The 57,671-nt window shown below is 71.5% G+C and carries 47 protein-coding genes and 1 pseudogene (1 of these 48 running past the window's edge); 22 read left to right on the top strand and 26 right to left on the bottom strand.

The genetic code is table 11. The features are described from left to right. Positions 1–176: 176 nt before the first annotated feature. The gene (locus ACF1FZ_RS18520) at positions 177–839 is read left to right on the top strand and encodes a lysophospholipid acyltransferase family protein (protein ID WP_391774440.1); all 663 of its coding nucleotides are present in this window, start codon (positions 177–179) and stop codon (positions 837–839) included. Between the two features lie 108 nt (positions 840–947). Here the strand turns inward: ACF1FZ_RS18520 and ACF1FZ_RS18515 are convergent, their stop codons facing one another. The 3 genes from ACF1FZ_RS18515 to ACF1FZ_RS18505 form a co-directional block, all read right to left on the bottom strand. Continuing rightward, positions 948–2,294 carry a hypothetical protein gene (locus ACF1FZ_RS18515; protein WP_391774439.1) on the bottom strand — a complete coding sequence of 449 codons (1,347 nt, stop codon included), beginning with the start codon at positions 2,292–2,294 and terminating at the stop codon, positions 948–950. A 112-nt stretch (positions 2,295–2,406) separates the two neighbouring features. Next, entirely contained in the window at positions 2,407–2,979 is a 573-nt protein-coding gene (locus ACF1FZ_RS18510; protein ID WP_391774438.1) for a QsdR family transcriptional regulator, read from the bottom strand. Between the two features lie 531 nt (positions 2,980–3,510). Then, entirely contained in the window at positions 3,511–3,957 is a 447-nt protein-coding gene (locus tag ACF1FZ_RS18505) for a DUF2267 domain-containing protein (RefSeq protein ID WP_391774437.1), read from the bottom strand. Between the two features lie 420 nt (positions 3,958–4,377). On the opposite strand from ACF1FZ_RS18505, the gene ACF1FZ_RS18500 reads away from it, so the two are divergent. Then, positions 4,378–4,983, top strand: coding sequence for a GPP34 family phosphoprotein (locus ACF1FZ_RS18500; RefSeq protein ID WP_391774436.1), 606 nt, complete (start codon positions 4,378–4,380; stop codon positions 4,981–4,983). A gap of 297 nt (positions 4,984–5,280) precedes the next feature. Here the strand turns inward: ACF1FZ_RS18500 and ACF1FZ_RS18495 are convergent, their stop codons facing one another. Continuing rightward, on the bottom strand, positions 5,281–6,258 hold the full coding sequence (locus ACF1FZ_RS18495; protein ID WP_391774435.1) for a fibronectin type III domain-containing protein: 978 nt from the start codon (positions 6,256–6,258) through the stop codon (positions 5,281–5,283). Positions 6,259–6,390: 132 nt separating this feature from the next. On the opposite strand from ACF1FZ_RS18495, the gene ACF1FZ_RS18490 reads away from it, so the two are divergent. Continuing rightward, the gene (locus tag ACF1FZ_RS18490) at positions 6,391–6,999 is read left to right on the top strand and encodes a TIGR03086 family metal-binding protein (RefSeq protein WP_391774434.1); all 609 of its coding nucleotides are present in this window, start codon (positions 6,391–6,393) and stop codon (positions 6,997–6,999) included. A 156-nt stretch (positions 7,000–7,155) separates the two neighbouring features. On the opposite strand, the gene ACF1FZ_RS18485 is transcribed toward ACF1FZ_RS18490, so the two are convergent. Both ACF1FZ_RS18485 and ACF1FZ_RS18480 read right to left on the bottom strand, forming a co-directional pair. After that, complete coding sequence (locus ACF1FZ_RS18485; protein WP_391774433.1) at positions 7,156–9,300, bottom strand: hypothetical protein; 2,145 nt, start codon at positions 9,298–9,300, stop codon at positions 7,156–7,158. Positions 9,301–9,353: 53 nt separating this feature from the next. Continuing rightward, positions 9,354–10,037, bottom strand: coding sequence for an alpha/beta fold hydrolase (locus tag ACF1FZ_RS18480; protein ID WP_391774432.1), 684 nt, complete (start codon positions 10,035–10,037; stop codon positions 9,354–9,356). A 65-nt stretch (positions 10,038–10,102) separates the two neighbouring features. Between ACF1FZ_RS18480 and ACF1FZ_RS18475 the strand changes: the two genes are divergently transcribed. Next, positions 10,103–10,900, top strand: coding sequence for a chitosanase (locus tag ACF1FZ_RS18475; RefSeq protein ID WP_391774431.1), 798 nt, complete (start codon positions 10,103–10,105; stop codon positions 10,898–10,900). A gap of 64 nt (positions 10,901–10,964) precedes the next feature. On the opposite strand, the gene ACF1FZ_RS18470 is transcribed toward ACF1FZ_RS18475, so the two are convergent. From ACF1FZ_RS18470 to ACF1FZ_RS18430, 9 genes are all read right to left on the bottom strand, one after another. Continuing rightward, positions 10,965–12,416, bottom strand: a complete 1,452-nt coding sequence (locus tag ACF1FZ_RS18470) for a nucleobase:cation symporter-2 family protein (RefSeq protein WP_391774430.1) — start codon at positions 12,414–12,416, stop codon at positions 10,965–10,967. Positions 12,417–12,640: 224 nt separating this feature from the next. Then, positions 12,641–14,038 carry an 8-oxoguanine deaminase gene (locus ACF1FZ_RS18465; RefSeq protein WP_391774429.1) on the bottom strand — a complete coding sequence of 466 codons (1,398 nt, stop codon included), beginning with the start codon at positions 14,036–14,038 and terminating at the stop codon, positions 12,641–12,643. Positions 14,039–14,083: 45 nt separating this feature from the next. Beyond that, positions 14,084–15,484: a nucleobase:cation symporter-2 family protein gene (locus ACF1FZ_RS18460; RefSeq protein WP_391774428.1), complete on the bottom strand. Its 1,401-nt coding sequence runs from the start codon at positions 15,482–15,484 to the stop codon at positions 14,084–14,086. 64 nt (positions 15,485–15,548) lie between these two features. Continuing rightward, positions 15,549–16,472: a factor-independent urate hydroxylase gene (gene pucL, locus ACF1FZ_RS18455; protein ID WP_391774427.1), complete on the bottom strand. Its 924-nt coding sequence runs from the start codon at positions 16,470–16,472 to the stop codon at positions 15,549–15,551. A gap of 6 nt (positions 16,473–16,478) precedes the next feature. Continuing rightward, a complete protein-coding gene (gene uraH, locus ACF1FZ_RS18450) occupies positions 16,479–16,871 on the bottom strand; it encodes a hydroxyisourate hydrolase (protein WP_033300442.1) in 393 nt (130 codons plus the stop codon). A gap of 48 nt (positions 16,872–16,919) precedes the next feature. Then, entirely contained in the window at positions 16,920–17,426 is a 507-nt protein-coding gene (uraD, locus tag ACF1FZ_RS18445; RefSeq protein ID WP_391774426.1) for a 2-oxo-4-hydroxy-4-carboxy-5-ureidoimidazoline decarboxylase, read from the bottom strand. Positions 17,427–17,581: 155 nt separating this feature from the next. Continuing rightward, on the bottom strand, positions 17,582–17,959 hold the full coding sequence (locus ACF1FZ_RS18440) for a helix-turn-helix domain-containing protein (RefSeq protein WP_391774425.1): 378 nt from the start codon (positions 17,957–17,959) through the stop codon (positions 17,582–17,584). Further along, positions 17,956–18,207 carry a hypothetical protein gene (locus tag ACF1FZ_RS18435; RefSeq protein ID WP_391774424.1) on the bottom strand — a complete coding sequence of 84 codons (252 nt, stop codon included), beginning with the start codon at positions 18,205–18,207 and terminating at the stop codon, positions 17,956–17,958. The genes ACF1FZ_RS18440 and ACF1FZ_RS18435 overlap by 4 nt, the downstream gene beginning before the upstream one ends. A 128-nt stretch (positions 18,208–18,335) precedes the next feature. Beyond that, a complete protein-coding gene (locus ACF1FZ_RS18430; RefSeq protein WP_391774423.1) occupies positions 18,336–19,178 on the bottom strand; it encodes a GntR family transcriptional regulator in 843 nt (280 codons plus the stop codon). 247 nt (positions 19,179–19,425) lie between these two features. Here ACF1FZ_RS18430 and ACF1FZ_RS18425 point away from each other — a divergent pair, with 247 nt between their 5' ends. The 8 genes from ACF1FZ_RS18425 to ACF1FZ_RS18390 all read left to right on the top strand — a co-directional run bounded on the left by ACF1FZ_RS18425 (position 19,426) and on the right by ACF1FZ_RS18390 (position 29,192). Continuing rightward, positions 19,426–20,691, top strand: a complete 1,266-nt coding sequence (locus ACF1FZ_RS18425) for an extracellular solute-binding protein (RefSeq protein ID WP_391774422.1) — start codon at positions 19,426–19,428, stop codon at positions 20,689–20,691. Between the two features lie 41 nt (positions 20,692–20,732). Next, entirely contained in the window at positions 20,733–21,701 is a 969-nt protein-coding gene (locus ACF1FZ_RS18420; RefSeq protein ID WP_391774421.1) for a carbohydrate ABC transporter permease, read from the top strand. Beyond that, complete coding sequence (locus ACF1FZ_RS18415) at positions 21,698–22,537, top strand: carbohydrate ABC transporter permease (protein WP_391774420.1); 840 nt, start codon at positions 21,698–21,700, stop codon at positions 22,535–22,537. The genes ACF1FZ_RS18420 and ACF1FZ_RS18415 overlap by 4 nt, the downstream gene beginning before the upstream one ends. A gap of 59 nt (positions 22,538–22,596) precedes the next feature. After that, positions 22,597–24,159, top strand: a complete 1,563-nt coding sequence (locus ACF1FZ_RS18410; protein WP_391774419.1) for a beta-N-acetylhexosaminidase — start codon at positions 22,597–22,599, stop codon at positions 24,157–24,159. A gap of 34 nt (positions 24,160–24,193) precedes the next feature. Beyond that, positions 24,194–25,615 carry a cellulose binding domain-containing protein gene (locus ACF1FZ_RS18405; RefSeq protein ID WP_391774418.1) on the top strand — a complete coding sequence of 474 codons (1,422 nt, stop codon included), beginning with the start codon at positions 24,194–24,196 and terminating at the stop codon, positions 25,613–25,615. Positions 25,616–25,771: 156 nt separating this feature from the next. Further along, complete coding sequence (locus ACF1FZ_RS18400; protein ID WP_391774491.1) at positions 25,772–26,611, top strand: TIM barrel protein; 840 nt, start codon at positions 25,772–25,774, stop codon at positions 26,609–26,611. A gap of 46 nt (positions 26,612–26,657) precedes the next feature. Further along, entirely contained in the window at positions 26,658–27,551 is an 894-nt protein-coding gene (locus tag ACF1FZ_RS18395; RefSeq protein WP_391774417.1) for a 2-hydroxy-3-oxopropionate reductase, read from the top strand. A gap of 183 nt (positions 27,552–27,734) precedes the next feature. Then, entirely contained in the window at positions 27,735–29,192 is a 1,458-nt protein-coding gene (locus tag ACF1FZ_RS18390) for a catalase (RefSeq protein ID WP_391774416.1), read from the top strand. A 247-nt stretch (positions 29,193–29,439) separates the two neighbouring features. Here ACF1FZ_RS18390 and ACF1FZ_RS18385 read toward each other — a convergent pair whose 3' ends face one another. After that, entirely contained in the window at positions 29,440–30,264 is an 825-nt protein-coding gene (locus ACF1FZ_RS18385) for a DUF6083 domain-containing protein (protein WP_391774415.1), read from the bottom strand. Positions 30,265–30,459: 195 nt separating this feature from the next. Between ACF1FZ_RS18385 and ACF1FZ_RS18380 the strand changes: the two genes are divergently transcribed. After that, positions 30,460–31,236 (top strand): hypothetical protein, encoded by a 777-nt coding sequence (locus ACF1FZ_RS18380; protein WP_391774414.1) that lies wholly within the window; start codon positions 30,460–30,462, stop codon positions 31,234–31,236. Between the two features lie 69 nt (positions 31,237–31,305). Here the strand turns inward: ACF1FZ_RS18380 and gcl are convergent, their stop codons facing one another. Further along, complete coding sequence (gene gcl / locus ACF1FZ_RS18375) at positions 31,306–33,090, bottom strand: glyoxylate carboligase (RefSeq protein ID WP_391774413.1); 1,785 nt, start codon at positions 33,088–33,090, stop codon at positions 31,306–31,308. Between the two features lie 307 nt (positions 33,091–33,397). On the opposite strand from gcl, the pseudogene ACF1FZ_RS18370 reads away from it, so the two are divergent. Together ACF1FZ_RS18370 and ACF1FZ_RS18365 are read left to right on the top strand one after the other, a co-directional pair. Next, positions 33,398–34,089: pseudogene (locus ACF1FZ_RS18370) on the top strand (hypothetical protein). Between the two features lie 4 nt (positions 34,090–34,093). Further along, positions 34,094–34,315, top strand: coding sequence for a hypothetical protein (locus ACF1FZ_RS18365; protein WP_391774412.1), 222 nt, complete (start codon positions 34,094–34,096; stop codon positions 34,313–34,315). Between the two features lie 20 nt (positions 34,316–34,335). Here the strand turns inward: ACF1FZ_RS18365 and ACF1FZ_RS18360 are convergent, their stop codons facing one another. Together ACF1FZ_RS18360 and ACF1FZ_RS18355 are read right to left on the bottom strand one after the other, a co-directional pair. After that, entirely contained in the window at positions 34,336–35,943 is a 1,608-nt protein-coding gene (locus ACF1FZ_RS18360; protein ID WP_391774411.1) for an AMP-binding protein, read from the bottom strand. After that, complete coding sequence (locus ACF1FZ_RS18355; protein WP_391774410.1) at positions 35,940–37,616, bottom strand: AMP-binding protein; 1,677 nt, start codon at positions 37,614–37,616, stop codon at positions 35,940–35,942. The genes ACF1FZ_RS18360 and ACF1FZ_RS18355 overlap by 4 nt, the downstream gene beginning before the upstream one ends. Before the next feature lie 104 nt (positions 37,617–37,720). Between ACF1FZ_RS18355 and ACF1FZ_RS18350 the strand changes: the two genes are divergently transcribed. Continuing rightward, positions 37,721–38,566 (top strand): response regulator transcription factor, encoded by an 846-nt coding sequence (locus ACF1FZ_RS18350; protein WP_391774490.1) that lies wholly within the window; start codon positions 37,721–37,723, stop codon positions 38,564–38,566. Positions 38,567–38,647: 81 nt separating this feature from the next. On the opposite strand, the gene ACF1FZ_RS18345 is transcribed toward ACF1FZ_RS18350, so the two are convergent. Beyond that, positions 38,648–39,766, bottom strand: a complete 1,119-nt coding sequence (locus tag ACF1FZ_RS18345) for a winged helix DNA-binding domain-containing protein (RefSeq protein ID WP_391774409.1) — start codon at positions 39,764–39,766, stop codon at positions 38,648–38,650. 105 nt (positions 39,767–39,871) lie between these two features. Between ACF1FZ_RS18345 and ACF1FZ_RS18340 the strand changes: the two genes are divergently transcribed. Next, the gene (locus ACF1FZ_RS18340) at positions 39,872–40,738 is read left to right on the top strand and encodes a DMT family transporter (RefSeq protein WP_391774408.1); all 867 of its coding nucleotides are present in this window, start codon (positions 39,872–39,874) and stop codon (positions 40,736–40,738) included. Positions 40,739–40,770: 32 nt separating this feature from the next. On the opposite strand, the gene ACF1FZ_RS18335 is transcribed toward ACF1FZ_RS18340, so the two are convergent. Both ACF1FZ_RS18335 and ACF1FZ_RS18330 read right to left on the bottom strand, forming a co-directional pair. Further along, on the bottom strand, positions 40,771–41,802 hold the full coding sequence (locus tag ACF1FZ_RS18335) for a glutathione S-transferase family protein (RefSeq protein ID WP_391774407.1): 1,032 nt from the start codon (positions 41,800–41,802) through the stop codon (positions 40,771–40,773). Beyond that, complete coding sequence (locus ACF1FZ_RS18330) at positions 41,799–43,295, bottom strand: MFS transporter (RefSeq protein WP_391774406.1); 1,497 nt, start codon at positions 43,293–43,295, stop codon at positions 41,799–41,801. The genes ACF1FZ_RS18335 and ACF1FZ_RS18330 overlap by 4 nt, the downstream gene beginning before the upstream one ends. Before the next feature lie 121 nt (positions 43,296–43,416). Between ACF1FZ_RS18330 and ACF1FZ_RS18325 the strand changes: the two genes are divergently transcribed. From ACF1FZ_RS18325 to ACF1FZ_RS18305, 5 genes are all read left to right on the top strand, one after another. After that, on the top strand, positions 43,417–43,827 hold the full coding sequence (locus ACF1FZ_RS18325) for a VOC family protein (protein ID WP_391774405.1): 411 nt from the start codon (positions 43,417–43,419) through the stop codon (positions 43,825–43,827). Positions 43,828–44,164: 337 nt separating this feature from the next. Then, entirely contained in the window at positions 44,165–44,650 is a 486-nt protein-coding gene (locus ACF1FZ_RS18320) for a DUF1266 domain-containing protein (protein WP_391774404.1), read from the top strand. 551 nt (positions 44,651–45,201) lie between these two features. Continuing rightward, positions 45,202–47,616, top strand: a complete 2,415-nt coding sequence (locus tag ACF1FZ_RS18315; protein WP_391774489.1) for an endonuclease/exonuclease/phosphatase family protein — start codon at positions 45,202–45,204, stop codon at positions 47,614–47,616. Positions 47,617–47,901: 285 nt separating this feature from the next. Next, on the top strand, positions 47,902–48,633 hold the full coding sequence (locus ACF1FZ_RS18310; RefSeq protein WP_391774403.1) for a nitroreductase family protein: 732 nt from the start codon (positions 47,902–47,904) through the stop codon (positions 48,631–48,633). A gap of 213 nt (positions 48,634–48,846) precedes the next feature. Beyond that, complete coding sequence (locus ACF1FZ_RS18305; protein ID WP_391774402.1) at positions 48,847–50,391, top strand: peptidoglycan-binding protein; 1,545 nt, start codon at positions 48,847–48,849, stop codon at positions 50,389–50,391. Between the two features lie 375 nt (positions 50,392–50,766). Here ACF1FZ_RS18305 and ACF1FZ_RS18300 read toward each other — a convergent pair whose 3' ends face one another. The 4 genes from ACF1FZ_RS18300 to ACF1FZ_RS18285 all read right to left on the bottom strand — a co-directional run. Beyond that, positions 50,767–54,414 (bottom strand): S8 family serine peptidase, encoded by a 3,648-nt coding sequence (locus ACF1FZ_RS18300; RefSeq protein ID WP_391774488.1) that lies wholly within the window; start codon positions 54,412–54,414, stop codon positions 50,767–50,769. A 207-nt stretch (positions 54,415–54,621) separates the two neighbouring features. Continuing rightward, a complete protein-coding gene (locus tag ACF1FZ_RS18295; RefSeq protein ID WP_391774401.1) occupies positions 54,622–55,761 on the bottom strand; it encodes an XdhC family protein in 1,140 nt (379 codons plus the stop codon). 38 nt (positions 55,762–55,799) lie between these two features. After that, complete coding sequence (locus ACF1FZ_RS18290) at positions 55,800–57,257, bottom strand: NCS2 family permease (RefSeq protein WP_391774400.1); 1,458 nt, start codon at positions 57,255–57,257, stop codon at positions 55,800–55,802. Positions 57,258–57,470: 213 nt separating this feature from the next. Further along, positions 57,471–57,671: the final stretch of a xanthine dehydrogenase family protein molybdopterin-binding subunit gene (locus ACF1FZ_RS18285; protein WP_391774399.1), read on the bottom strand. 2,217 nt of this gene lie beyond the right edge of the window; only the last 201 of its 2,418 coding nucleotides appear in the window; the start codon falls outside the window, past its right edge; its stop codon occupies positions 57,471–57,473.

Here is a 57,671-nt window from a genome sequence, read left to right as displayed (position 1 = left end):
GACGGCCCTGGGCGTGGAGGTCCTGGCAACCGTCTGGCGGCAGCGGGGCAGGAAACCCGCCTCCTGCCCCGCTGCCGCCAGACGGTTGCCGCGAGATATGAGTGCGGCTACTCAGGCTCCGGCGCCCCCGGCAGCCGACGATGGCAAGCAGCATCGTCGAACACAGGAGTCCGGACATGCTCAGCCGCTTCGCCGACGTCCTGGTGCCCGTCGTCGGCCGCCTCACGGTCACCACCGACGCGGATGCCCGACTCGCTCCCGGCAGCATCGCCGTCGCGAACCACACCTCGCTGGCCGACCCCGCCGTCGTGCTCGCCGCCCTGCACCGCCTCGGAGTTCACCCGGTCGTCATGGCGGCCGCCGGGCTGTGGCGCGTCCCGGTACTCGGCCGCGCGCTCGCGCTCGAGGGCCACATCCCCGTCCACCGGGGCGACCGGCGCGCGGCGGACGCCCTGGACCGGGCCGCCGAAGCGCTCGATGGCGGACACCTGGTCCTCATATACGCCGAGGGCGGCATCGCGTACCGGGCGGACGCGGCGGAGGCAGCCCCCGGAGCCTTCCGCAGCGGCCTGTCACGGCTCGTACAGCGGACCGGGGCTCCGGTGGTGCCCGTCGGCCAGGCCGGCGCCCGTCGGATCACCTCGGGAAGCGTGCCCAAGCAGCTCGCGGGCCTGGTCACGGCGCCGCTGCGCCGCCCGGAACTGCACGTACACGTGGGAGCACCACTCGAGTGGACGGCGGACGGTGCCGCCCGGACCGAGCAGGCCCGCACCGCGGTGACGGCAGCCTGGCGTACGGCCGCCGCACAGCTCGGAGAACCCGCCGCGCTCGCTTCTTGAGGAGCGCTCCGTCCCGGTGGGGGCGAAGGGCCGGGCCGGGCGCCGGTGCGGTGCGCCGTCCCCGGACCGTGCGGCCCGGGAACGGCACACCGCCGTACGGCTTCCGGCTCACCCGCCCGACGGGATGTCCACGTAGTCCTTGAAGAGCAGCGACACGGTGTGGCGGTCGGAGGGCCAGTTGGGCACGGCGATGGTCTCCTCCACGCCCGACCCGCGCATCGTCTGCGTGACGGGGACGGTGCCGCGGGCCTGCGGGTCGGCCTGGAGCGAGAGGTCGGTGGCCGTCAGGAACGGGATCCGGTCGAAGGGCGGCAGCGCCGCATCGAGGTGACTGGCACCGTCACACCCCTCGTCGAACACGAACAGGCCCAGGATCTGGCGGAGCCGGGGTGACACCGCCGGGTTGAGGACGTCGGTCCCGGCGATACGCAGCCGGTCGTCGTCCGCCGTCCCGGCCCACCACTCGCGTGCGCGGACGATGGTGAGCGCCGTGTGCCCGGTGCAGGCGTCGACGGAGTCCGCGACGCCGCCCGGCGGGGAGACCAGCAGGCGTACGAAGCGGTCGCTGCGCTCGAACGGTTCGAAGTAGAAGTGGCTGGTGCGCTCGCCGGCACGGACGAACGCCAGCTCGTAGTGCCCGCGTCCGCCGACTTCGAGCGGACCGAAGGCACCGTTCGCGCCGGTCCGCACGACATGCTGAGGAAGGAATCCGGCCCGGGCGCCGGTGGCGGGGTCGAGTCTCCATACCTCGAGGCGGCCCGCGAGGCCGGTGTTCTGCGGGAAGTGCACGGCGCGGCCGGCGATCTCCACGGAGGTGGGCACCTCGGGCAGCACCCGGGTGGTGAGCGGAGGCCTGCCCCGCAGGAACGCGTAGATGTGGGCGAAGCTCTCGGCGGACGTCGCGCTCTCGGTGTGTCCCGCCTGCGGCTCGTGGACATTGACCGCTCCGCCGATCGACCCGTTCGGCTGGAGACTGCTCCAGATGGCGAGGGTGGGCACCCCGCCGGGCTGCGCAGCCGCCGTACGGCCGTCCAGGTTCACGTACTTGGCAACTTCCGCCGCACGCTCCGGCACGGAGAGGTACGCGTGCAGCACGCGTGTACCGCGCGAGTGGGCGAGGATGTCGACCTTCTGCGCGCCGGTGCGCGCCCGGACGGAATCGACCAGTCCCTCCAGCCCGGCTACCGCGTGGTCGTCGGTCGCGACGGAGGTGTCGTACTCGTGGGCGTACAGCAGGTCGTCGCGGTAGCCGTTGCTGGAGAACCGCTTGGCCTGGGACTGCCACTGCTGGGCCGAACCCTCCTGCCCGTGCACGAAGATCACGGGATTGACGGTGGTGCGCGGTGCGGTCGCCGCCTGCGTCGGCGCGGTGAGGGCGGTGAGTGTCCCGGCGAGCGCCAGAAACACAGCGAGGAGCGTGGTCCGGCCCGTCAGGGCCTGCTGGGTACCGGTCATCGTGTCCTCCGAGTCACCGTCGTCGGAGTCGGAACCTAAGGCCGACGCGAACCGGACGGCCAGCCGCCGGCCCGAGGGTGAGACCGCGGTCTCAGATCACGCGCGACGGCGTTCAGCGGGTTTGCCGGAGCACGGCGCGGGCAGTGCGCTCGGCCAGGGCGAGGTCCGGCCTGCGGCTGCTCAACAGCTCGGCGTACAGGGCCGATTCGACGACTCTGACGTAGAGGTAGGCCAGATCGTCGATGCCGGAACGGGGCCAGGGGCGGTCTCCCTCCCCCGCTTCCAGCAGGATGCCCCGCTGGGCCAGGACAGCCCGGCGGTGCACGCATCCGCCGGTCAGCAGACGCCGGGCCGTCTCGGGCTCGGTGCGCAGGAAGTCCTCGAAGGGGGTGGAGGCGCGCAGGGCCGTGACGAAGTAGCGGGTGATCTCCAGGACCCCGTCCACACCCGCCCGGGTACGCCGGCGCCGGGCCCGGTCCAGGAGGTGCGCCGCCAGGTCCCACAGCACGTCGGCGAGGAGCGCGTCCCGGCTGCCGACCACGCGGTAGAGCGTCGCCCGGCTCACCGCGAGCTCCTGGGCGAGTGCGCCCATGTCCACCGTGCCGTTCCGCAGGAAGAAGCGGCAGGCACTGTGGACGACGTGTCCCCGGGTGACCACACGCCGGGAAGCCCGCGCACCTGACATGCCGACCGCCTCCTCCATCGACTCCGGCGCCGCCGCCGGGGCCCGGTACCTTAGCGCGTGGACGCCGTCGGGGACGAGTGGTCGCACGAGGCGCGGCGGCGCGTGCTGCCGCCGCCTCCGAGGCGGCGTCGAGGGCCGCACCCCCTGGTTCGCCGTGCGGGGGTTCCCGGAAGAGGGCTTCCGTGACAGGACCATTTCTGCCGGGGGACCTTCGACGCCATGGCAGCGGACCTCGTCTCCACCGCCTCCGGGGCGACGGCCGCGGGGGCTGCCGGGCGACCGGTCGTCAGCCGCGCCGGATCCGCTTCCGTCCGTTCGGCGACAGCCCGCTGTCGATGGCCGGGCGGGATCCCGTGGCGGTTCGCCGCGCGGAACTGTCACCGGCCGGACGACGACGCCCCGCCACCCGGGCGTCTCGAACACGTGCGTCAACGGCGGCGGGTGCGCCGGTTCTGTCCGCCCGGCCGCGGCTCCGTTCCTTCTCCCGCTGCCGGCTGTGGCGCCCGCGGGGCCGGGGCGCCTGTGCGCCTCCTACTCCCCGGCCTCGCGGGCCCGCGCCGTGGGCAGCAGCTTTCCGATGTCCGCGGGCAGTGCGGCTGTGAGCTTCTCCATCAGTTCGGGAGCGACAGCCGCGTCCAGGACCTCGAACACGGCGGCCGTCTGCCGGAGTGCGACGTCCTCGGGTACTCCGGCTCGCCAGGCGACCCTGCCCGCGAACGCCGTGAGGCCGAAGCGCTCGCCTGATCCGCTGTGCTCCGGGCCATGGGCCGGAGTCCCTGCCTCGCCGGTCCCGTCGCTCACCGAAGCGGCCAGCGCCGACGGCAGTTGGGCGAGCAGGTGCCCGGTCAGTCCGTCGGGCAGCCGTTCCGCCAGCGTCCGGAGCACCGCACCGGTCACGCGCTCCGCGTCGCCCCTGCCGGACAGCTGCGCCCTGGCCTGGACCTTGCCGATCAGCTCGTCGTACTGCAATGCGGCCATCCCCTTCGGTAGATGCGGCGTGCTCCGGGGTCTCGGGAGTCTCACGCCGGATACTCCGAAACCGGGCGAAAGTTGTAATAAGGATATATTACGCATTATTGGCGTCGGCGCCTCGTGCGGTCACCGGCGCGACGAAGAGGGCGGCCGCGGCGGGGGAGCGCCCGTCCGGGGCCGGCGGGGGAGATCGCCGGCCGACGTACCGGGTGCTGATCACCGGCCCGCGACGCCCCTGGTGGCCGAAGCCGGGGCCGGACGGCCAGGGACCGACCGGCCGGTCGAGGTGAAGCGGAACAGGCCGGCGCGGAAGCCGTCCGAGCGGACGATACTGATCGTGGCAGTCGCCTCGCCGCGAACCGGCTCCGGACGCCGGACCGGGCCGGCGGGGAAGCGCCTTGTCGATGTCTGCGAGGGGAGCCGTTCATGACCACGGCGAAAGACCTGTTCATCATCGCCATGGAGCCGGGACCGGAGCGTGCCGTGGGCCAGGGTGACCTGTCGCTCGCCCTGGCGGGAGCCGAGCTGATCGATCTCATCGGCGCGGGGGCCCTCACCGTGGACGGCGACCGCATCGTGCCGGGCGGGCCGGCGGCGCCGGAGGACCAGCTCCTCGGCGAGGCCGCGGCGCGGCTCACCCGGCAACCGCCTCACGAGCGGATCGAGGACTGGCTGTGGCGCCGGGGCCGAGACCTCTCGGCCGCGTACCAGGCCGCTCTCGAGGAGGACGGCGAGCTGACACGGAAGCGGAACGGACGGTTGCCCTTCGGGCCGGAACGCGTGGAACCGGTCGATACGCCCGGCCGCCGCCGGGCAGCCGGCCGCTGGGAGGCGAAGGAGCCCGTCCTGGCCGCCCTCGCCTCGGCCGTGGGCATCGACGACGGCCGGTCCGACGACGGATCCGGCCCCGGCGACGACGCGGCGACGGCCGTGGTGGCCGCCGTCCACGACGCGGTGATGGAACTGGAGGCCGTACGCCAGAGGCGGGCCATCGAGAACGCGGCCTTCGCCAATCTCTGGCGCGGGCCGTGATCCGGTTCCGGCCACGGAGGTGAACGGCCGTCCGGCCGGCGCCCGTGGCAGGTCCGTCACCCGCTCCGGCCGGAGCCCCGCCGGCCACCGCTCCCGTCGCGGACCCCGCCCGTACGCTCCCCGGCCGGAGCGCGCATGCGCCCCGTGGACGGGCATGCGGCCGTGAGGGGTCCGGCCGGCCCCGGGAGAAGGCCTCACGAGCTCGTTCCCGAAGGCCGGCCCACCACCCCTCTTCCCCTGCCCCTCCATCCGCGTGGCACCACCCCGGCCGCCTCCCCGCCGGGTGGCGGGCGGGAGTCAGCCCGGGAGGACCACCGTGCGCTGGGCCGAGAAGTCCCCCCACGTCCCGTCGGGGAGTTTGGGCCGGATCTTGAGTGAGTAGCGGGTGCCGGGCGGGTCGGTCAGGGTGAGCCGGTAGGTCGCGCGGCCCGCGGGCGGCGTGCCGCCCCAGACGATCGTGGTGGTCAGCTTTCCGTCCAGGAACAGCTGGTACGCCGGAATCGTGCCGCCGGTCTCGGGCTGGTCCCAGGAGAGGTCGACCAGGAACTCCTTGCCCTGCACCGTCGTCTCCGTCCGCAGCCCGGTGGGCGCCGTACTCGCGGGAGCCCCCGGCGCGGACGGGGTGGTGAGGTCCAGTGCGTTGCTGTCCGGCGAGGACCGGTCGGCGGCGTCGCGGGCACGGACGGTGAAGGTGTAGACGGTGCCGGGCCTCAGTCCGGTGAGCCTGGCCGTGGTCCGCGTGCCGGGGACGCTGTGGATCCTGGAATCCTCCTGGTAGACGTCGTACGAGGTCACGCCCACGTCGTCCGTGGAGCCACCCCAGGACAGGGTGACCGTCCGGCCGCTGTCCGCCTCGCCCCGCAGCTTCGACGGTCGGGTCGGCGGTTCCTCGTCGGCGGGTCCGGTGGCAGGCGTGGTGACGGGGGCTGCGGCGCCGGGGGCCGAGACGTTCCCGGCGGCGTCGCGGGCCCTGACGGTGAAGGTGTAGGCCGTGGACGCGGCCAGCCCTTCGATGTCGGTCATCAGCTTCGTCGCGTCCACCGAGGCCGCCTTCCTGCCCTCGCGGTAGACGTCGTAGCCGGTGACCCCCTCGTTGTCCGAGGCCCGCTCCCACATGACGTGTACGGAGGTGGCGCTGCCGGCCTGGGCCGTCACGCCCCCGGGGGCTGTCGGATTCCTGGTGTCCGCTTCCGCGGATCCGCCGCAGGCGGTGAGCGCGGCGAGGAGCAGCGCAACGGAACAGGCCGACTCGGTGCGTGCGTGGGGGCGTTGCACGATGATGCCTTCCTCCGACAGCAATGGTCCAGACCTATATGCCATGCGGACGGGACCCCCGGCAAGAGGGCGGATCGGAACGTTCCGCGATGTCCGCGATGAGTTCCGGGCCCAGGAAGGGTCTGAAGGGGTATGGACACGCATGAGGGAACCGCGCCCGGCATCGATCTCGAACCGGCCGCGCGGCAGATCCGCGAGCTGATCGGCTCCGTCGGCGACCGGCAACTGACCGGCCCGACTCCTTGCCCCGGTTACTCGGTACGGGAACTGCTCGGGCACCTGCTGGGACTGACAGTCGCTTTCCGCGACGCGGCACACAAGAAGCCCGGCCCCACCACCGACACCTCCCCCACGTCGGACCTGCCGGTCCTGCCCGCCGACTGGCGCACGGCGTTGCCGCCCCTGCTCGACGAGCTGGTCGCAGCCTGGCGCTCCCCTGCCGCAGTGGAAGGCATGACCCGGGCGGGCGGGGTGGATCTGCCGGGCCGGGTCGCCGGAATGGTCGTCCGGAACGAACTGGTCGTGCACGGCTGGGATCTGGCCCGGTCCACGGGGCAGGAGTTCCGGGCGGACGAGGCGAGCCTGCGCTCGTCGGAGGCGGTGCTGGCGCCCGGGGACGACGACAGGTCCGGCCCCGACGCGATCTTCGGCCCGCCGGTCCCCGTCCCGGCCGGCACACCGCTGGTCGACCGGGTGATCGCGCTGAGCGGGCGGCGGCCCGACTGGCAGCCGGGCGGCTGACCCCCCTGCGGTCGCGCGTGAGGAACCGGCCGGCCGGGAGGACCGCACTCGCGCGAAAGCTCCGGGCCGGGCGGGTGCCCACCCTCCGTCCGGGGCACCCCGGGTACGGCTCCGCCCGGCCCGGCGCGCCCGCCGGATTCCGGACCGCCCCGTGGCTCAGGCCCGCTCGTCCGGCTCCCGGAGCGCCCGCAGCACCTCCCGCGCCCGCGCCTGGAACCGTTCGTCGGCGGGTGCCGTAGCCGTGTCCGCGCTGGAGGAGGTCACCCGCACATCCCGCTCGGCCAGCTCCGTCAGCCGACGGCGGTGTCCGCCGGCCATCGCGGTGGGGCCGAGCTCCTGGAGCGCGTCCAGCGCCGTGAACGGGTCCGCGTCCTGCTCGGCCGAGTCCAGCAGCAGTCCCGCCGCCATACGCACGTCCAGCGTCTCCGGGGCCACCGCACGCAGCGCGATCACGATCGCCGGGCTCCGGAGCGGATCCGGCAGCAGCTTCCACAGAGCCTCGGTGAGCGGACGGCCCTCGCCGCCCAGCAGTGCGGTGACACGTGCGGCCCTGGCGACCGTCCAGCGCATCCAGCTCAGCTCGGTCTCTTCCAGCACTCCGCGCAGCAGAGGCACCACTTCCTCCGCACGGCCGGTGATCCTCCACAGCGCCTCGGCGACGGCGACGTCGGCGTCCAGGTCCGGGATCGTGCGGGACGCGGCACGGTCGCGCACCGCTGCCTCGAGGACGGGCAGCAGTCCTGCCGCGCGTGGGCCCAGTCCGGCGGCGACCGACGCCGCCTCACGCGTCCCGTGCGCCCCGCCGCCCCTCAACTGCTCCGTCAGCACGGCCAGCAAGGGCTCGGCGTCCTCCGTGACGGCGCAGAGGGCTCTGGCCGCGGCGAGCCTCCCTTCCCGCTGCCCCCAAGCGTGCCCGCGCAGCGCCTCGGCCGCTGTGGCCCGGTCCTCCGGGGCGCAGACCGCGGCCACCGCCCTCGCCATCTGCTGGGGGAACCTTCCGAACGCCCCCAGCGCTTCGGGCAGGGCGTGGGACGCGCGCCTCCCCCAGGCCTCGAGCAGGGCCGCGTAGCGGAAGGGTTCCTGGTCGCTGAGTCCTTCCGGATCGGCCAGCCGGGCCCGCACCGCCACGAGCAAGGCGGTGTCGTACGGAACACGGGGTGCGCCGAACAGGCCCCCGCACGCGGCGTCGAGTGCCCGGGGCCGGCGGCCCAGGGCCTGGGCCAGGAGCGGCACGGCCCGCTCCGCGTCGACGTCGACGAGCGCCGCGAGTGCCTGGTCCGCCCGTTCGTCGTCCCGTGCCGCGAGTTCCGCCAGTACGGGACCGGCAGGCGCCGCGTGCCCGCCGAGCAGCCTGAGCAAGGACAGCACCTCTCCCGTGACCGACGGGTTCCGGCGGACCACGTCGCGCAGCGGGCCCGCGAGCCGCCGCCGTGCGCTGCGCGAGACCTGCACGGCGGACTCCGCCGCCCACACGGCTTCGGCGAGCACCCCCGGCCGCTCGTCGCGCAGTGCGGCCCCCAGCAGTTCGTACGCACCGTCCCGGCCGGCGGGCGTGTCCCGCAGCAGCAGGGACGATATGACGTACCGGAGGGGCTCGTTGCGATCGAGGTCCATGCGGCCGGCCACGAGACCGTCGGCCGGCAGCAACGCGAGCATGGCGTCGTGGTGCTCCGGGCCCCACTCCGCCCCCGCGTCCACGCATCCCATCAGCGCGGCGACACGCACCTCGGCAGGCCTGCCGGGTCCGATGGCCCCCGCTGCCAGGGCGGCTGTGCCCACCGGATCCAGGTGGACCAGACCGCCGAGCAGCTCGGCCAGGACCTGCGGATCGGTCTCCGCCGCGAAGCGCTCCCGGAGCACCCCGTACGCCTCGGCCTTCGCACCGGTCATGGCCACGGCCCAGGCCGCCGCCTGCCGTACGCCGCTGTCCTCGGCCTCCACCGACGCCAGCAGCAGGGGCAGTTCGGCGGCCACGGCACGGCGTGCGGCGGCCTCGTCGCTCTCGCCGTCGTCCGCTCCGCTCTCCGCTATGCGCCCGAGCAGTGCCAGCACGTCCGCCACGCGGATCCCGGCTCCGGCGATCCGCGCGAGGCAGGGCACGGCGTGGGCGGTGGCCCCGTACACCGAGCCCTGGTGCAGGATGCTGCCGTACAGGCCGGAGAGTGCTTCCGCCGCCTTCTCCTCGTCCTCCCCGGCCAGGCTCCGCAGGAGACCGGGCACGTCGGCGGCGCTGCCGTAGGCGTGCGTGAGACCGGCCCACGGGTGGGCGTCGGCTTCGGCGGGGAAGCGGCTGGGATCCATGCTGTGGATCATGGCACTCGGCACTGACAGCGCCGGGTGCGCAGCCGGTCGCCTCAGCTGGTGAAGAACTCGGTGATCTGCTGGGCCACCTGGTCCGCGTGCTTCTTGTGCACCTGGTGACCGCCGCCCAGGGTGATCAGCCGGCAGTCGGGGATGAGGGCGGCCATGTCGGCCAGTCCGCCCTGCGGCATGCTGCTCTCCGGGCCCCCCGCGATCATCAGCGTCGGAGCGACGATCTGCCCCAGTTCCTCCTCCCAGCGCGGATCCGGATCGGCGATCTGAGCCCGCACGGCCGAGACCGCGTTCTCGTCGTAGTCCACCGGGCCCTGCAGGCGGCTGTCGTCGGCCGGCTGTCCCGGGAACGGCGGCGGGGTCTCGACCAGCACCAGCCGCTCCACCCGGTCCGCGTGCTCCTCGGCGAGCAGGTAGGCGACCACTCCGCCCATCGAGTGGCCGACGAGGCCCACCCGGTCGAGTTCGCAGGCGTCGAGGAACTCCAGGACGTCGTCCCGCATCTGCTCGAAGGCGTACTCGTCGGGCCAGTCGCTCTCGCCGTGCCCGCGCAGGTCGATGGCGTACACCCGCCACTCCTCGCCGAGCAGGGTGCCCACCGCCTCCCAGCTCAGGGACGAGCCGCCGAGACCGTGCAAGAGGACGACGGGCGAGCCGAAGGGGTCGCCCCAGGTCCGGTACGCCAGCCGTACATCGCCGACGTCCACAACAGACTGATCTTCCATATCGCGAACGCTACAGGCGCCGGGCCCCGGCCGGCTCCGCCCCCCTGGCCTGGCACGCTTGTCGCGTGAAGCACAGACGTCTCGCCCTCGCCACCGTCGCGGTCCTCCTCCTGACCGGCTGTTCCGGGTCCGGTTCCGGTTCCCCCGAGAAAGGGCTCGACGACCCCGCGAAGAAGGACATCGCCATGCAGTTGGTGTCCAGCGCGGAGAACTCCACGCTCGACTGGAAGGCCCAGTACGGCTACATCGAGGACATCGGCGACGGCCGCGGCTACACCGCCGGCATCATCGGATTCTGCTCCGGCACCGGCGACATGCTGAAGGTCGTGGAGCGCTACACGGCGGACCGCCCGGGAAACGCGCTCGAGGACTTCCTGCCGGCCCTGCGTGCGGTGAACGGCAGCGACTCGCACGAGGGACTGGGGGACGCGTTCACCGGGGCCTGGGTGAAGGCGGCGGCGGATCCGGCGTTCCGGTCGGCGCAGGACGGCGAGCGCGACCGGACGTACTTCGACCCGGCGGTCGGGCGTGCCGAGGCCGACGGGCTCAGCGCCCTGGGGCAGTTCGTCTACTACGACGCCTATGTGATGCACGGTTACGCCGACGCCGCGGGGACCGTCGGTTTCCGGACGATACGCGACCGGGCCGTGGCCGAGGCCGATCCGCCGTCCGAGGGTGGTGACGAGGAGGCATATCTGAACGCCTTCCTGGACGCCCGTGTGGCCGCCCTCCGCAAGGAGCCCTCGCACAGTGACACCAGCCGGGTGGAGGGCGCCCAACGCGTCTTCGTGCGTGAGGGGAAGCTCCAGCTGGAGACCCCGCTGGTGTGGCAGGTCTACGGGGAGAGCTTCCGCATCGACTGAACGCACCCGCGCACGGGTGCGCGTACGGAGGACCCGCGGGGTCCTCCGTACGCGCACCGCCGGGTCAGTGGGCGACCGGCAGGGCCATCGGGTCCTTCGGCTGTTCGCTGTCCGCGGTTTCGGTCCCCGGATCCGTGTCCGGCGTCCGGCCCCAGTGGTTGAAGGCCAGGTTCAGCACGATCGCCACCACGCAGCCGGTGGAGATGCCCGAGTCCAGGACGACGAGCAGGTCCTCGGGGAAGGCGTGGTAGAAGCCCGGCGCGGCGATCGGTATCAGGCCGACGCCGACGGCCGCCGCGACGATCAGGGCGTTCTCCCCCTTCTCGAGGGCGGCGGTGGCCAGCGTCTGGACGCCGCTCGCCGCGACGGACCCGAAGAGCACGATGCCCGCTCCGCCGAGGACCGGAAGCGGTACGAGGGCGATGACGGACGCGGCCACGGGGATCAGTCCGAGCAGCACCAGGATGACTCCGCCCGCGGCGACGACGAACCGGCTGCGGACCTTGGTCATGGCGACCAGCCCGATGTTCTGGGCGAAGGCGCTGCACATGAAGCCGTTGAAGAGCGGGCTGACGGCACTGCCCAGGGTGTCGGCGCGCAGTCCGCCCTCGATGGTCCGCTCGTCCGCCGGGCGGCCGACGATCTTGCCGAGGGCGAGCATGTCGGCGGTGGACTCGGTCATGCAGACCAGCATCACGATGCACATCGAGATGATGGCGGCGATCTCGAACTGCGGTGCGCCGAAGTGGAACGGCGTCGGGAAGCCGACGAGGTCGGCGTCCCCCAGCGCTCCGAAGTCGGTGATGCCGGCGGGGATCGCGATCAGGGTGCCGACGACGAGGCCGAGCAGGATGGCGATCTGCTGGAGGAAGCCCCGGAGCAGTTTGCGCAGGGCCAGCACGATCACGAGGGTGACGGCGGCCATCGTGATGTTCGTCATCGAGCCGTGGTCGTCGGCCGTCGCGTTGCCGCCCTGCGCCCAGTTGAAGGCAACCGGCAGCAGTGAGACGCCGATCAGTGTGATGACGGTGCCGGTGACGACCGGCGGGAAGAACCGCACCAGTTTGCAGAAGTAAGGAGCGAGGAGGAAGCCGAGGAGGCCTGCGACGATGATCGCGCCGAAGATGACGGCTATGCCTTCGTGGCCGCGGTCCTTGCCTATTGCGATCATCGGGGTCACCCCGGCGAACGAGACGCCGTTCACGAACGGCAGCCGGGCGCCTATCCGCCAGAAGCCGAGGGTCTGGAGCAGGGTGGCTATCCCCGCGGTGAAGAGGCTCGCCCCCATGAGGAAGGCGGTCTCCTTGGCGCTGAGGCCCACGGCGGGCCCCAGGATCATGGGCGGGGCCACCACACCCGCGTACATGGCGGCCACGTGCTGCAGGCCGCTGGTGAACATCCTCAGGGGCGGAAGCCTCTCGTCGACCGGGTGGATCCGGTCCCGGCCGGCGGCCGCGCCTCCTTCTGCTGCGCTTCCTTCGACTGCGTTCTTACGAAACCTGGGCGTAGCTGCCACGGCTTCCTCCGGTCGGGTACACGTCGGCGACGTGGGTGTCAGGGAGGTGGTGCTGAGTGGTGCGTTCATGCAGGTCGTGCAGCTGGTGCGGGCAGCTTTGGTTCCCCTGTGGGGTGCGCATACGGGACGTGCGCGCACCCCACAGGCTGCCGTGAACCCGTGCGGTCCACGGCGGCCGGCCGAGGGCCGTCCCCCTCGGCCGGCCTGTCAGGGGGTACGGAGCATCAGGCTCCGGCGGTGATCTGTGCCAGACGCCTGGCCTCGTCGCGGGTCGCGCGGGCGATGGCGTCCTCGTCCACCGTGGTGAGGCGGCTGTCCTCGACGACGGTCCTGCCGTTGACGAGGGAGAGGGTGACGGGGGCGGCGGCGCCGAAGACCAGGGCGGTCACGGGGTCGGCGATGGAGGCGTGGGCCAGGGTGTCCAGTTTCCACAGCACGAGGTCGGCGAGTTTCCCCGGCTCCAGGGAACCGATCTCGTCGGCGCGGCCGAGGACCCGGGCGCCGCCGTGCGTGCCCAGACGCAGCGCCTGACGCGCGTTCAGCGCCTTCTCCCGGTGGGCGCCGAGGCGGTTGACGAGGAGGGCGTTGCGCAGCTCTGTGTGGAGTTCGCCGGATTCGTTGGAAGCCGTTCCGTCGACGCCGAGCCCCACCGGGACACCGGCGGCCAGCATGTCGGGGACCCGGGCGATACCGGCGGCGAGGCGGGCGTTGGAGGACGGGCAGTGCGCGACGCCGGTGCCGGTACGGGCGAAGGCCGCGATGTCGGAGTCGTCCATGTGGACGCAGTGCGCCATCCACACGTCGTCACCGAGCCAGCCGGTCGATTCGAAGTAGTCCGTCGGCCCCATCCCGAACAGTTCCTTGCAGAACTGTTCCTCCTCCACGGTCTCCGAACCATGGGTGTGCAGGCGCACGCCGCGCCGGCGGGCCAACTCGGCTCCTTGGCGCATCAGTTCGGTGGACACGGAGAAGGGCGAGCAGGGGGCGACCGCGATCTGTGTCATCGCGCCGAAGGAGGTGTCGTGGTGCTCGTCGATGGTCGCCTCGGTTGCGGCGAGTGCCCCGTCGAGGGTCTCGACGGCGAAGTCCGGCGGCAGCCCGCCGTCCTTCTCGCTGCGGTCCATGGAGCCGCGGGCGAGGATGAAGCGCACGCCCGTGTCGCGAGCGGCGCCGATGATCGCGCCGGACAGGTCGCCGGAGCCGCGGGGGTGGACGTAGTGGTGGTCCATGGCGGTGGTGACCCCGCCGCGGGCCATCATCGCGAGCGACCCCTGGGCGGCCGCGCGTGCCATCGGCTCGTCGATGCGCGCCCATGTCGGGTACAGCGCGACCAGCCAGTCGAAGAGGTTGTGGTCGGTCGCCAGGCCCCGGGTGATCCACTGGTAGAAGTGGTGATGGGTGTTGACGAGGCCGGGTGTGGCGAGGTGTCCGGTGCCGTCGATGCGCCGTACGACGCCTTCGAGGTTCTCCGGCGCCTTGCCCGCGCCGACGGACTCGATCCGGTTGTCCGCCACGACGACGTGTCCCGAGGCGTACTCGGTGTCGTGTGCGTCGACGGTGGCTATCGAGCAGTTCTCGATGACGAGGCGTCGAGTGGTCCTTGGATCTGCCGGAGCTGCCATGGTGCTTCCCTCTTCTGTGTCTGGCGGTGTGGGCACGGCAGGGCCCTAGGGGGATTTGAGTGCCACAGCGTTACGGCTGTGGGTGCCGAGATGGTGGAAGAAAAGGTTGAGCAGGACCGCCACGAGCGCTCCCGCACTGATCCCGGAACCGAGCACGGTCTGCGCCCAGGACGGGAACCCGGCGTAGAAGGCGGGTGCCGCGAGAGGGATGATGCCCGCGCCGAGTGCCACCGCTACGAGGATGATGTTGGAGCTGTCGTCGAGGCCCGCCTCGGACAGGGTCCGGATGCCGCTCACCGCGATCGAGCCGAAGAGGACGATGCCGGCGCCACCGAGCACGGGCATCGGCACCAGCGAGACCACCGCCCCGAGTACGGGGAAGGCACCCAGGACCAGCAGGGCGCCGCCCGCCGCGGCCACCACGTAGCGGCTGCGCACCCTGGTCAGTGACACGACGCCGACGTTCTGGGCGAAGGCGCTGGTCGGGAAGCCCCCGAAGACCGGGCCGAGGAGGGTGGCGATGCCGTCGGTGCGCAGACCGCGGGTGATGGTGGGGCCGTCGGTGCGCCGGTCGCAGATCTCACCGAGCGCCAGCATCCCGGCGGACGACTCCGTCATCAGCACCAGCATCACGATGCACAGGGAGAGGATCGCGGCGGGCTGGAATTCGGGCGGCCCGAAGGCGAAGGGCGTGGGCAGGGCGGCGACGGGGGCCGAGCCGAGCGCGGAGAAGTCCGCGAGGCCGAACGGGATCGCGGCCAGCGTACCGACGAACATGCCGGCGAGCAGCGCGACCTGCTTGACGAAGCCGCGGCCGAAGCGCTGGATCACGAGGATGACGACGAGGGTGAAGGCGGCCAGCGCCAGGTACTTCATGGCGCCGAAGTCGGCGGCGGTGGCATCGCCTCCCTGTGCCCAGCCGACCGGTACCGGCATCAGCGTGACGCCGATGAGGGTGATGACGACCCCGGTGACGAGTGGCGGGAAGAAGCGCAGCAGCCGTCCGAAGAACGGGCCGACGGCGAGGCAGAAGACACCTGCGACCAGTACCGCCCCGTAGATCGCGGGGAGCTGGCGGCCGGGGGCACTGGTCTCGGCGATGGCGAGCATGGGCGCGATGCCGGCGGAGGACGCCGCGTTGACGAACGGCAGCCGGTTCCCGGCGAACCGTCCGGCACCGAGGGTCTGGAGGAGGGTGGCGAGTCCCGCGATCAGGAGACTGGCCGCGATCAGACGGGTCATGCCGGCCGCGTCGAGCCCGACGGCCTGGCCGATGATGAGCGGAGGGGTGACGACGCCCGCGTACATGGCGGCGATGTGCTGGAGCGCGGCGGGTACGAGCCGCGAGGGCGGGAGCTTTTCGTCCACCGGGTGAACTGCCGTGGCGGCAGGGAGCGGTGGTGCGGTACGTGGGCCTTTCGCCGGCCCCGTTGCGGGCTGTGCCATGGTTTTTCCTCCGGGATGAACCGGCCCCCGCCCCGCTGGGGGCGGGGGCCGGTTCAGCACCGCGTCAGAGGTTGGTCATGTCGACCGGGATCTTCGGCTCGACGCCGTCCCGGAGCACCGTCGCCTCGATGAGGCCGTAGGGACGGTCGGCTGCGAAGTACACCTCGTTGTCGTTCTTGAGGCCGAACGGCTCCAGATCGACGAGGAAGTGGTGGTTGTTCGGCAGCGAGAACCGGATCTCGTCGATCTCGCTGCGGCTGTTGATGATGCGCGAACCCATCTGGTAGAGAGTCTGCTGGAGCGAGAGGGAGTACGTCTCCGCGAAGGCCTGGAGCATGTGCTTGCGCGTCTGCTCGTAGGACTTCTCCCAGTTCGGCATGCGCTCCTCGTCGCTGGTCCAGTTGTACCGCCACTTGGCGGAGACGTCGGTCGCGAGGATGCGGTCGTACGCCTCCTTCAGCGTCGTGTACTTGTCCTTGACGTAGCCCCAGAACTCCGAGTTGGTGGAGTTCATGACGCTGAGGTCCTTGAGGCCGGAGACGACCTCCCACTTCTCACCGTCGAAGGTGATCTGGGTGGTGCGCGTCTCCTGGCCCTTGCGGACGAAGGAGTGCTTGACCTCGTCGGCGCCGATGAACTTCGAGTTGCCGTCGGAGGTGGCGATGCGCTCCCAGGCGTACTCCTCGATCCTGATCCGGGCCACCTCGATCGGCTCCTGCGAGCTCACGAAGTGCCGGGCGAGGTGGATGCCGAACTGCTCGGCGGACTCGATGCCGTGTTCCTTGGCGAAGGCGAACACCGTGTTCTTGGTGGTGTCGGTCGGCAGGACGTTGGCGTTGGAGCCGGAGTAGTGGACGTCGTCCATGTCGCCGGAGAGGGCGACAGAGACGTTGAGGTCCTTGATGTGGTGGGTGTCGCCGTCCCGCGTGATCTTGACGACGCGGTTCTCTGCTTTGCCGTACTGGTTCTGGCCGAGAATCGTGGGCATTGTCTGCTAGCTCCCTCGGTAAACGGAGTAGCCGAACGGGTTGAGCAGCAGCGGTACGTGATAGTGCTCGCCCGGGGTGACGGCGAATGCGATCGCCACCTCCGGGAAGAACGCGCCGCTGTCCCTTACGCGGGGGGCGTCCTGCTGCGCCTCGGCTTGCTTCTTCGCGGTGAAGTACGACTCGGTGTCGAAGACGAGCCGTACGTGGGTGGTTCCTTCCGGCAGGGCCGGCAGGTCTTTGCAGCGCCCGTCCGCGTCGGTCGCGGATCCGCCGAGCGTCACGTACTGCGCGTCGCCGCCGCTACGGGCGGCCAGGGAGACGGTGACGGCTTCGGCGGGACGGCCGATGCTGGTGTCCAGGATGTGGGTGGACACCGATGCGGTGGTGTCGGTGCTCAAGACCGTCACGCTCCTTGTTCTCGGGAGTGCTGTACGAGGTCCTGGTCCTCAGGAATCCTCTGCGAGGCGGGTCAGCCGGATGCGGTTGATCTTGCCCAGCTCGGTGCGGACGATCTCGCGTTCCTGCTCGGGCGAGTTGCCGATCCGTGCCTTCAGCGCGTCGCGCATCTGCTCACCGGTGGCTCCGGTGGCGCAGATCAGGAAGACGTGTCCGAACCGTTCCTGGTAGGCCAGGTTGAGTTCGAGCATCTCCGCCTTGAGCTCCTCGGATGCTCCGGCCATCCCCCGCTGCTCACGGGCGGAGGCCGGGTCCCCCGGCTTGGGGCGGCCGATCGGCGGGTGGCCGGCCATCGCCTCGGCCAGGTCCTCCGCGGAGAGCTCGGCCATGGCGGCGTCACTGGCGGAGAACAGGGCTTCCGTTCCGGCGTACGGCCGGTGGGCGAGGAGGAAGCTTCCCCAGGCCGCACTGGCACACACCTCGTGCAGCGCGGCTGCGGCCTCTTCGGCCGCCAGGGTGTTGAACCGGGCGAGGCCCGGTGTGGAGCTCGTAGTCACGGGAGCCTCCGTGGCTTTTTTCGCTGTGCGTTGTCGGGCTGCGGATAGCTAACGCCCTTCGCAACACCACGTCAACAGTTTGTTGAAATTCCACGAACAGATGATGCCGCCGCCCGAGTTCACGGACGACGGCATTGGACCCGCATTACGCTCAGCTACTCGCTCTTGGCGCCATTGTCCCGGTTCAGGTAGTTGTAGACGGTGAAGCGGCTGACCCCGAGCGCTCCGGCGACGGTCTCCACCCCATGCCGCACGGAGAAGGCACCGCGTGCCTCGAGGGTCCGCACGACGCGCTGCTTGGTCTTGCGGTCCAGCTCGGCGAGTGGCATCCCGTGCCGTCGCTCCATCGCGGCCAGGATGTGGTCGAGCGATTCGGAGAGCTGCGGGAGCCGCACGGCTATGACGTCCGCCCCCTCCCACGCCAGCACCACGTCCTCGGTGGTGGCGTGCTCCGGGTCGAGCAGTTCGGCACCCATGGCGTCGACGAGCGGCTTCACCGCGGTGACCAGGGGGTGGTCGGCCGGTTCGGTCACGGGGTGTCCTCCCCGATCACGTTGACCTGGAGGGAGACACGGGTGGCGCCCGAGGCCAGCGCCCGGCGCAGCAGGGAGTCCACCGCGGTGAGGACCTGGTCGGCGCCCCCTTCGGCCGTGTTCCCGAAGGGGCCCACGTCCACCGCGTCCAGGTCGGCGGTCTGGATGACCTCACGTGCCACCACCGCGTGGGCGGGTGCCTCGTCGAGATCGAAGGGCTCGGTGGTGAATTCCACCCTCAAGCGCACGGTGCCTCCCTCATGTCCCGCCGTGTCGGTCGGCTCGCACGGCTCGCCCCGACCCTAGAGCACCGGCCCCGGGGCCCGTAGGCTTCCGGCCCGCCACACGGCGGGCCTGCGCCACGGCGGCCCGGGCTTCACGGCCCGGCCTGGATGTCCCCCCGGGTGGACGACGCGATCGGGTCGCCGTGCGCGAAGTCGCCGGGCGGGATCCCCGGGTGGTGCCCGTCCCTGACGAGACCGGCGGTGGCGGCGGCCGGGCCGAGCGCGAGCCGGGAGACGATCCGGTAGCGGTCGCCCCTGTAGAGCGAGTGGACGTACTCCACCGGCAGGCCGGCGGTGTCCGAGGTCAGGCGCTCGAAGAGCAGGGCCGGGGAGAGCTCGGGGACCTCCAGGAGCTGGGCCTCCGCCCGCGTGACGACGGTGGGCTCGATGGCCTGGACCGCTTCGCGCACATGTACCCCGTGGGTGTGGCGCAGGTGCTCGTAGAGATCGCCGTCCTCCAGCTCCTGGGCCGACAGGCCGGGGACGAGCGCCGCCCTGATGTGCAGGTGCTCGATCGCCATCGGGGCGCCGTCCACCAGGCGCAGCCGTGCGACGTAGACGATCTCGTCGGCGGGCGACATCCGCAGCTTGCGGCCGACCCGGGCTCCCGCCTGGAGGGTCGCGAACTCCAGCAGTCTGCTCGACCACGACCCTGCGGCCCGCGGGACGCTCAGGGCGAGGTCGGCGGAGACCAGCTCCTGAGTGATCTTCGCGGGCGCGACGAACATCCCGCGTCCGTGCTCCCGTACGAGCAGGCCGGCGGCCACCAGTTCGTCGACGGCGGCGCGCAAAGTGGGCCGGGACACGCCGAGCAGGGCGCAGAGGGCCCGCTCGGACGGTATGGCGTCCCCGGGGCTACGGCTCTCGATCAGCTCCAGGACGGCGTCGCGCGCACGCTCCCGCTTGAGCACCGTCCCCGGTACGTCGGCTTCCATGGCTCCCCCTCCGCGCGTCCCGCTCTCTTTACCAGTTGGGCCACTGATGGCCACTGGTCAGGGGAAGTCTAACCACCCACGCCGGCAGGAACAGAGACAGGACATCACTTGATTCACCAATACTCCTTGCTACAAAGGGGGTTGACGACCCCATTGGTCTATGCCACCTTCGTCCAGCATCAAGAGGTGAGCTGTCCAGTGGGCTTCACTGGTCAGGTGGTCAGGTCTCTTCCCGTTGAGGTGAACCGTGAAGTACCGCTTGCTTGCCGGTGTGTCCGCGCTCGTGACGACCGCCGCTCTCAGCGCTTGCAGTTCCGGCGGCGACGGTGCCGAGGGGGCCGGGGGCGCGACGACGGTCGACGTGTGGCTGATGCGTGACAGCGTCTCGGCCGCGTTCCAGAGGGAGTTCACCGAAGGGTTCGAGGCGGCTCACCCGGACATCGACGTCAGGATCCAGATCCAGGAGTGGGACGGCATCGGACAGAAGATCACCGCCGCCCTCGCGAGCAACGACGCCCCGGACGTGATCGAGGCCGGCAACACGCAGGTGGCGCAGTTCGCCGAGAGCGGCGGCCTGCTGGACCTCAGCGACAGGAAGGCCGAGCTGAACGGCGAGGACTGGCTGAAGGGGCTGGCCGAGCCGGGTTCGTACGAGGGCAAGCAGTACGGCATCCCGTACTACGCGGCCAACCGGGTCGTGATCTACCGCAAGGACCTCTTCGAGAAGGCCGGGGTCGACGCCGCGGCGATCACCACGCGCGAGCAGTGGATCGACGCCACCACGAAGCTGAACAAGGGCGGCACGCAGGGCATCTACCTGCCGGGCCAGCTCTGGTACGCGCTGGGCGGCTTCATCTGGGACGAGGGCGGCGACTTCGCCACCGAGTCGGGCGGCCGGTGGAAGGGCGCGCTCGACACACCCGAGGCTCTGCGCGGGATGGCCTTCTACGCCCAGCTCCAGGCACTCGGCAAGGGCCCCAAGGACTCCGACGAGGACGATCCGCCGCAGGCGGAGGTGATGGCGCAGGGCCAGGTGGCCCAGGTCATCTCCACCCCGGGCGGGGCCAACGTGGTCATCGAGAACAACCCCGAGCTCAAGGGCGAGCTGGGCTTCTTCCCGATCCCGGGGAAGACGGCCGGCACCCCGGGTGCGGTGTTCACGGGCGGCTCCGACCTGGTCGTACCCGCCGCGTCGGGCCATCCGGACGCGGCGGTGACCTTCATCAAGGAGCTGACGGGCGACGCCTGGCAGAAGAAGCTCGCGGTGGCGATGAGCTACGTGCCCAACCGGACCACGCTCGCCTCCGCCGTGGCGGACGATCCCGGCGCCTCGGCGATGGCCGTCGGTGCGGCGAACGGGCATGCGACGCCGAACACCCCGGGCTGGGCGGCGGTGGAAGCCGAGAACCCGGTCAAGGACTACATGACTGCCGTCCTCACAGGCGGTGACGCCGCCGAGGAGGCGGCCAAGGCCTCCGCGGAGATCACCCGGGCCATGAACGCCGGCTCCTGACCCGGTCGCAGCCGTGCCCCACCACCGAGAGGAGGCCCGCCGTGCCGGCTGTCCGTGAACGGCCCGCGCCACACGTCCACCGTCCCCCGAAGACACCCCCGGGGCGGCGGCCCGGACGGCCCCGGCGCAACCTCTGGCCGTACGCCCTGGTCGCGCCCGCGATCGGCGGCATGCTCTATCTGCTGGTGTACCCGCTGGTGCGGGCCGTGGTGATCTCCCTCCAGGACTTCCGCCTCCGCCAGCTGATCAGCGGGGACGCCGAGTTCGTGGGACTACGCAACTACCGGACGCTGCTGTCCGACCCGCGCTTCTGGGAGGTGACCGGACGCACCTTCGTCTTCATGGCCGTCAACGTCGTACTGATCATGGTCATCTCGACGCTGGTCGCGTTGATGACGGAGCGGCTCCGCCGGGCCGGCCGTACGGTCGTGCTCTGCTCGCTGGTACTCGCGTGGGCCATGCCGGTGGTCGCGGCCACGACGGTCTTCCAGTGGCTGTTCCACTCCGAGTTCGGGATCGTCAACCAGTCGCTGACGGCGCTCGGCTTCGGGTCCTTCGACCGCTATCCGTGGTTCGCCGACGGTACGGCGTCCTTCACGATCCTGGTCCTGCTGATCGTCTGGCAGTCCGTGCCGTTCGCGGCGGTGACCCTCTACTCCGCCCTGACCACGGTCCCCGCCGAACTGTACGAGTCGGCCCGCCTGGACGGCGCCTCCGGGCCCCGCATCTTCCGCTCCCTCACCTTCCCGATGCTGCGGCCGATCTTCATGCTGGTCCTCTCGCTGGAGGTGATCTGGACCTTCAAGGCGTTCGTCCAGATCTGGGTGATGACCCGCGGCGGCCCCGGCGACGCGACCACCATCCTGCCTGTGTACGCGGTCCAGACGGCGCTCTCCAGCCAGCGCTACGACCTGGGCTCCGCCGCCTCGATGATCACCGTGGTCCTGATGTCCGGGGTGCTGGTCCTCTACTTCCGCCAGATGTTCCGTCAGGAGGACGACCACCGATGAGCTCGCCGCACCCCCGGATCCGGCGGATCCCGCTGAACGCCGCCGCCGTCGTGACCGTCGTGGTCTGCCTCTTCCCGGTGTACTGGATGGTCTCCACCGCCTTCAAGCCGTCCCGGGACATCCGGTCCGCCGAGCCCCGGCTCGTGCCCTCCACCTGGACGCTGGACCACTTCCGCCGGGCCGTACAGGCGGACGGCTTCGAACTCTTCTGGCGCAACAGCATCCTGGTCACGCTGGGGGCCGTGCTGCTCTCCCTCGTCGTGGCACTCGGAGCCTCGTTCGCCGTGGCACGCCTGCGGTGGAAGGGCCGGCGGCAGTTCATGCTGCTGGTCTTCGTCGCCCAGATGGCGCCCTGGGAATCGCTGATCATCCCGATCTACATCATTTCGCGGGACACGGACATGCTCGACCGGCTGCCCACCCTGACCCTCGTCTACTTCATGATCACGCTGCCCTTCACGATCGTGGTGCTCAGGGGCTTCCTCGCGACGATCCCGCCTGAACTGGAGGAGGCCGCCCAAGTCGACGGCTGCACCCGTACAGGCGCCTTCACGCGGGTCGCGCTGCCGCTGCTCGCCCCCGGCCTGATGGCGACCTCGCTCTTCGGCTTCATCACCGCCTGGAACGAGTTCGCCTACGCCAACTTCCTGATCATCAAGCAGCAGGACAACCGCACCCTGCCGGTCTGGCTCTCCTCCTTCCAGAACACCTTCGGCACCGACTGGGGCGCCACCATGGCCGCCTCGACCCTCTTCGCCCTGCCCGCCCTGGTGATCTTCCTTCTGCTCCAGCGCCATGTGACCTCCGGCTTCGCGGCCGGCGCCGTGAAGGGCTGAGCCGGTCCGCGAACGGCCGTCCCCGCCGAACCGCCCGAGACCCGAACCCGGAGGCCCCCATGCCCGCACCACGCCCCGAGCTCTCCCTCGTCCCCCGCCCCCGCAAGGTCTCACCGCGTCCGGGCCGCTTCGTCCTCGGCCAGGACACCGCGGTGCGTGCTCTGCCGGGCGCGGAACCGGCGGCGGGACTGCTGCGTACGCTCCTCGGCCCGACGACCGGCCTGCCCCTCCCGCCCTCCGCCGGGGGCCGGGTCGTCCTGGCGCTCGACCCGCAGCTCGGCGGGCTCGGGGACGAGGGGTACGGCCTGACCGTGGGACCGGAGGCCCTGCTGCTGCGGGCCGCACGGCCCGACGGTCTGCTCCGGGGCGTCCAGACCCTCCGCCAGCTGCTGCCGCCCGAAGCACTCTCGGGCGGTGCGCGGGGCAGGTCCTGGGAACTGCCGTGCGTCGAGATCAGCGACGTACCGCGATATCCCTGGCGCGGCGCGATGCTCGACGTCGCCCGGCACTTCCAGCCCGTCTCCTACCTGCGCCGTTACGTGGACCTGATGGCGCTGCACAAGCTCAACGTCCTCCACCTGCACCTCACCGACGACCAGGGCTGGCGCATGCCGGTCGACGCCTTCCCCCGCCTGACGTCGGTGGGCGGGCACCGTGCCCAGTCGCTGTCCGACGGGGTGCCGCACGCGGGCGCGTACACCAAGGCCGAGCTGCGTGACCTCGTCCGTCACGCGCGGGAGCGGGGGGTGACCGTCGTGCCGGAGATCGAGATGCCCGGTCATGTGCGCGCGGCACTCGCGGCCTATCCCGCACTCGGGAACCGTCCGGAGCGGCACCTGGACGTCTGGACCAGGTGGGGCGTCTGCGACACCGTGCTCGGCGTCCACGAAGAGGTCTTCGACTTCTGCCGGACCGTGCTGGAGGAGGTGATGGACGTCTTCCCCTCCCCGTACGTCCACATCGGCGGTGAGGAGTGCCCGACGGGCGAATGGGAGAACAGTCCGGCTGCCCGGGACCGCGCCTCGGCCGCGGGCCTCTCCGGGCCGGGCGATCTGCACGGCTGGTTCATGGGCCGGATCGGCTCGTTCCTCGTGGACCACGGCCGCAGGCCCACCGGCTGGGCCGAGACCGGTGGTGAGCTTCCCCCCGAGTTCACGGTGATGACCTGGCGTGATCCCGCGCACGCCCTCACCGCCGCGCGGCGCGGACACCAGGTGGTGACCGCGCACCACCGGGCCACGTACCTGGACTACGCCCAGTCCACGGATCCCGGCGAGCCACCCGCCCAGCAGGGCGATCCCGTCCCCCTGCACGCGGTCCACACCAGCGAGCCGGCACCCCCGCACTGGGCTCCGGAGGAGGCCTCACGTGTCCTCGGCACACAGGCGCAGCTGTGGACCGAGTACGTGACGACGCCGGAACGGATCGAATACCTCACCTACCCCCGGCTGTGTGCCCTGGCGGACCGGGCCTGGTCCGGCGGGCGCAGCGACTGGGCCGGATTCGTCGAGCGGCTGCGTGAGCACACCGCCCGGCTGGACGCCCTCGGTGTCCCTTACCGGCCTCTCACCACGCGGTCCCTGGCGACCGCGTCCGCAGGTACAGCGCGATCCCCTCGGTAACTCATCCCCCACCGTTCCGGAGAGGAACATCGTCATGAGGACACTCCGCAGGAGCCGTATCCGCGCGGCGGCCACCGCCGCCGTCACCCTGGCACTGGGCTGTACGGCCCTGGCCGCCCTGCCCTCGACCGCCGGCGCCGCGGCGGCGGGCGGGCTCGTCGTCCAGTACCGCACGAGCGCGTCGGGGGCGACCGCCGACCAGAGCGAGCCGTGGCTGAAGGTACGCAACACGGGGAGTGCGAGTGTGCCTCTCTCCGGCGTCAAGGTGCGGTACTACTTCAAGGGTGACTCGGCGTCGGCGGCCTATCGCTTCGCCTGCTCATGGGCGGTGAAGGGCTGCGCGAACATCACCGGGACCTTCAAGACCCTGCCGGACCCGACCGCCACGGCCGACCGCTATCTGGAGATCGGCTTCACCTCCGGCGCGGGTTCCCTGGCCCCCGGCGCGGACACCGGGGACATGCAGCTGCGTTTCCACCGCGCGGACTGGCAGCGGCTCGGGCAGAGCGACGACTACTCCTTCGGAGCCGAGCGGAGCACCTACGGCGACTGGCCCAGGATCACGGCCCAGCTGGGCGGTGTCGCGGCCTGGGGTGAGGCACCCGGAGGCGACGGCCCGACCGATCCCCCCACCGACCCGCCCTCGGACGGCCCCAGGCTGTTCGACGACTTCAACTACAGCGGGCACACGGACCCGAGGATCGCGGCGAACGGCTGGAGCGTCCGCTCGAACTCGGGCGGCCCCGGTGTGCCGGGCGCCGTCTGGGCTCCGGAGAACGTCACCTTCAGCAGCCAGAGCGGCAATTCGGTGATGAACCTGGAGACGTCGACGGCGGGCACGGGCGCCTCGACGGAGCAGACCGAGATCCTCACCCGGTCCATGAAGTTCCGCAACGGCACCTACGCGGCCCGGGTGAAGTTCAGCGACGCGCCGAGGTCGGGGCCCGACGGCGACCACCTCGTCCAGACCTTCTTCACCATCAACGACCTGAAGGCGCCGATGGCGGACGACTACGCCGAGTACGACTTCGAGTACCTGCCCAACGGCGGCTGGGGCGAGCCGGCCAACATCCTCTACACCACCTCGTGGGAGACCTACCGGCCGGACCCGTGGGAGGCGGTCAACCAGCACAGTGAGGTGCGGCAGAGCTACGCGGGATGGCACGACCTGGTGGTGACCGTCGACGACAGCGCCATCACCTACTACGTCGACGGTCAGCACTTCGGCACACACGGGGCGGCGTACCTCCCGGAGCGGCCGATGTCGATCAACTTCAACCAGTGGCTGATCGATCTGGCCGGCCAGAGCAGCACCGCCCCCCGCTCGTACGACCAGCAGGTGGACTACGTCCTGCACGTGAAGGACCAGGTCCTCTCCCCTGCCCAGGTGTCGGCGCTGGTGAGCGGGTACCGGGCGGCGGGGACGACGTTCCAGGACACGGTTCCGGCCGTCTGACCAGGCAGATGTGAGCGGGAGCGGGGTGGAGGGCGGGAAGCCTCCACCCCGCTTCCGTATGCCCGAAATCCCGGTTCCCTCTTGACAGCCTCACCGCACGCCGGGCAACCTTCCATTAAGCAGAAAAGAACTTCCGCGATACGGAAGGAGCGCATGATGGGTTATCCGGACCAGCGCTTCGATGTGAACCTCTCGATCCTCTTCACCGAACTCCCGCTCCTGGAGCGTCCCGCGGCGGCCGCCGCCGCGGGCTTCACCGCGGTCGAGCTCTGGTGGCCCTGGATCGAGACCCCCACCCCCGCGCAGGCCGAGCTCGACGCCCTGAAGAAGGCGCTCGACGACGCGGGCACGCAGCTGGTGGGGCTGAACTTCTACGCGGGCCGGCTCCCCGGCCCCGACCGCGGGGCGCTCTCACTGCCCGGCGAGGAGTCGGACCGCTTCCGCGCCAACATCGACGTGGCGGCCCGCTTCGCGGCCTCGGTCGGCTGCAAGGCGCTCAACGCGCTCTACGGCAACCGCGTCGAGGGCGTGGAGCCGGCCGTCCAGGACGAACTCACCCTGGAGAACCTGGTCCTGGCAGCCCGTGCGGCTCACCGGATCGGGGCGACCCTCCTGATCGAGACCCTCAACGACACGGAGTCGCCGCTCTACCCCCTGGTCAGCGCACCGGCGGGCATCGAGGTCGTCGACCGTGTCAACGAGGCGACGGGCCTGGGCAACGCCGCGTTCCTGCTGGACCTCTACCACCTCTCGATGAACGGCGAGGACCTCAGCCAGGTGATCAAGGCGTACGCCGCGAAGACCGGCCACGTCCAGATCGCCGACAACCCGGGGCGCGGCGCACCCGGCACCGGCTCGCTCCCCCTGGAGCGCCTCCTCGACGAGCTGACCGAGGCCGGTTACGACGGCTGGGTCGGCCTGGAGTACAAGCCGGGCGACCGGCCGAGCGCGGAATCCTTCGACTGGCTTCCCGCCGGTCACCGGCCCGCCCGCTGAGGCCCGCCGCCTCCTCTCGCACACACGCTTACCGGAAGGCACCCTCATGAGCAGCAACCTCCCCAAGGTCGCCTGGATCGGGCTCGGCATCATGGGCTCCCCCATGTCCGAGAACCTGGTCGAGGCCGGTTACCAGGTGACCGGTTACACCCTGGAGCAGGACAAGATCGACCGGCTCGTCGCAGCGGGCGGCAAGGGTGCCGCCTCGATCGCCGACGCGGTGCGCGACGCCGACGTCATCATCACCATGGTCCCGGCGTCCCCGCAGGTCGAGGCCATCGCGTACGGCCCCGACGGCATCCTGGAGAACGCCAGGCAGGGCGCCCTGCTGATCGACATGTCCTCCATCACGCCGCAGACCTCCGTGGACCTGGCGAAGAACGCGAAGGACAAGGGCATCCGCGTGCTGGACGCCCCCGTCTCCGGCGGTGAGGCCGGCGCGATCGAGGCCGTCCTGTCCATCATGGTCGGTGGCGAGCAGACCGACTTCGACGCCGCGAAGCCGCTGCTCGACGCGCTCGGCAGGACGATCGTGCTCTGCGGCCCCCACGGCTCCGGCCAGACGGTGAAGGCGGCCAACCAGCTGATCGTCGCGGTCAACATCCAGGCCTGCGCCGAGGCCGTCGTCTTCCTGGAGAAGTCCGGGGTCGACCTGTCCGCCGCGCTCGACGTACTGAACGGCGGGCTCGCCGGTTCGACGGTCCTGACCCGCAAGAAGGACAACTTCCTCAAGCGGGACTTTACTCCGGGCTTCCGGATCGACCTGCACCACAAGGACATGGGCATCGTCACGGACGCCGCCCGCAACGTCGGCGCGGCACTGCCCGTCGGCGGGGTCGTGGCCCAGCTGGTGGCCTCCTTGCGCGCGCAGGGGGACGGCGGCCTGGACCACTCCGCGCTGCTGCGCTCGGTCGAGCGGCTCTCCGGCTCCCAGGCCTGACCTCCCCGGCCCTTCCCGGGCCCCCTGAACTCCGGGTCGCGGCAGCGCTGACACCTGTCCTGTCGCGCCCAGGCGCTGCCGCGACCCGGAATCTCTTCCTCCAATTTCAACAAACTGTTGACGTGCCGTTCTCGGCGAACCTACGCTCCTGAAGCCGCCAGCAGCCCCGTACGGAAGGCCTCCATGTCCCAGCGTGTGCTCACGACCGAGTCAGGCGCCCCGGTCGCCGACAACCAGAACTCCGCCACGGCCGGCGCCGACGGGCCGATCCTCATCCAGGACCAGCACCTGCTCGAGAAGCTCGCCCGCTTCAACCGTGAGCGCATCCCGGAGCGCGTCGTCCACGCCCGTGGCTCCGGCGCGTACGGCTACTTCGAGGTGACCGACGACGTCACCGGCTACACCCGCGCCGACTTCCTCTCCGAAGTGGGCCGCCGGACCGAGACGTTCATCCGCTTCTCGACGGTCGCCGACTCGCTGGGCGGCGCGGACGCCGTCCGCGACCCCCGTGGCTTCGCTCTCAAGTTCTACACGAACGAGGGCAACTACGACCTCGTCGGCAACAACACCCCGGTGTTCTTCATCAAGGACCCGATCAAGTTCCCCGACTTCATCCACTCCCAGAAGCGGGACCCGTTCACGGGCCGTCAGGAGCCGGACAACGTCTGGGACTTCTGGGCGAACTCCCCCGAGGCGACCCACCAGATCACCTGGCTGATGGGTGACCGCGGGATTCCCGCCTCCTACCGCCACATGAACGGCTTCGGCTCGCACACGTACCAGTGGACGAACGCGCAGGGTGACGCCTTCTTCGTCAAGTACCACTTCAAGACGAACCAGGGTGTGCGCTCGCTCTCCGCCGAACAGGCCGCCGCGCAGGTCGGCAAGGACGCCAACTCGCACCAGACGGACCTGCTCCAGGCCATCGAGCGCGGAGTCAACCCGTCCTGGACGCTGTACGTGCAGCTCATGCCCGCCGCGGAGGCGGCGGACTACCGCTTCAACCCGTTCGACGTCACCAAGGTGTGGCCGCACGCCGACTACCCGCTGCAGCGGGTCGGCCGCCTGGTGCTGGACCGCAACCCGGACAACGTCTTCGCCGAGGTGGAGCAGGCGGCGTTCTCACCCAACAACTTCGTGCCCGGCATCGGCCCCTCCCCGGACAGGATGCTCCAGGGCCGCCTGTTCGCGTACGCCGACGCCCAGCGCTACCGGCTGGGCATCAACCACACCCAGCTCCCGGTCAACGCGCCGAAGGCGGCGACCGTCGACAACTACGGCCGCGACGGGCTGCACGCGACCCGGTACGGCTCGCGTCAGGACAAGAACTACGAGCCCAACTCGTACGCCGGCCCCGCCCAGACCGGCGCGGCCCTCGCCTCCCCGCTCGCCGTGCACGGCTGGACGGGCACGCACGAGACGCCCGCCCACACGAAGGACGACGACTTCTTCCAGGCGGGCGAGCTCTACCGGCTGATGTCGGCGGACGAGAAGGACCGGCTGATCGCCAACATCGCCGGCGGACTCTCCCAGGTCACCCGCGACGACGTGATCGAGAAGAACCTCGCCCACTTCCACGCCGCCGACGCCGACTACGGCAAGCGCGTGGAGGAGGCCGTCCGCGCCCTGCGCGAGGACTGAGCCTCCCTCCCGGGGCCCTGCCCGTGCCACGCACCCGGATGAGGGGTGCAGCGCGGCACCGGCAGGACGGGGCCGCGGCGGCGGACGACGCCAGTGCGGTGGCGAAGGGCCGGCCGGCCCGGTTCCAGACCTGAAGGAACCGGGTGGGTCCGTGCCCGCAGCCCGCCGTCGCGGTCGCTGTGAACGGATCGCAGGGGTGCGGTGCACGCGTGGGGCGTGCACCGCACCCCTGCGTCATGACGGCACGTCACGGTCCGGACGGCCAGGTCTCGTCCCCCGCCCGCTCGTCGAGATATCCGATGAGCCTCGTCTCGCTCCGTCCGAGACGCTCCCGCTCGTCCGGGGGAAGCTGCGCCAGGGCGTCGACGAGCACCTGGTCCCGGGGGACGTACACCATCGAGCCGGAGTAGACCCCGCAGCCATTGCACCAGGCCAGCCCGATGCAACGCTCGAACATGGGACTCTCCGGGGGATGGAAGCGGTACCGGTACGAGCGGACGGCCGTCCCGCAGGCCGCACAGACGCGCCGGCCTCCGTCCGGGACGGTTTCCCAGGTCGTGGACTTCATCCAGCGCCGTCCGTGGCCAGGCGCTCCTCGTCTCCTCTTCACCGCGTCATCGTCCCGTGGCCACCCGGTGCCCGGCGGACCGTCCTCAGGCAGGTCGAACAGGCGTTGCGAGCGCCGGTCGTTGAACCGGCGCAGAGCCGTGACCCGGGGCCAGTGGTCCTCGGGGTCGAGGCGGGGGCAGGCCATGCGGTGCGGGATGCGGCACAGGGCGCCCGGGAGCGGCTCCGCGTCCCACAGGTTGAGGGCGGTTCCGGTCGAGGTGATGATCCACCGTCTTCTTGGCGGGACGGTGTGAGCCGGTACCAGGATCCGGGGTTCGAGGAGGATCCAGTGTCCTGCGCGGTCGGTGGCGTACCTGTCCTGGGGAAGGTCGCAGAACGGGCAGTCAGCCGGTGCGGGCGGCTCCGGGGCGCCTTCCAGGGATGCGTGAAAGGTGCCGGTGACGTGGTCGGAGTCGTCCGCGGGCCGGTCGGGACGGGGCGAGGCGTCGTCGATGTCCCCCATGGGCCGATGATCCGGGCTCGCCCCGGGCGGGGGTAGGGCGCGATCCGGCCGTGCCGGGCGGTGCGCGTCCCCTTCACCGTGGGGCGGGAGGCCACACGAGGTGCGGCGTGACACCCGCACCCCTCAGGCCGTGGCCGGGCGGGGATGAGTATGCGTACGGATATCCCACGCCAACTCACCGATGACAATGGCCACATGCCCATGAGCCGAGTACCCGCCTCCCCCGCCGTGCCTCGCCTGCGCAGCCCGCTGCTCAGCCTCTGCCTCGTCCTCGCCCTGTCCGCCTGCTCCTCGGAGGACCGTGCCACCGGCCCCGAGGAGTTGCGCGAACTGGCCGGCAGCGCACAGGCCGAGGAGTCCCGGGTGACGGCGGAGAAATATCTGCGGGCCGTCGTGCACGCGTACGACCGAAGGACACCCCTGACACTCGGGCTGGTCACGGTGGAGGACGTCTGTGCGGGGGGCGCCGCGAAGGAATGGCTCTTCTCGAGCGGTGACGAGGGGCACCGGGTCAGCTGCACCATGCGGGCCACCGCCTACTACGGCGCCGACCCCGAGAAGGTCGGCGACGTCCTGGACGGTGTCTTCACCGCCGGTGACCGTGACCTCTCCGCCGGCGTCGTCACCGACGCCGTCCCGTTCGGTCACGACCACTACCGCCGCGCTCTCGTGGACTACTACCGGGGCCGCGGCCCCAACCCGACCGGTCCGGACACTCCGGAACCCACCCAGATCTCGGACCCCTCGCAGACCTTGTCCTGGGACACCGTGCGCAGCAGCCCGAAGACGCTGGTCGTGGACCCCGGCCCGCGGACGGAAGGCGATCCGCCCGTCACACGGCGCCTGCACGAACCGGCGTCCACGACGGTGGCGGACATCCGCGAACGGTACGGGATGGTCTTCGAACTGAAACTGTCGCAGACCGAGTACTACCGGGTCTCCAGGAAGGGCGCGATCGTACGCACCGAGTAGTGGGCGGGGCGGCGTGCGAGAGGACCCCGGCGGGCCCGCCGGGGTCCTCTCACACGCCGCGCGGACGGGTCAGGACACCGTCAGCGCACGGATCGCCGTCGGTGCGTGGCCCGGCTCGGACGCCACGTCCTCGAACTCGTTGACCGACGCGATGTCGGTCCCGCTCATCGAGATGTTCGTGATCCGCTCCAGGATCGCCTCGACGACGACGGGGACCCGGTGTTCGGCGGCCAGCTTCTTCGCCTCCTCGAAGGCCGGCAGCAGCTGGTCCGGCTCGGTGACCCGGATGGCCTTGCAGCCCAGGCCCTCCACGACCTTCACGTGGTCCACACCGTAGACGCCCAGCTCCGGGGAGTTGAGGTTCTCGAACTCCAGGTTGACCTGGAAGTCGATGTCGAAGTTCCGCTGCGCCTGCCGGATGAGTCCCAGGTAGGAGTTGTTCACCAGCACGTGCACGTACGGGATGCGGTGCTGCGCGCCGACGGCGAGTTCCTCCAGCATGAACTGGAAGTCGTAGTCCCCGGAGAGGGCGACCACGGAGCCGTCCGGGTCGGCCGTGGCGACGCCCAGCGCGGCGGGGATCGTCCAGCCCAGCGGCCCGGCCTGGCCGCAGTTGATCCAGTGGCGCGGACGGTAGACGTGCAGCATCTGCGCGCCCGCGATCTGGGAGAGGCCGATCGTGCTGACGTAGCGGGTCTCGGGGCCGAACGCCCGGTTCATCTCCTCGTACACCCGCTGCGGCTTCAGCGGCACGTTGTCGAAGTGCGTGCGGCGCTGCAGCGTGGCCCGGCGTTCCTGCGTGGAGGCGGCCCAGACCGAGCGGTCCTTCAGCGTGCCGGCCGCCTCGAGCTCCCGCGCCACCTCGACGAAGAGCTCGAGCGCCGCCTTCGCGTCGGAGGCGATGCCGAGGTCCGGGGCGAAGATCTTGCCCAGCTGGGTCGGCTCGATGTCGACGTGGACGAAGGTGCGGCCCTTCGTGTAGACGTCCAGCTTGCCGGTGTGGCGGTTGGCCCAGCGGTTGCCGATGCCGAGGACGAAGTCGGACTCCAGGAAGTTGGCGTTGCCGTAGCGGTGCGAGGTCTGCAGGCCGACCATGCCCGCGTTCAGCTCGTGGTCGTCGGGGAGGATGCCCCAGCCCATCAGGGTGGGGACGACCGGGACCCCGGTCAGCTCGGCGAACTCCACCAGCAGGGCGGAGGCGTCCGCGTTGATGATGCCGCCGCCCGCGACCAGCAGCGGCCGCTCGGAGGCGTTGAGCATCTCCACGGCCCGCTCGATCTGCTTGCGGCTCGCGGCGGGCTTGTGGACGGGCAGCGGCTCGTACAGCTCGGGGTCGAACTCGATCTCGGTGAGCTGGACATCGATCGGCAGATCGATGAGGACCGGCCCCGGCCGGCCCGTGCGCATCAGGTGGAAGGCCTGCTGGAAGACGCCCGGGACCTGCGCGGCCTCCAGGACGGTGGTCGCGGCCTTGGTCACCGGCGTGGCGATCGACGCGATGTCGACGGCCTGGAAGTCCTCCTTGTGGAGGACGGCGGTCGGCGCCTGGCCGGTGATGCAGAGGATCGGGACCGAGTCGGCGACGGCGGAGTAGAGGCCGGTGATCATGTCGGTGCCGGCGGGCCCCGACGTACCGATGCAGACGCCGATGTTCCCGGCCGCGGCACGGGTGTAGCCCTCCGCCATGTGGGAGGCGCCCTCGACATGGCGGGCCAGGGTGTGCCGCACCCCGCCGGAGGCCTTGAGGGCCGCGTAGAACGGGTTGATCGCCGCACCCGGCACACCGAACGCGTGGCTGACGCCTTCGCGCTTGAAGATCTCAACTGCCGCTCGGGCAGCGGTCATACGAGGCATGAGTGCTCCTGCTCGGACTTGGTGGAGTCGGGCTCTGTCGCGCCACCTGAGAGCACCAATTCCGTATTGCGGAAATTTAGTTCTGCTATACGGAATCAATTTAGGGCGGCCCGGAACAGCCGTCAAGGGAGGGCGAAGGAAGCGACGGGAACAACCGGGCCGAAGTGTGCGATCCCCTCCCCGGATCGTCGCTCCTGGCGGACGACGGGGGTACGGAACGCAGCCGCCGTCCCGGGGCGGAGGGAAGGGGCAGCACGCGGAGTCCGCACCGGTGCGGACTCCGGCCTGCCGCAGGGATCAGGCGTACATCACTCCCGCGCATCCCTGTCCGTGCGGCTCCCCGACCGCCCCGCCGCTGATGCGCGGCACCCCGGCCGCACCCATCACGCACCGCGCGCGGAACGACGGCCGGGTGAGCGTGCGGTGCCATCCCTGCGGCCGCACCCCGGACTCCGCCGCCCCTGCGGGGCGGTGCCGCGCGTCCCCGTGCGCCCGGTGGCCACGCGCGATTACGCCACGCCGTCCACCGCGGCGGGACCACCCGGTCCGCCGCACCCACCACCGCCGCACACGGCCGCACATCCGCAACCGCCCTTCCGGCCCCCGGTGATACGCACGGCCCGCGACGCGGTGAACACGGCGGCGCTGCACCTGAAGTGGCTGGGCTTCCGTGACGTCGTCCGCTCCGGGGCGCGCCCCACCTCCCGGATCGGCCTCAGGACCGCCGGACTCGCCCCCCAGGCCGACGCGACCACACAGCCGACCGCCCTGCGGGATGCCGAGTGCCGTCACACGGGCGAGCCCCGCTCACGCGCGGACGCCCTCACGGTCCCGCCGTTCACCCTGGACCTCACCGGGACACCGCGGCCGGCGAACGGCCCCGCGGACGAGCTGGTCGATGCGGGACCCCGATCTCGCGCCCCGTCGAATGATTTCGGTCACCTGTGCCCCGCCAGGCGCATATGTTCGAGCTGTTGTCAGTATGAGGACGTAGAGTGAAGGCATGGTCTTAACTCTTCGGCATTCCACCCACTACGCCCCCGTTTTCCTGACCCAGCCCGCCCACCCGTCCGCCGTCGAGGCCAACGAGGCGATCCGCGCACTCGTCGACTCACGGGCCGGCCAGGACTGGACGCCGGTGGAGGCCGCGGAGTACGAAGTACTCCTCATCGAGTGGGCGACGGCGACCCAGGGCATAGGCTCCGGCGTCATCGAAGCCGCCTGACACCGCGGCCCCCGTCCGGGCTACGCGCCGTACCCCTCCCGCAGTTCGACCTTCCGGACCTTGCCGCTGACGGTCATCGGGAAGGCCTGCAGAATCCGCAGGCCGCGCGGGACCTTGTAGTGCGCCAACTGCTCGCGGCAGTACGCCGTCAGTTCGTCGAGTGTCGGCGGATCGGCCGGGTCGCGGGGAATGACGCAGGCCAGGATCTCCTCGCCGTACCTGTCGTCCGGCACCCCGACCACCTGGACGTCCGCGATCTTCGGATGACCGTGGAGGAACTCCTCGATCTCGCGCGGATACACGTTCTCCCCGCCGCGGATGATCATGTCCTTGATCCGGCCGACGATCCGGACGTACCCGTCCTCCCGCATCACCGCGAGGTCCCCCGTGTGCATCCAGCGTCCCGCGTCGATGACTTCGGCGGTCCGCTCCGGCTGGTCCCAGTAACCGAGCATCACGCTGTAACCACGGGTGCACAGTTCACCGGCCTCACCGCGCGGCAGGGTCACACCCGTCGCCGGGTCGATGACCTTCACCTCGATGTGCGGCATCACCCGGCCGACCGTGCCGGTGCGGCGCTCCAGGTCGTCCTCCCTTCGGGTCTGGGTGGAGACGGGCGAGGTCTCCGTCATGCCGTAGCAGATGGAGACCTCCTCCATGTGCATCTCCGCCACGACCCTCTTCATCACCTCGACCGGGCAGGGTGATCCGGCCATGATCCCCGTGCGCAGCGAGGAGAGGTCGTACGAGGCGAAGCCCGGAAGGTCGAGTTCCGCGATGAACATCGTGGGCACGCCGTAGAGCGAGGTGCAGCGTTCCTGCTGGACCGCTGCCAGCACGGCGGCGGGCTCGAAGGAGGGCGCCGGGATGACGATGCAGGCACCGTGCGAGGTGATCCCGAGGTTGCCCATGACCATGCCGAAGCAGTGGTAGAACGGCACGGGCAGACAGACCCGGTCCTGCTCGGTGTAGGCGACCATCTCCCCCACGAAGTAACCGTTGTTGAGGATGTTGTGGTGGGAGAGCGTGGCGCCCTTGGGGAACCCGGTGGTGCCGGAGGTGTACTGGATGTTGATCGGGTCGTCACAGGACAGCTCGGCCTCGCGCGCCGCGAGTTGTTCAGCCGTCACGGCCTCCGAAGCAGCGGTCAGCTCGTCCCAGGACGAGTCACCGATGTAGTGGACGGACCGCAGCACGGGGCAGTTGGCGCGGACCTGGTCCACGAGTGCGCGGTAGTCGCCGGTGCGGTGGGCGAGCGAGGCGACCAGGACGGATATCCCGGCCTGCCGCAGCACGTACTCCAGCTCGTGCGCACGGTAGGCGGGATTGATGTTGACCATCACGGCGCCGACACGGGCGGTGGCGTACTGGACGAGGACCCATTCCGGGCAGTTGACCGCCCAGATGCCGACCCGGTCGCCCTTGGCGACTCCGGACGCCATCAGCCCGCGGGCGAGCTCCTCGACGGCGGCCCCGAATCCGGTGTAGGTCCAGCGGCGTCCGGACGCCACGTCGACCAGGGCCTCCCGCTCCCCGAAGGCCTCGACCGCCCGGTCCAGGTTGCGTCCGATGGTGTCGCCGAGCAGAGGGGTGCCGCCGGTGCCATGTGCGTACGAGAGACCGCTCATCGCAGGTCCCCCTCGTCGAACTCGGTGCCGGTGCCCTGCGCCGTGCGCTCGCGCAGCTCGATCCTGCGGATCTTGCCCGAGACGGTCTTGGGCAGTTCGGCGAACTCCAGCCGGCGGACGCGTTTGTACGGGGCGAGGACCGCCCGGGAATGCTCGAACAGCACCTTGGCCGTGCCGGGTCCCGGCTCCCAGCCCTCGGCGAGCACCACGTACGCCTTCGGGACGGAGAGCCGCACCGGGTCGGGAGCGGGCACGACCGCGGCCTCGGCGACCGCCTCGTGCTCCAGCAGGGCGCTCTCCAGCTCGAACGGTGAGATCTTGTAGTCGGAGGCCTTGAAGACGTCGTCGGCCCGCCCCACATAGGTGAGGTAGCCGTCCTCGTCCCGTGTGCCGATGTCACCCGTGCGGTAGTAACCGCCCGCCATGGCCTGCGCCGTGCGTTCCGGGTCCCCGTGGTAGCCGGTCATCAGGCCGACGGGGGCGCCGGACAGGTCGAGGCAGATCTCGCCCTCGGCCGCGCCCGGCGCACCGGTGACCGGATCGAGCAGTTCGACCTTGAACCCGGGGCTGGGCCGTCCCATGGAGCCCGCCTTGAGCCGCTGGCCCGGTGTGTTGGCCACCTGCACGGCGGTCTCGGTCTGGCCGAAGCCGTCGCGGATGGTGACGCCCCAGGCACGGCGCACGCTCTCGATGACCTCGGGGTTCAGCGGCTCGCCGGCCGCGACGACCTCGCGCGGCGGCGTCCTGAGCTGTGCCAGGTCGGCCTGGATCAGCATCCGCCAGACCGTCGGCGGGGCGCAGAAGCCGGTGACCGCCGAGCGGTCCATCTCCGCCATCAGCCGGGCGGCGTCGAACCGGGTGTAGTTGAAGATGAAGACGGTGGCCTCGGCGCTCCACGGCGCGAAGAGGTTCGACCAGGCGTGCTTGGCCCAGCCGGGTGAGGAGATGTTGAGATGGACGTCGCCGGGCTTGAGGCCGATCCAGTACATCGTCGACAAGTGGCCGACCGGATACGAGACATGGGTGTGCTCGACGAGCTTGGGGCTCGCCGTGGTGCCCGAGGTGAAGTAGAGCATCAGGGGTTCGTCGGCGTCCGTCTCCCGGTCCGGGGTGAAGGTCTCGGGCGCGTCGTCGGCCCCGCCGTAGGAGAGCCAGCCCGCGGTGTCCGCGCCGACGGCGATACGGGTGTAGCCGCCGGGCACCTCGTCGAACTTCGCGGTGTCCGCCGAGCGTACGAGGGCGTGGCGGACCTTTCCCCGCTCGACCCGGTCCCGCAGGTCCACCGGCCCCAGCATCGGGGTGGCGGGGATGACGACGGCGCGCAGCTTCATCGCGGCCAGCGCCGTCTCCCACAGCTCGACCTGGTTGCCGAGCATGACGAGGATCCGGTCGCCCGCGGCCACACCCTGTGCCCTCAGCCAGTTCGCCGCCCGGTTGGAGCGGGCCGCCATCCGGGCGAAGGACACCTCGGTGCGCCCTCCGTCCTCCTCCACGATGTGCAGGGCGGTGCGGTCGTTGTTCTCGGCGATGACGTCGAACCAGTCGAGCGCCCAGTTGAAGTGGTCGGGCCGGGGCCAGCTGAAGCCCTCGTACGCCGTGGTGTAGTCCTCACGGTGCTCGATCAGGAAGTCCCGGGCCGCCCGGAACGTCTCTGTCGCACTCGTTGCCGGCATGTGCCCTCCTCGTCGTGAACCCGTCCTTTAACATCATGTGAACAGTGACCCAGATCTCACCACCCCCGGACAGGGGTGGGGCCGGCAGGGCGGGAGTCATCGGCGTGCAGGAACCGGGCGGGGTGACCGAGCTGCGGGCAGCCCTGCTGAGGCTGCGCCGGACCAGTGGGCTGCCGGTGGTCTTCGGCGGGCTCCTGTCCGACACCCGCCACGCCCGGCTCGCCGAGCTGAGCGGGGCACGGACCCCCGCGCTGCGCGGGCTCGTCGTCTCGGCGGGGAGCGGGCTCGGCGGCAAGGCGATCGCCCTGTCACGCCCGTGCGCGGTCACGGACTACCCCACGTCGCGCCACATCAGCCATGAGTACGACACAGCCGTCGCGGCGGAGGGCCTGCGCTCGGTCGTCGCGGTGCCCGTCGTCGTACGCCGGGTGGTGCGCGGTGTGCTGTACGGGGCGCTGCGCGAGCCGCTGGCGCTCGGGGACCGGACGTTCGACGCGACGGCCTCCGCGGCACGGGACGTGGAACAGGCCCTGGCCGTCCGGGACGAGGTGCAGCAGCTCCTGGCGGCCACCCGGGAACAGTTCACCGAGCCCGGCACGGACCCCGGTGCCTGGGAGGACGTCCGCGAGGCACATCGCGAGCTGCGCGCGCTGGCCCCGAAGATCGTGGACCCGATGCTGCGTGGCGAACTGCTCACCGTGTGCGGGCGGCTGGCGTCGGCTGCGGGGGCGGGCGGGAATCCGGCGGCCGGGCGGGTGCGACTGGCACCGCGTGAGGTGGATGTGATGGCCTGCGTGGCGTCGGGCGCGACGAACGCCGCCGCGGCCGAACGGCTGGGGCTGCGGCCGGAGACGGTGAAGAGCTATCTGCGGTCCGCGATGCGGAAGCTGGGTGCGCACACCCGGCTCGAGGCGGTGGTGGCGGCACGCCGTGCGGGACTGTTGCCCTGAGCCGGGCCGGGCGTGGGCCGGGGCCGGCCGCGTCGGCCTGACACGCTTCGGTCCCCCGGTTCCCGGCCCGCCCGGGACTTCTCAGTCCCCGAAGTCGACGAAGGTGTCGAACCGGACGTCACAGGCGGGCGCCGGGGACATCACCGCCGCCATGTCCACGGCCTCCTGGGTGATCTCCTCGCGTGCGGCCGGGCCGAGCTCGCCCAGGGCCTGCACGGTGATGACCGCCGTGTCCGTGCTCTCCTCGATGCGCCAGAGCGCGGCCAGGAAACCGTCGGCCAGGACGGTCCCGTAGGACTGGTTGCCGACGCCGTTGCGTCCCTTGTACTCGGGCGGGATCACCCGGGTCCGGTCGGCGTGGCCGAGCAGGACGTTGTCGAACTCGGGGAGGAAGCGCGGCGGGGCAGGGGTGTCGGGGTCGGGGCGCGGGGCGCCGGGCAGGTCGAAGAGTTCGACGCCGTTCTCGTCGCGGAAGACGACGAGGCCGGGCCGCAGGCGTTCGAAGACCTCACGCATCCGGGTGAGTCCGGACCACATCTGCATGTCCTTCACCGAGGCCGGTCCGAAGGCGCCGAGGTAGCGCAGCACGGTCGCGTCGGGGGAGGCCGCCGGTCGTGCGGGGCTGTCCAGCCAGTGCTCCGCGGTCGTCAGGGCGACCTGGCCACCGCGCCCCCACAGTCCGCGCGGAGTCACCTGGACCAGGGGCAGCCGGCAGCGGGCGGCGACCGCGAGTGCCCGGGGGTCGGCCTCCGGCCAGTGCGGGAGCAGTTCCTCCCGGAGTTCCTTCATGGTGCGCGGGCGTTCCTCGACCAGTTCCCTGGCGAGCGAGGCGAGCCGGTCCAGGTCCACACCCGTGAGCCCGTTCCGGAACATGTTCAGCTCCCGGTCACGCGCCGGCTGGACCAGGGGACGCAGTGTGAGGGCGTCCTCGGCGGTGTGCGTGTGGATGGTGGAGCGCAGGGTGACGATCCTGACCACCTCACGGGACTCCATCAGTGCCGAGAGCGAGGCCGGGTCGAAGCCCTCCAGCCTGGAGAAGAGCTGGAAGTACGGCGGCCTGGTGTTCTGGGCCTGGAGACCGACCAGCCGGCTGACGGCGTCCTTCACCGGGACGGCGGTGCGCCGGAGCAGCAACTGGCGCGCCGTCGTCGCCCTGTTGAGTGCGCGGGTGGAGAGCACGGGAGCGTGTGCGGCGTCCATGGCCCGCAGATTACCCGGGCACCGCGGGCACCGGCCCGGAACGGGCGACACCCCCACATCCCGCAGCACCGCCGACGGGACGGTGCCTGCCCCCATGATGGGGCGGTGATCAGTGTCCTGTTCGCCGTCCTGACCGCTCTCAGCAACGGCACCGCTTCGGTGCTGCAGCGCCGGGCCGCCCTCGGTGTGCCGGACGGCGAGGCGATGCGTCTGTCGTTGTTCGGGCATCTGCTGCGGCAGAAGGTGTGGCTCGCCGGGATCGCTCTCGTGGTCGTCGCGGCCGTCTGTCAGGCGGTGGCCCTGGCCACGGGACCCATCGCCGTGGTCCAGCCGATCTTCGTGATCGAACTGCCGGCGACTCTGGTCGTCGCCGGATACGTGATGCGGGTCGGTGTGCCGCGCCAGGTGTGGGCCGGGGTGGCCGCTGTGACGCTGGGCCTGGCCCTGGGGATGGCTGCCGCCGCACCGGTCGGCGGCAGCGAGGACGTCCAGGGGGCGGCCTGGATCCCGGCCCTGGTGGCGACCGGGGCCTTCGAGGCCGTGCTGATCGTCTCGGCGCTCGGCACCGCCGGCGATGCCCGGGCCGCCCTGCTGGGACTGGCCGCGGCGTGCGGTTACGCGCTGACCGCCGCGCTGATGAAGGACGCCATGTCGCAGCTCGACGGCGAGGGGGCGCTCGGTCTGCTGACGGCGTGGCAGCTGTACGCCACCGTGGTGGCCGGCGTGGGGGCGCTGTTCCTCCTCCAGAACGCGCTCCAGGCCGGCACGCTGGTGGCGGTGCAGCCGATGCTGACGCTCGGGGACGCGCTGATCAGCATCACCTACGGGGTGACCTTGTTCGGTGAGGAGCTGCGGTCCGGATGGTGGCTGCTGCCCCAGCTGGCCGGGGTGGCTCTGATCGCCGTCGGCTGTGTCGTCCTGGCCCGCTCCCCGCTGGCGGCCGCGAACGCGGCGCCGCCGCGTGTGGAGTGAACCGGGGCGCCGCCGCGTGTGGAGCGGTCCGTTCAGGGCCGTCCCCGCGCCGGGACCTCCTCGCCGGGCGGGACCGGCCCGGGCGGGGTGCCGTCGCCGAAGGGGCGGCCGCCCAGCTGCTCGCGGTGGTGCGGGGTCAGCCAGCCCGACAGGTCGGGGCCGAGCGGCACGATGCCGGTCGGGTTGATACCGGTGTGCACCTGGTGGTAGTGCCGCTTGATGTGGTCGAAGTCCACGGTGTCGCCGAACCCTGGGGTCTGGTAGAGATCGCGGACGTACGCCCACAGGACGGGGTCCTCGGCGATCTTGGAGCGGTTGCACTTGAAGTGCCCGTGGTAGACGGAGTCGAAGCGCACCAGCGTCGTGAACAGCCGGATGTCCGCCTCGGTGATCGTGTCGCCGACCAGGTAGCGCTGACCGGCGAGACGTTCGGAGAGGAGGTCCAGGCGGCGGAACACATCGACGTACGCCGCCTCGTACTCACCCTGCCCGGCGGCGAATCCCGCGCGGTAGACGCCGTTGTTGACGTCCCTGTAGACACCGTCCATCACCGTGTCGATCTCGTCGCGCAGCCGCTCCGGATAGAGGTCGGGGGCGCCGGGACGGTGCAGGTCGGTCCATTCGGTGGCGAGGTCGAGCGTGATCTGCTGGTAGTCGTTGGTGACCAGGGCCCGGGTCGGTACGTCGACGACCGCGGGCACACTGACCCCGCCCGGATGGTCGCGTTCCCGTGCCTCGTAGGCCTCGCTCAGGTAGCCGATGCCGAGCACCGGGTCCTTGCCGCCCTCGTCGAGGGTGAAGCGCCAGCTGCGGTCGTCCTGGATGGGGTCGGTGACGGCCAGTGAGAGGGCGTTCTCCAGCCCGAGCAGCCGGCGTGAGACCAGGGCCCGGCTCGCCCAGGGGCAGGCCCGGCTGACGACCAGCCGGTAACGCCCGGCCTCGACCGGCCAGCCGTCCCGGCCGTCGGCGGTGATGCGGTCGGCGAAGTGACTGCGGGAACGTTTGAAGGGCTTGCGGCCGTACGCGGTGTTCCCGCCCTGTGCCCGGTCCTCGTTGTCGCTCATGGTGTTCCCCTCGGGGCGTCGGTGGTGCCGGACGTCTGGACACGTTTCCTTCCCCGCCTGCCCGCCGCGACATCGGCCAGTGCCACGATCAGGGCGGCGAGGACGAACGCGACCGAGACGAGCAGCCCGTGGTCGTAGGCCGTCGCCCAGTCGCCGGGGCCCAGCTGGGCGAAGAAGAGCGATCCCACCGCGGCGATCCCGATGGACGAGCCGACGCGCTGGCTGGTCTGGAGGGTGCCGCCGGCGCTGCCCCCGTTCTCGACCGGCACCTCGGCGAGGGTGAGGGTCTGGTTGGGTGCGATGACGAGTCCGCTGCCCAGGCCTGCCAGCAGCAGCGGAGCCGCCATCGCGAGCCCGGCGCCCCGGCCCGGCACCAGATGCGCGGCCAGCGCGGTCAGCCCGAGTCCGGCGGCCACCATGGTGAGCCCCACGACGATGAGGGGCCGCCCGAAGCGGCCGACCAGCCGGCCGCCGATGCTCGCCGACGCGCCGGCGCCCAGGGCGAACGGGGTGATCGCCAGACCCGCCTCCAGGGCGCTGTAGTGCAGCCCGGACTGCAGGTAGAGCGTGCTGATGAAGAAGATCGAGGTGAAGCCGGCGAAGTACAGGAGGATCATCAGGCAGCCGAGCCAGAAGGACCGGAGCCGGAAGAGTGAGAGGTTCAGCACCGGCTGGACGCCGTGTCGCGTGCAGCGGGACTCCCAGGTGGCGAAAGCGGTGAGCAGGACCGCCGCGACCGCCACGAGCAGCCACTTCTCCTCGCCCGGCCACTGCTGGGCCTGGACGAACGGCAGCAGCAGGGCAAGGACCCCCGCTCCCAGCAGCAGGACTCCGACGGGGTCCAGGTCGCGGGGGCGTACCCGGGTCGCCGTAGGCGTGTCGGGGAGGAGCCGCCGGGCCAGCAGGAGACAGACGATCCCGATCGGCAGATTGACGTAGAACACCCAGCGCCAGCCTTCCTGCGCCCCGGCGCCCTGGATCAGGAGGCCGCCCAGCAGCGGGCCGACAGCGGTGGAGATGCCGACCACCGTGCCGAACATGCCGAAGGCGCGGCCCCGCTCGCGTCCGGAGAACATCTGCTGGATCAGTGCGGAGATCTGGGGTGAGAGCAGTCCGCCTGCCGCGCCCTGGAGGAGCCGGGCGACGACGAGCCAGAGGCTCGACTGGGCGGCCCCGCAGGCGGCGGAGGCCAGTGTGAAGAGGGCCAGCCCCGCCATGAACACCGCGCGCCGCCCCCTCGCGTCCCCCAGGCGTCCGCCGGGGATGAGGACCAGACCGAAGGCGAGCGCGTATCCGGACAGGACCCACTGGAGGTCGGATTCCGGGGTGTCGAGGCCCTCCTTGATGGACGGCAGCGCCACATTGACGATGGAGACGTCCAGCAGCGTCATGAAGCCCGCCACCAGGCAGACGGCCAGCGCATGCCAGCGACGGGAGTCGCCGGGCCGGGTGCCGGAGGAGGCCGTGTCCCGGTTCCCCGTGCTCGCTGCCATGACCCGCACCCTAGGACGCGGGGTCCCGATCGTCACCCCGGGCGCGCCGTACGGTGGGCCGGCGGTCCCCTGTCAGCCGTCATCCGGCCTGTCCGGTCGCTTCGCGGGTACCCGTGGAGGCATGACTGTCGCGAAAACGAGTGTTCTGGTCCTGGACTGTTCCGAGCCCGTGGAGCTCGCCGAGTTCTACGCGGCTCTTCTGGACGCCGAGACGCGCGTCGGGGACGACCCCGACTTCGTCGAGATCGTCGGCCACAGCGGTGTGTGTCTGGCGATCCGCCGCGATCATGGCTACGCGCCGCCGAGCTGGCCCCGCCCCGAGGACTCCCAACAGGCCCACCTGCGCATCCTGGTGGACCGGGGCGACATGGACGAGGCCGAGCGCGAGGCGGTCGGGCTGGGCGCCCGGCCTGTGGAGGCCAGGGACAACAGCGGTCCTCGGGACGTCCGCGTGTACGCGGACCCGGCGGGGCACTCCTTCACCCTGGCCGTGCACCCCGCCCCGGCGCCGTCCGCCCCACCGGCCTCCTAGGAACGGGACTTCCGGGCCCCCGCTCAGGCTGCCGGAGGTGTTCCGCAGGATCCGACCGTGACGGGAACCACGGGCGCGGGGGGTGCCGGGGGCGGCGACGCCCGAGGCAGGCGCGCCGACCGGGACGGAGTGGCTGCTGCGCGGAGCGGCGGCGGCCGGAACACACTGCTGGACGCCCTGGCCGGGAGCAGGCTCCTCGTCCTCGTCGCCCGGCTGCACGCGGACACCCCGGGTTTCACTCCCCCGCCCCCCCACGCAGCCCGGTCCCGCGGCGCCGGGCCGCACGTGTGTCGCGGTGCTGACCTGCGGCGTGCTGCCTCCCTGGCACCCCGGCTGGGTGTTCGAGGCAACCGGACGCGAGGACCTCGCGCGCCGCTGGCCGGACGGGGTGCGGTGGCTGGCGGTCGATCCGGGCACGCCGTACGCCGTCACCCTCGAGGCGGGGCCGGTGCGCCGTCGGGCGTGGCTGAAGGCGTACGCGCGGACCGGCGGTCCGCAGGGCGGCCGGCTGCTGACCCACCGGGCCGGCCGGGTCTCCACGACGGTCGCCTACGACTACGGGCGCGCTGTGAACCTGGCCGGACGAGGGCTCTCCGCCCGCTTCTGCGTCCCGCACGAGGCGGAGCAGGCCATCGTGTACACCGGTGCGCTGAGCAAGTCGGCCTACCGCGCCTGGGAGGAATTCTCCGCGGGGTACGCACTGGGCCGTGTGCTGCGGTTCGACGGTGAGGACTACGGCGACTACCACCAGGACAATGTCACGGCGCACCGCCTGCTGGCGGAGAGCGGAGGCAGCCCCTGGCGGAACCCTCCCTGGCGCTGATCCCTGGCGCCGCCTCCCCGCCCCGGGCCCGGTGCCGGGGAGCCGCTCACCGGGCCGCCGCCGCGGGACCGATGCCGGTGCGGGCGTCACGGATGCCGGCGGTCTCGAACAGCCGGCCGGCCCGGTCAGGCCGTAGTGCTCGCGCAGGGGCGTTCCGGTCCGTCCGGGGCGGGACAGGACCCGCTCCTGGAGGATCTGGACGGCCTTGTCCGCGAACGCCTCCGGTCGGGAGGGGAGCACGGCGGGCATGATGCCGAAGCCGTCGGCGCCCGCCTGACCGCGCGGTGGGCTCCCGGGCCGCGGAGCCAGCCCTGCGCCGGGGCCGTTTCCGGCATGCCGAGGAGCGTCACAGGCCACCGCTCCGGCCGACGGCGCCAGGGCGCCCGTGGCCGGCCGGCGGGCAGGCCCGCACCGGAAGCCACCCCGTCCGGCTCCGAACTGTGGTGCGAGCACGGGGAATGACGCCCGGAATTAAACTCCGGTCTCTTGCCACGTCCGGTCTACGCGCATAGCTTTTGGCCCCTCACTACACTTTCTTGGGGGCAGTTCCCGTGCACATAGCCAGACCCGGCTCCGCCCTGCTGGCCGCCGCCGTCGCCGTGACCCTCTCGGTGACCGCGCTGCCCGCCGCCTTCGCGGCACCGTCGTCGTCGGCCGTCATCTCCGAGGTGTACGGCGGCGGGGGAAACTCCGGCGCGACGCTCACCCGTGACTACATCGAGCTGGCCAACGCCGGCGGGAGCGCCTTCGGCCTGTCCGGCTTCAGCGTCCAGTACCTGCCGGGCGCGCCCTCCGCCGGTTCCCTGTGGCAGGTCTCCGGACTGTCCGGCACCGTCGCACCGGGTGGCCGCTACCTCGTCGCGCAGGCCATGGGCGCCGGTGGGACGGTGGCCCTGCCCACCGCCGACGCGACCGGGGCGGTCGCGATGTCCGCGGCGAGCGGCACCGTCGCACTCGTCTCCGGCACCACCCCGCTGACCTGCAGGACCGCGGCGGACTGCGCCGCCGACGCCCGCATCGTCGACCTCGTCGGCTACGGCTCCGCCGTCGTGCGCGAGGGCAGCGGCCCCGCGGCCGGCGCCTCCGCCACCGCCTCCGTGGCGCGCGGCACGTCCCTGGCGGACACGGACGACAACGCCGCCGACCTGACCGCGGGCGCCCCGACACCCGTCAACGCGGCGGGCGAGATCCCCGGCGGCTCCGGACCGGGCGGACCCGGCGGGCCGGCCGAGCCGGGCGCGGTGCGGGTGCACGACATCCAGGGCACGACCCGGCTCTCCCCGCTCGCCGGGAAACCCGTCACCGGAGTCCCCGGCGTGGTCACCGGCGTACGGACCACGGGTTCACGCGGCTTCTGGATCCAGGACACCGCGCCGGACGGCGACGCCCGCACGAGCGAGGGCCTGTTCGTCTACACCGGCTCCACGGCCCCCACCGTCGCCGTCGGCGACTCGGTGCTGGTCAGCGGCAAGGTCGCCGAGTACTACCCGGCAACCGGTGCCCAGTCGCTCACCCAGATCACGGCTCCGCTGACCACGGTCCTCTCCTCGGGCAACCCGCTGCCGGAGGCGGCCGTCCTGAACGCCTCCTCGGTGCCGGACGCCTATGTGCCGACGGCCGGCGGCGGTTCGATCGAGGCGCTCACCCTCGCCCCGGAGACGTACGCCCTGGATCTGTACGAGTCGCTGGAGGGCGTCCGCGTCACGATGTCCGACACCCGGGTGACGGGCGCGACGACCGCGTACGACGAGGTCTGGGTCACGGTGAAGCCCCGGGAGAACCCGACCCGGCGCGGCGGCACCCTGTACGCCTCCTACGAGGACCGGAACACCGGCCGCCTCAAGGTGATGTCGCTGAACACCGCGCAGCCCGTACCGGTCGCCGATGTGGGTGACGTGCTGTCCGGCTCCACCACGGGCGTCGTCGACTACGCGTCGTACGGCGGCTACAACGTGCAGGCCACCGAGCTGGGCACGCTGAAGGACAACGGCCTGGAACGCGAGGTGACACGCAAGCAGAAGCGCAAGGAACTCGCCGTCGCCACGTACAACGTGGAGAACCTCGACGCGGCCGACGAGCAGGCCAAGTTCGACACGCTCGCCCACGGCGTGGCGGTCAGCCTCGCGTCACCGGACATCGTGTCCCTGGAGGAGATCCAGGACGACAACGGTGCGGTGAACGACGGCACCGTGGGTTCCGAGGCGACGCTGAAGCGCTTCACGGACGCGGTCGTCGCGGCGGGCGGACCCCGGTACGCCTGGCGTTATGTGGCTCCTCAGGACGGCCGGGACGGCGGCGAGCCCGGCGGCAACATCCGTAACGTCTTCCTCTTCGACCCCGACCGGGTCGATTTCGTGGACCGCGCGGGCGGCGACGCCACCACCGCCGTGCAGGCGGTGAAGACGAAGAAGGGTGCCGCCCTCTCCGTCTCGCCCGGCCGGATCAACCCCACGAGCACGGCGTGGGACAACAGCCGCAAGCCACTGGCAGGCGAGTTCCGCTTCCGCGGTGAGAGCGTCTTCGTCATCGCCAACCACTTCGCCTCCAAGGGCGGCGACCAGTCGCTGCACGGCCGCTACCAGGAGCCGGTGCGCGGCTCGGAGACGCAGCGCGTGCGGCAGGCGACGGAGGTGAACACCTTCGTCACCTCGCTCCTGACGGCGGACAGGTCGGCTCGGGTCGTCACACTCGGCGACCTGAACGACTTCGCCTTCTCCCCCACCATGAAGGCGCTGACCAGTGGCAAGGTGCTCAGGCCGCTGATCACGACGCTGCCCGCGGGCGAGCAGTACAGCTACGTCTACGACGGCAACTCGCAGACCCTGGACCACATCCTGACCAGTCCCGCCGTCCGCCGTTTCGACTACGACGTGGTGCACATCAACGCCGAGTTCGCCGACCAGGCGAGCGACCACGACCCGCAGATCGTGCGCATCGACGTGAAGGGGAAGGGCCACCGTCACTGACGCGTCCGGGGCCGGCCCCGGGGCGGGCCGCCGGCTCGCCCCGGGAGCTCACCGGCGTGTGGTGGGCGGACCGGAGCGCGGTGGCGACTCGGGCACTGCTTCCGCCGGGCCGAACGGCGGATCGGCTCACCCGCCCGCTCCGGTACCCGAATCCGCCGGACGTCCCCCGGTGGACGTCCGGATGGGCACGGACCGCTTCCCTGCCCTCGCCGCAACCGGGCCGAGGAGGGCCGGGGCCGCAACAGGGCTCCCTGTGACGGACACCGAGCCGTACACTCCGCGATCATGACCTTCGAAACGGTGTACGCCGGCGCGCCCGGCCCCGGCGGGCCCGCCCTCTTCCCGACGATGTCCACCATGCGCGCCATGCGCCGCCTCAAGCCGGACCCCGTCCCGGACGAGACGATCGACCAGTTGATCCAGGCCGCGGTCTGGGGGCCGAGCGGCGGCAACATGCAGCGCTACGAGTACGTGGTCGTCACCGACCGCGCGGTGATGGCCGAGCTGGCGCCGCTCTGGAAGCGGTGTGTGGACGCCTACCTCGCGACGACGGGCAAGCACGCGCCGAAGGGCATGGACGGCGCGGCGTACGGGCGGATGGTGGCGGCGATCGAGTACCAGCGCGACCACTTCGCGGACACCCCGGCACTGATCATTCCCTGTTACGCGTTCCCGGAGCCGCAGTTCGACGAGGAGGGCCTGGGCGTCTACGCCGAGTCACTCGGCCCGGCGGGCCTGGAGCACATGGCGGATACACAGACCCGTTTCCAGGCCCTCGCGGAGGGCTCCTGCGTCTATCCCGGCGTTCAGAACATCCTCCTCGCGGCGCGGGCACTGGGGCTCGCGGCCAACCTCACCATCTGGCATCTGATGCTGGAGCAGGAGTGGAAGAAGGTCCTCGGGATCCCCTCGGACACGCACACCTTCGCCGCCATTCCGGTGGGGTGGCCGCAGGGCAACTTCGGACCGGTGCGCCGCCGCCCGGTCGCCGATGTGGTCCACCGGGACCGCTGGTAGCCGCATCCGCGTGCCGTCATCCTCCGAGGGGGTGACGGCGCACCCGGGTGCACCTCGGCCGGGCCTCAACTCCATCGGAGTGAAAGCGCTCCGGACACGAGAGCACCTTATTGTCATGCCCAAATCAGATAGGTAGCCTGTGCGGGCTCAGCGGCCCCCGGCCCGCCCCGACCGGTCCGGCGGCCTTCCTCCCCCCACAGACCTGGAGCAGGTATGTCCCGACGCCCCGCCGGCCACACCCGAGGCCGCGCAGCCGTTCTGGCCTCCCTCACCGTCACCGCCCTCGTCGCCGCCGGCCATCCGGCCACCGCCGTCCCCGCCGACGAGAACCCCCTGAACCAGGCCTTCGAACGGGCCGCCGGGAAATTCGACGTACCACGTGACCTGCTCGCCGCCGTCGGCTACGGCGAGACGCACCTCGACGGACACGACGGGCGCCCCAGCCAGGACAACGGCTTCGGCGTGATGCACCTCGTCAGCAACCCCTCCAGTCGTTCCCTGGAGAAGGCCGCCGCACTGACGGGCGAGTCCACGGACGATCTGCGCAAGGACGACGAGACCAACATCCTGGGCGGCGCGGCCGTGCTGCGGAGCCACGCCGACGCGCTGGGCCTGGACAGGGCCGAGCGGGCGGACATCGACGCCTGGTACCCGGCCGTGGCCCGCTACAGCGGAGCCCAGGGCCCCGTCGCCGCCCTCTACGCGGACACCGTCTACACCTTCCTCGCACAGGGGCTGCGGGCCACCGTCGCCGGCGGCGAGCGGATCACGGTCGCCTCACGCCCGGTGTCCCCGGACAAGGGCCCCCTGGCGAAGGCCGACATCGCCGCCCCGAGCCCGGACTATCCTCCGGCCCTCTGGGTGGCCGCCGACTCCGGCAACTTCGCGACGGGCCGTACCGCGGCGGTGGACAAGGTGGTCGTCCACGTCACGCAGGGCTCCTACGCCGGGACCATCAGCTGGTTCCAGAACCCGGCGTCGAAGGTCAGCTCCCACTACGTGGTCCGTTCCTCGGACGGCCAGATCACCCAGATGGTGCGCGACAAGGACACCGCGTACCACGCCAGGAGCGCGAACGCCTCGTCGCTGGGCATCGAGCACGAGGGATTCGTCGACGACCCGTCGTGGTTCACCGACACGATGTACCGCTCCTCGGCGGCTCTGACGAAGTACCTGTGCGACCGTTACGGCATTCCCAAGGACCGTTCACACGTCATCGGGCACAGCGAGGCCCCCGGGAACGACCACACCGACCCGGGTGTCAACTGGAACTGGACCTACTACATGCAGCTCGTCGGCGGCTCCGGCAGCGGGGCCGACGGGCTGAGCTTCGGGTCGTACACCACCCAGCAGAAGGGTTCGACGGGGCCACAGGTGAAGGCCGTCCAGACGCTCCTCAACCGGCAGGGCTACGAGGCGGGTGCCGAGGACAGCGTCTTCGGCACCACCACCGAGAGCGCCGTACGGGCGTTCCAGACCGCGCGCGGCCTCGCCGCCGACGGCAGGGTCGGCCCGAAGACCTGGACGGCGCTGCTCTCCGCCGGCAGCACCCCGGCACTCACCACGGGCGCCTCGGGCGACGCGGTGAAGCGGCTGCAGCGGGCACTGACCGCGGCGCTGGGCAGAACCGTGGCCGCCGACGGGGCCTTCGGTACGAACACCGACAAGGCCGTGCGCGACTACCAGAGCTCACGAAGCCTGCAGGCCGACGGCAGCGTCGGCTCCGGCACCTGGGCCGCACTGCAGTCCGGTCGCTGAGGCAGGAGCGGGGGCGCCGGATCCGGCGCCCCCGCTCCTGCCCGCCGAGCACCGCCGCCCAGTCCCCCGGACGCGTCCTGGGCCTGCCCGGGGGCGGCGCCCCCGGAGGGCCGGAGGGCGCTCGTACACCGTTCGCGCACCCGGTCGAGATGCGGAGCACTCTCCCGGAAGGGCACACTCCGCCGACGGGCGGCGGTGAAGGGCGCCTCCCGGTGCGGCCGGCGCCGGGGGAAGAACTGCCTGGTCCTGCCGCCGGCACCCGGGCGGACCGTGCACCGCCCGGCGCGTTTCGGGCGGCACCCGCCTGCCGCACGCCGAGATGGCCCCGCACCCCGGGCAGGGCGCGGGACCACCTCGACAGGGCTGTTCAGCAGGTCACTTCAGCCCGAAGGCCCTGATGACCTCCTGGTCGACGGTCAGGCCGCCGGGGCCCTCGGCGCGTGCCCTGAGCGAGACGGAGCCGGCGCGCTTCGGTGTCCTGAACTTCGCGGTCCACTCACCCGGCGAGCCCTTGCGCAGCTGCGCCGCGCTCCAGGTCCTGCCTTCGTCGTAGCTCACCGACAGGGAGGCCCTGGCCGCCTTCACCGCACCGTCCAGCCACGCCTGCGTGCCCACCTCGATGCCGACCTCGACCTGCTTGCCGGCCTCGGCGTCACCTGCCAGGTCGGTGTCCACGTCGTAGGCCGGCTGGAGCAGCGGGATGTCGGCCTGCCGCGTGCCCTCGGGCAGAGCACCCGAGACGAAACCCCACTCGGTGTGCGTCCGGGTCGAGGTCTTCCACGTGGCCTCGTCCCGCGCCGAGTCGATGACCAGGCGGTACGGCACCTTCTCGGGCGACAGGTCCCAGGCGTGACCGGCCCGGCCCACGCCCTTCTCGATCAGGGTGTCGCCCTGGTAGAAGGCGTAGGACGTGGTGTCGTACTCGTCCGCGGGCATCGAGCCGGAGTGGCCTTCGCCCGAGTCGGTCCACGGCGTGATGTTGAACTGGACGTCGTTGTACGCGGTGCGGAACGGACCCCAGTAGCCGGTACCGAGGCGGGGGCCGGTCACCGGGGCGAACCAGTCGGCGCGGTAGGTCCGGCCCGCCGTGTAGTCGAGCTCGGCGCTGCGCATCTCGTGCGCACGGTCGGAGGCGTCGGCGTTCAGGACCGAGTGGTTCTCGTACCAGAAGGAGTCACCGGGGAGCGGGGTGACCCACTCGGTGCGGGTGCCCGGGTGCTTCTCGTACTCCTCGGAGCCGAGACCGGGGCCGTAGTCCGGGATGTCGTAGCGGTAGCCGCCGCCGAGCGTCGCCTTGTGGCCGTAGAAGGTGTTCTCCACCTTCGCCAGCCGGCGGACCGACGGGGCGAAGGCCAGCGAGCGGTCCGGGACGGCGCCCTCGTGACGGTCCACCAGGTCGTAGAGGTACGAGGCGAACTCCTTCTGGTCGACGGAGAGCTTCCTGCCGCGCTGCGCCGCCCTGACCAGCGTCTCGCCCGCGGCCTTCCGCACCGAGGCGACCGGGATGGTGGTTTCCTCGCCGTAGGGCGCGTAGCTCTCCATCGCGACTCCGCGGCCGTCGTTGACGACGAAGAGCGCCTTCGCGCCCGCCGCGAGTGCGTTGGCCAGCCGTTCGGCGGGCGGGACGGCCTCACTGCGGGTGACGACGACGGCCTTGCCCTTGGCGCTGCGGCCCTTGTAGTCGGCCGCGGCTCCGTTGCCGGCGAAGACGCCGGTGAGCTTCTGCTCGCTGTCCTCGGCGACGGCCGAGCCGTTCTGCACCGTGACCGGGACGTCGTGGCCGTCGGCACTCAGGCCGATCAGTTCCTCGCTCTGGCGCCAGCGGGTGAGGAAGCTGAAACCGCCCTCGGTGACCTTCTTCGTCGGGCTGACCCACAGCTGGTCATAGGTCAGCGGGATCTGGAAGGCGTCACGCTGGACCACGCCCTCGGGGGACGTGCGCGCCATGTCGTAGCGGAGCTGGCGGGTCTCGGTCTCCCGCGGGGTGCGCACGCTGACCTTGCGGGCCTTCGAGGCGTCGAGGGTGACGGTGGTGGCCTTGTCGAGGATCGTCTCGGGTGCCGCGAGGAAGGCGACGGCCTTCGAGTCGGGGCGGTCGCCGTCGATGTCGGCGGAGGTCCATGCGGTGTAGTTGCCCGGGGGCAGCCGAAGCGTGGTCCCGCCGGAGACCTGGACGAGCCCGAGCTGCGGGTCGCCGAGCGCCGCGAAGACCACGGTGCCGTCCATGGGCCGACCCGCACGGTCGCGAAGGCGGAGCGTGAGGTCGTAGAGCTCCTGCTCCTTGTGCACGGCGAAGCCGGTGTGGGCCACCGTCGTGCCGGACGCGTCGGTGGCGACGACCTGGCCGGAGAACCGGGTGTCGTCCGCGACCTTCGACGGGTCGATCGAGAGGACCGCCTCGGCGGTGGAGCCGGCCGGGACGGTCAGCTCCGACGTGGACAAGGTGTAGGCGGCCGCGTCCGTGTCGGTCGCCAGGTTCAGCGTGACGTCGTCGTCACCGGTGTTGTGGTAGGTGAGGGTGCGCTCCGCCACCGCGTCCTCGGCGCTGTGCGGCCAGTCGTACGACGCGACCTCGACGGAGCCGGTGGCCTCGATCGTCGTGCCGATGGCGGCCTTGACGTCGAGGCGCCCGGTGCCCTGCTCGTACGGCGTGTAGCCGGGCAGCCGCTCGGACGAGCTCATCAGCACGTCCTTGATGCGCCGGCCGGACCACTCGGGGTGACGCTGCTTCAGGATCGCCGCGGCGCCGGCGACGTGCGGGGTCGCCATCGACGTACCGGACATCTGCTGGTACATGCCCTCGATGCCGGGGACCGACTGCGAGGCCGCGGCGTTGATGTCGACGCCGGGGGCGGACAGGTCGGGCTTCAGACCATGGGACCGCACGAGCGGGCCCATGGAGGAGAAGGCGGCCCGGCCGTCCTGCTTGTCGACGGCGGCGATGGTGAGCGCGCTCGCGGCGGAACCGGGCGACCCGATGGTGCCCGCGCCGTAGGCGTTGCCCGCGGCGATCACGAACAGCGGACCTCCGTCGGCCGAGAGCGCGTCGACGGCCTGCGCCATCAGGTCCGTACCGTCGTCCGGGATGCTGGATCCGAGGCTCATGGAGACGACGTCGGCCCCTTCGGCCTTCGCCCATTCCATGGCCTCGATGATGCCGGAGTCGGCGCCGGACCCCCCGTCGCTCAGGACCTTGCCGACGAGCAGGTCGGCCTCCGGCGCGACGCCCTTGTCGGCGCCGCCGGAGGCCGCGCCCGAGCCCGCGATGGTGGAGGCGACATGGGTGCCGTGCCCGTGCTTGTCGACGACCTCCTCGCCGGGGACGAAACTCTTGGACCGCGTGATGCGGTCCTTGACGTCCGGGTGCGTCGCGTCGATGCCGGTGTCCAGGACGGCGACCGTGGTGCCCTTGCCGTCGAAGCCGGCGGCCCATGCCTGCGGGGCGCCGACCTGCGGCACGGAGTCCTCGAGGGCCACCTCGGCCTTGCCGTCGAGCCACAGCTCGGCGATGCCGTTGTCCAGCGAACGGCTCTTCTCCGTGGGGGCGATGTCGCTCCAGAAGCCGCGGACGCCGTCCTTGTCGCTCGTGAGCGCCACGCCGTTCACCGACTCGAGCCGGCGGACCGTCTCGCTGCCACGCGGGGCGGCGGGAAGCGAACGCGCCGTGCTCGCGGAGTAGGTGGCGATCAGCGGTATCCCGTCCGAACGCCGGTCGTCGTAGCCCATCTCGACCAGCGCCGAGATGTTGAACAGCCGGCGGTCCAGCTTGTCGGCGGCGATGAGGGTGCTCGCCTCGTCAGGGATGACGAAGATGTCCTCCCCGGCCTGCTGCACGTGCACGCCGCCCTGCGCACCGTCGGGGCGGTCGACGGTGACGGTGTCCTGGCCGCCCGCGCCGTCCGCGTAGTGGACGACGTCACCGGTGACCAGCGTGATGTCGTAGGCGCGGGCCTCGGGTCCTTGGCGGTCCTCGGCGGTCGGTGGCTTCGGGGCGGCGGTGGCGGAACCCGCTGCGGGAAGCATGGCGCCGCTCACCAGGGCGACCGAGGTCGCTATGAGCAGAGCCCTGCGTCCCGCGCGAACGGGTCTCGCCCGGCCGGAAACGGAGGAGAGGAAAAATGTCATGCAGCTGATCTACCGGTAGATCCGGGGCCGCGGACGGCTTCGCCCCTGGCGTGAAACCGCCGTGGCGGCAACCCGCCCGCCGTGATCGGCCGCCGGTGGCCCGGATCAGGCCACCGAGGCCAGCGGGGTGCCGCTCTCGTGGTGGATCGGGGTGTGGGCGCCCTTCAGCGGCAGGCCGCTGCCGCCGCGCCGCACCGCGACGATCTCGGCGGCGATCGACAGGGCCGTCTCCTCCGGCGTACGGGCTCCGAGGTCCAGTCCGATCGGCGAGTGCAGTGCCGCGAGCTGCCGCTCGGTGACACCGGCCTCACGGAGCCGCTCGTTGCGCTCCAGGTGGGTGCGGCGCGAGCCCATCGCACCGACGTAGGCGACCGGCAGCCGCAACGCCAGTTCCAGCAGCGGGACGTCGAACTTGGCGTCGTGTGTGAGGACGCAGAGCACCGTCCGCGCGTCCACCTCGGTGGTGGCGAGATAGCGGTGCGGCCAGTCGACGACGATCTCGTCCGCGTCCGGGAAACGGGCCGCCGTGGCGAAGACGGGCCGGGCGTCGCACACGGTGACGTGGTACCCGAGGAAGCGCCCGGCCCGCACCAGGGCGGCGGCGAAGTCGATGGCCCCGAAGACGATCATCCGGGGCGGCGGGACGCTCGATTCGACGAGCAGGGTGACCGGGCTGCCGCAGCGGGACCCCTCGGCGCCGATGACGATCTCTCCCGTACGCCCGGCGTCGAGCATCGCGCGGGCCTCGGCGGCGGCGCTGCGGTCCAGCTCGGGGTCTCCGCCGAACCCGCCCTCGTACGTACCGTCGGAACGGACGAACAGAGGACGGCCCAGCAGGCCCTCCGGCCCCTCGGTGACGCGGGCGACCGCCGCCGCGCGGCCCTCCGCCGCGGCGGTGAACGCGGCGGCGAACACCGGGCGCGCGGGGTCGTCCGCGCGCACCGGGCTCACCAGGATGTCGATGACGCCGCCGCAGGTCAGGCCGGCCGCGAAGGCGTCGTCGTCGCTGTAGCCGAAACGCTCGCGCACGGTGGTGCCGTCCTCGATCGCCTGCCGGCACAGCTCGTACACCGCGCCCTCCACACAGCCCCCGGAGACCGACCCGACGGCCGTGCCGTCGCTGTCCACGGCCAGGGCGGCGCCCGGCTGCCGGGGGGCACTGCCGCCGACCGCCACCACGGTGGCCACGGCGAACGTGCGTCCCTGCCCGGCCCACCGGTGCAGCTCCTCGGCGATGTCCAGCATGGCGTGTCTCCTTCTGACGGGGTGCGAGGGGGAGCCGGTCAGCTGACGCCCAGCCAGCTCTCGATGGGGTTCAGGGCGAAGTACACGACGAAGACCACCGTCAGGACCCACATGAAGGCGCCGACCTCGCGGCTCCTGCCCTGGGCGAGCTTGATGGCCGAGTACGAGACGACGCCCGCGGCGACACCGGTGGTGATGGTGTACGTGAACGGCATCAGGGCCACGGTGAGGAAGACGGGTACGGCCACGGAGCGGTCGCCCCAGTCCACGTGCCGGGCGTTCTGCATCATCATGGCCCCGATGACCACGAGGGCGGCGGAGGCCACCTCGGCCGGCACGATCGCCGTGAGCGGGGTGAAGAAGAGACAGGCGGCGAAAAAAAGGCCGGTGACGACGGAGGCCAGCCCGGTGCGGGCTCCCTCACCGACGCCGGTCGCCGACTCGACGAACACGGTCTGGCCGGAGCCGCCGGCGACACCTCCGATCGCACCGCCCGCGCCGTCGATGAACAGGGCCTTCGAGAGACCTGGCATCCTGCCCTTGTCGTCGGCGAGTTCCGCCTCCGTGCCGACGCCGATGACGGTGGCCATCGCGTCGAAGAAGCCGGCCAGCACGAGGGTGAAAACGATCATGCCGACCGTCATCACGCCGACGTCACCCCAGCCGCCGAACCCCACGTTCCCCAGGAGCGAGAAGTCCGGTGAGGAGACCGCGCTGCCGCTCAGCTCGGGCGGGCCACTGCTCCACGCCTCGGGATCGATGTCAGCGACGGCGTTGACGACGATCGCGGCCAGGGTGCCGGCGACGATGCCGATCAGGATCGCGCCGGGCATGTTCCGCGCCTGCAGCATGAAGATCAGGAGCAGGGTCACGGCGAAGAGGAGGACCGGCCAGCCGGCGAGCTCACCCGCCGGGCCCAGGGAGAGGGGTGTCGCCGTCCCCTTGTGGACGAAGCCGGCCTTGAAGAGGCCGATGAGGGCGATGAAGAGCCCGATGCCGATGGTGATGCCGTGCTTCAGCGCGAGCGGAATGGCGTTCATGATCATCTCGCGGAGGCCGGTGACGACCAGCAGACAGATCACCAGCCCGTAGATCACGCACATGCCCATGGCCTGCTGCCAGGTCATGACAGGCGCGACCTGCGACGCGAGCACACCGGAGACGCTCAGCCCGGCCGCGAGCGCGAGGGGTACCTTGCCGACGAATCCCATCAGCAGGGTGGTGGCAGCCGCGGCGAGTGCGGTGGCGGTGATCAGCCCGGACCGGCCGAGCAACTGGCCGTCGACGTCCTCGCCACCGAGGATGAGCGGGTTGAGCAGGAGGATGTACGCCATGGCCATGAAGGTCGTGACGCCGCCGCGCACTTCGCGCGCGACGGTGGATCCCCGTTCGGATATGTGGAAGTACCGGTCGAGCCAGGACCGCCCGGCGGGGGCACGCGAGCCGGGGCCCGCGTCCTCCGCGCTCGTCCTGGGTTCCACGGACTGCTGGGTCATGTTTGCCTTACTCCCAAGGTTCACAGGGGCACCCGCGTGGAACTCACGTGACTGCGGGATCTGGGATGACTGCGAGGCGCACGACCCGGGGGACGGCCCGAGACGAACTCTTCGTACGGATGGAGCGGTTGCGCGACGGCTCCGGACGGTGCGCGGCGCGGGGAAGTGCGACGTTCACGGCAGGACGCACCGCCCGGAGGGCCATGGGGCCCGTCAGGTGCCGGTGATGTGCTCGGGGCGCACCGGCGTCCGGTTGAGTTCCAGGCCCGTCGCGTTCCGGATCGCCGCGAGGACGGCCGGGGTGGACGACAGCGTGGGGGCCTCACCGATGCCACGCAGCCCGTACGGGGCGTGGTCGTCGGCGAGTTCGAGCACGTCGACCGGGATGGCCGGGGTGTCGAGGATGGTGGGGAT

Origin of the sequence: Streptomyces sp. NPDC014623, assembly GCF_043088245.1 — a bacterium.
In the GTDB taxonomy this organism is placed as follows: domain Bacteria; phylum Actinomycetota; class Actinomycetes; order Streptomycetales; family Streptomycetaceae; genus Streptomyces.
This window is presented reverse-complemented; position numbering and strand designations above follow the sequence as displayed.

Coding starts and splice junctions, on each gene's coding strand:
- ACF1FZ_RS18520 (WP_391774440.1), top strand. CDS start 177: ATGCTCAGCCGCTTCGCCGACGTCCTGGTGCCCGTCGTCGGCCGCCTC.
- ACF1FZ_RS18515 (WP_391774439.1), bottom strand. CDS start 2,294: ATGACCGGTACCCAGCAGGCCCTGACGGGCCGGACCACGCTCCTCGCT.
- ACF1FZ_RS18510 (WP_391774438.1), bottom strand. CDS start 2,979: ATGTCAGGTGCGCGGGCTTCCCGGCGTGTGGTCACCCGGGGACACGTC.
- ACF1FZ_RS18505 (WP_391774437.1), bottom strand. CDS start 3,957: ATGGCCGCATTGCAGTACGACGAGCTGATCGGCAAGGTCCAGGCCAGG.
- ACF1FZ_RS18500 (WP_391774436.1), top strand. CDS start 4,378: ATGACCACGGCGAAAGACCTGTTCATCATCGCCATGGAGCCGGGACCG.
- ACF1FZ_RS18490 (WP_391774434.1), top strand. CDS start 6,391: ATGGACACGCATGAGGGAACCGCGCCCGGCATCGATCTCGAACCGGCC.
- ACF1FZ_RS18485 (WP_391774433.1), bottom strand. CDS start 9,300: ATGGATCCCAGCCGCTTCCCCGCCGAAGCCGACGCCCACCCGTGGGCC.
- ACF1FZ_RS18480 (WP_391774432.1), bottom strand. CDS start 10,037: ATGGAAGATCAGTCTGTTGTGGACGTCGGCGATGTACGGCTGGCGTAC.
- ACF1FZ_RS18465 (WP_391774429.1), bottom strand. CDS start 14,038: ATGGCAGCTCCGGCAGATCCAAGGACCACTCGACGCCTCGTCATCGAG.
- ACF1FZ_RS18460 (WP_391774428.1), bottom strand. CDS start 15,484: ATGGCACAGCCCGCAACGGGGCCGGCGAAAGGCCCACGTACCGCACCA.
- pucL (WP_391774427.1), bottom strand. CDS start 16,472: ATGCCCACGATTCTCGGCCAGAACCAGTACGGCAAAGCAGAGAACCGC.
- ACF1FZ_RS18430 (WP_391774423.1), bottom strand. CDS start 19,178: ATGGAAGCCGACGTACCGGGGACGGTGCTCAAGCGGGAGCGTGCGCGC.
- ACF1FZ_RS18415 (WP_391774420.1), top strand. CDS start 21,698: ATGAGCTCGCCGCACCCCCGGATCCGGCGGATCCCGCTGAACGCCGCC.
- ACF1FZ_RS18410 (WP_391774419.1), top strand. CDS start 22,597: ATGCCCGCACCACGCCCCGAGCTCTCCCTCGTCCCCCGCCCCCGCAAG.
- ACF1FZ_RS18405 (WP_391774418.1), top strand. CDS start 24,194: ATGAGGACACTCCGCAGGAGCCGTATCCGCGCGGCGGCCACCGCCGCC.
- ACF1FZ_RS18400 (WP_391774491.1), top strand. CDS start 25,772: ATGGGTTATCCGGACCAGCGCTTCGATGTGAACCTCTCGATCCTCTTC.
- ACF1FZ_RS18395 (WP_391774417.1), top strand. CDS start 26,658: ATGAGCAGCAACCTCCCCAAGGTCGCCTGGATCGGGCTCGGCATCATG.
- ACF1FZ_RS18390 (WP_391774416.1), top strand. CDS start 27,735: ATGTCCCAGCGTGTGCTCACGACCGAGTCAGGCGCCCCGGTCGCCGAC.
- ACF1FZ_RS18385 (WP_391774415.1), bottom strand. CDS start 30,264: ATGGGGGACATCGACGACGCCTCGCCCCGTCCCGACCGGCCCGCGGAC.
- ACF1FZ_RS18380 (WP_391774414.1), top strand. CDS start 30,460: ATGCCCATGAGCCGAGTACCCGCCTCCCCCGCCGTGCCTCGCCTGCGC.
- gcl (WP_391774413.1), bottom strand. CDS start 33,090: ATGCCTCGTATGACCGCTGCCCGAGCGGCAGTTGAGATCTTCAAGCGC.
- ACF1FZ_RS18365 (WP_391774412.1), top strand. CDS start 34,094: ATGGTCTTAACTCTTCGGCATTCCACCCACTACGCCCCCGTTTTCCTG.
- ACF1FZ_RS18360 (WP_391774411.1), bottom strand. CDS start 35,943: ATGAGCGGTCTCTCGTACGCACATGGCACCGGCGGCACCCCTCTGCTC.
- ACF1FZ_RS18355 (WP_391774410.1), bottom strand. CDS start 37,616: ATGCCGGCAACGAGTGCGACAGAGACGTTCCGGGCGGCCCGGGACTTC.
- ACF1FZ_RS18345 (WP_391774409.1), bottom strand. CDS start 39,766: ATGGACGCCGCACACGCTCCCGTGCTCTCCACCCGCGCACTCAACAGG.
- ACF1FZ_RS18335 (WP_391774407.1), bottom strand. CDS start 41,802: ATGAGCGACAACGAGGACCGGGCACAGGGCGGGAACACCGCGTACGGC.
- ACF1FZ_RS18330 (WP_391774406.1), bottom strand. CDS start 43,295: ATGGCAGCGAGCACGGGGAACCGGGACACGGCCTCCTCCGGCACCCGG.
- ACF1FZ_RS18325 (WP_391774405.1), top strand. CDS start 43,417: ATGACTGTCGCGAAAACGAGTGTTCTGGTCCTGGACTGTTCCGAGCCC.
- ACF1FZ_RS18310 (WP_391774403.1), top strand. CDS start 47,902: ATGACCTTCGAAACGGTGTACGCCGGCGCGCCCGGCCCCGGCGGGCCC.
- ACF1FZ_RS18305 (WP_391774402.1), top strand. CDS start 48,847: ATGTCCCGACGCCCCGCCGGCCACACCCGAGGCCGCGCAGCCGTTCTG.
- ACF1FZ_RS18300 (WP_391774488.1), bottom strand. CDS start 54,414: ATGCTTCCCGCAGCGGGTTCCGCCACCGCCGCCCCGAAGCCACCGACC.
- ACF1FZ_RS18295 (WP_391774401.1), bottom strand. CDS start 55,761: ATGCTGGACATCGCCGAGGAGCTGCACCGGTGGGCCGGGCAGGGACGC.
- ACF1FZ_RS18290 (WP_391774400.1), bottom strand. CDS start 57,257: ATGACCCAGCAGTCCGTGGAACCCAGGACGAGCGCGGAGGACGCGGGC.